This is a genomic window from Bifidobacterium polysaccharolyticum (assembly GCF_016101585.1).
Classification (GTDB): Bacteria; Actinomycetota; Actinomycetes; order Actinomycetales; family Bifidobacteriaceae; genus Bombiscardovia; species Bombiscardovia polysaccharolytica.
Map to the genome: position 1 here is coordinate 230,687 of NZ_JACFQG010000004.1, position 57,671 is coordinate 288,357.

Consider the following 57,671-nt stretch of genomic DNA (forward strand, 5'->3'; position numbering starts at 1 on the left):
GGAAGAGGCCAATGCGGACAACAGCATGGCCCCTAGGATCAGCACCGGAGCCATGAGCAGGACTGTGGACTGGTCCACGTAGGGCATCCACTGGACCGTCTGGGCCAGCCAATCCGTGATGAAAAGTTTGACGATGGCGCTCAAAGCGCCGACAGCCAGAAGAGAACCCAGCAAGGATGCCACCACCCCCTCCAGGATGAAAGGCAACCTGATGGTCCAGTTGGATGCTCCCACCAGTCTCATGATCTCCGTCTCGTTTCGACGGGAGGCGGCACTCATCCTGATGGTGGTGCCGGTCAGCAGAATAGCCACAATCACCATGACCACAGCAAGGACCAAGGTGACCGCTGTGGCTCTATTGAGGATTTTGAAGACCGGGTCGAATATCTGACGCTGATCGGAGACCTCCTCCACCCCATCGCGTCCGGACAACACCTCGGAGACCACCTGGTACTTGGTCGGATCCTTGAGCTTTAGACGCAGGGAGGCCTGCATATCTGCCGCAGTCATGGTCCTTCCCTCATAAGTGCCTTCAGGGTACTGCTTGAGGAAGGTGTTCTTGAAGAAGTCCTCACGGCTCTGGTAGGTGATCTTGGCTACGGAGTCGCGCAACTCGGTATTGATGGTGTTCTCCAGCTTGACGATCTCGTCGTTGGTGGGTGCCTTGCCGGTCGCGCATGAAGCCGCCTGGCTGGTGCCATCCGGGCAGAGCCAGACCACTACCTCCACCTGGTCGTACCAGTCTCCCTTAGCTTTGCTGATCTGAGCCTGCATGAGGCCTGAGGCGCCTATGAACAGGAAAGAGATGAAGGTGACCAGCATGACCGAGAGAATCATGGACCCGTTGCGACGCAGGTTGTCCCAGGTGCTGGAAAGGATGAACCGCAGTCTCATCGTGCCGCCTTCTTCTCGTCATCTTGCTCATCCCGAGCCGATGCATCATCATCTCGTTGGGACTTCCTTGATTGCTTGGGGGCTTCAGGCGGTGCAGGAGGTGCCGGTGGGGCCCCCATGGACTCGACACCATGATGATTCTCGCCCATTGATACCTTTTTATTGGCCCTGCTCTTATTGGAGGTCTGTTTTGAGGATTTCGCGACGTCCTGCTTCATCTGGCCTGCAGTCTGACCGGATTTGCCGGTCGATTCCGCTGGGCCGGAACCATCAGACCTCGAATGCTGATCAGGCCTCTTACTCTGTTGCCCAGAAGCAGAAGTCTTGGCATAGGAGTTCTTCATCGGTTGGCGATCTTTGGCGTTGACGTTTTTCTGAGACGCTTTTTCGCCACGATCACGATTGCGGTCATCGTCTTGGTTCTTGTCCCGATCCCGACTGTTCGAATCTCCAGTCTGCCGTTCCTGGAACCTGCTTTCGGCAGTCGGCTTAGGCCGAGCAGCATCGGAATCAGGGGCAGACTTCCGGGATTTCCGGGAAGCTGTATGTTCAGCCTGGAGCTGTTTCGCAGACTCATCACGATCAGTTACTGCCTTGTCGTGTCCTCTGTGGCCGGAACCGTCAGTTGATTGACCTGACCGATCCTGGCCGCCATGGGTCGCAGGCCTGCGGAATCGCTCATCCGAGCCAGAGTCGTTCCCTTGATCGGGCTGCCCTACAGCCGCATCTTCATGCCGATTGGAATCTTCCTGCGCGGATTCAAGACTGCCCAGACCCTTGCCCCAGGTCAGGGTGTCCTCCACCGAGGTGAAGACCTTTCCATAGCGTCCGGTTCTCCCCGAATGCATGGACTTGGCTAGACGTGCGATTCCCTCGTCGCCATACTGGCCCTGGTTGACAGCCTGTGCTGCCGCCTGGACTACCTGCTTGGCCCCCTTGGTTCCATCCGCGATGGGCCCGGTAGCCGAGTTGTTCCCATCCTGCACGACGATCTGCACCGGACGGCGCCCTGCAACTCCAGCCTCGCGCGCACGGTCCAGCGCATCGCCGTCATTTGGATCCCCGATGGCGTGATGAGAGCGCGCTGCAACCTCGGCATCTGGGAAAAATCGCGAAGAATCATAGGAACCATGGGCTTCGTCGCGCATGATCCGACCCGTATGCAACTCCACCACCCGCTTGCGCATGGAGTTGACGATCTCCTCGTTGTGGGTGGCCATGACCACGGTGGTGCCGGTCCTGTTGATGGCGTCCAAGACCTCCATGATGCCCAGGGAGGTGGTGGGATCAAGATTGCCAGTGGGCTCATCCGCCAGCAGAATTTCCGGGTTGTTTACGTAGGCCCGGGCCAGAGCCACTCGCTGAGCCTCACCGCCGGAAAGCTCATGGGGGTAGTTGTGCTCCTTGCCAGTCAAGCCCACGGTCTTGAGCACCTGCGGCACCAGAGTCTTGATGGTGGACCGACGGGCGCCGATGACCTCCAGCGTGAAGGCTACGTTCTGCCATACGGTCTTGTTGTTGAGCAGTTTGTAATCCTGAAAAACGAAACCGATGGAGCGCCGATACCCTGGGATCTCGCGGTTGCGCAGACGTCTTAGGTCGTTGCCGGCCACACGGATCTCGCCCTCGGTAGCCTCCTCCTCACGAAGGAGCAGGCGCAGCAATGTGGTCTTGCCCGATCCGCTGGCGCCTACCAGAAAAACGAAATCCCCACGATTGACATCCAGACTGATGTCATCCAAGGCTGGGCGGGACCCCTTGGGATAGATTTTGGTCACGTCCTTGAGCGAAATCAACGCCATTGACACTCCGTTCCTCGGTATTCACCTACAGAGGCTATCAAGAAGACTGACACTACTCACTCATGAAACACCGACCAAATCGCGGCCGGAAGAAGCTCTACTTACTGGCTTCCTCCTCGCGAGCCTGGACCCGCTGCTGGTGCCGCCAACGGATGCCGGCCTCGATAAAGGCGTCAATGTCACCGTCGAAGACCCCCTGGGTGTCGGAGGTCTCGTATCCGGTGCGCAGATCCTTGACCATCTGGTAGGGATGCAGCACGTAGGAACGCATCTGGTCCCCCCAGCTGGCCTTGATGTCGCCGGCCAGCTCCTTCTTCTTCTTGGCCTCCTCCTCGTGCCGCAAAACCAGCAGCCGGGACTGCAGAACAGCCATGGCAGCCGCACGGTTCTGAATCTGGCTGCGCTCATCCTGCATGGTGACCACGATGTTGGTCGGCAGGTGAGTGATGCGCACGGCCGAATAGGTGGTGTTGACTCCTTGGCCGCCCGGGCCGGAGGAGCAGTAGGTGTCCACTCGGATGTCCGAGTCTGGGATGTCGATGTGGTCGGTGGGCTCCACCAGGGGGATGACTTCGACGGCAGCGAAGGAGGTCTGCCGCCTGCCCTGGTTGTCAAAGGGCGAGATCCGCACCAGACGATGGGTGCCGCCCTCCACCGACAGACGGCCGTAGGCGTAGGGGGCGTCCACCTGGAAGGTGGCCGACTTGATACCGGCCTCCTCCGCGTAGGAAGTGTCCATGACCTTGGTAGAGAAACCATGCCTCTCAGCCCACCGCATGTACATTCGCAAGAGCATCTGCGCCCAGTCCGCTGCATCCACTCCGCCGGCCCCCGAGCGGATAGTGACCACGGCAGCACGCTCGTCGTATTCACCGTCCAGCAGGGTCTGAATCTCCATGTCAGCCAGGTCGGACCTCAAAGAGTCGATCTCCTTGCGGGCCTCCACCAGAGTGTCCTGATCATGCTCCTCCTGGCCCAGCTCCTCAAGAGCCTGGACATCGTCCAGCCGGGAGGATGCTGACTCCAAATGCTTGAGCTGGGATTGCAAGGCCGAGAGCCTGCTGGTCACCTTCTGGGCGTTCTCCTGATCGTCCCAGAGTCCAGGCGCACTGGCCTGACGCTCCAGATCAGCAATTCGCGAGCGCAGGCCCTCCGGGTCCAGCGCCTTGGAAATCATCTCGTACTTGGCCTTGGCCTGCTCCAATGCTTGAGCAAAATCCATCTCTGCCATACTGTCTCACCGCTTTCCAGACCGGCTCCACACGAGCCGACCGCTGTCTTCATTCCCATCCGCCTTTGCCTGTGACGGCCGGATTCCCGCCGACCGGACGGGCCAGGTCAAAGGCCGCTGAAGATGGCAGGGATGACAAGGCTGGCCAGCAAAGCCACGGCAATGACCAGGCAGACCGCTCTGGCCGTATTGCGGCGCCGACGCTCTCGGCGCTCACGCTCATGACTGTAGGCACTCATAGTTGATAATTTTACCTATCGGCTGGGACCTGGCTGGCGACGATCCAGACCCAACTGTCGGACGGATAGTGTCTGTTTGAACGTCGACCGGTTTATTCTGTAAGACAACTTATATCAATTGACTGCACCGCCTGAAGGAGGAACGATGAGTAAAGCACGCACCGCATGGGGTTGGGGCCTGGCCAGCCAGGACGAGCAGGGCCGGACCTTGGACGTCTGGTATCCAAAGGCCGAGATCTCGACACCGCCGACCCCGGCGAACCGTCCCAATCACGACTTCGGTGACCAAGTCCACAACCAGCCCGACGCACGCGGCATCCGCCGGGTGCCGGTCTTCACCGTGGCCGATCTGGATGGCCCGATAGCGGATGCCGCCGATGCCTATCTGCGGCTCCATCTGCTCAGCATGCGTCTGACCCCGCCCAACAGCATGAACCTTGATGAAATCTTCGAACAGCTGACCACGGTGGTCTGGACCAACTACGGACCCTTCGCCGTGGAGGACTTCGCCCTGCGCAGGTCAGAGGTCATGGCTGCAGCCAGCCGCTCCATGCCGGGCATCCCCGTGACACAGGTAACAGTGCTGAGCGTGGACAAGTTCCCCCGCATGGTGGATTACGTGGTTCCCGAGGGGGTACGCATCGGCAACGCCGACCGTATTCGGCTCGGCGCCCATCTTGCTCCAGGAACGACGGTCATGCATGAGGGCTTTGTGAACTTCAACGCCGGAACCTTGGGCCACTCCATGGTCGAAGGCCGGATCTCCCAAGGGGTTGTGGTCGGCGACGGTTCGGACATCGGCGGCGGAGCCTCCATCATGGGCACCCTGTCCGGAGGAGGTCGCCATCGGGTCTCCATCGGTCAGCACTCCTTGCTGGGAGCCAACGCCGGCATCGGCATCTCCCTGGGCGACGACTGCGTGGTTGAGGCCGGGCTCTATGTCACCGCCGGCACCAAAATCGGCCTGGGCGACCAGGTGGTCAAAGGAGCGGAACTGAGCGGACGGGATCATCTGCTCTTCATCCGCGACTCCCGCACCGGCCAGGTCAAAGCCCTGCCCCGCAAGAAGGGCATCGAGCTGAATGAGCGGCTGCACGCCAACTGAGTCCCAGTCGGTCATCGGACTCAGCGCTGCTCCATGGGAAGGTAGTCGCGCGGGCCCTGCCCGGTATAGACCTGCCTGGGACGACCGATTTTCGTGTCTGGATCGTCCAGCATCTCCCTGTACTGGGCGATCCATCCGGGGATGCGACCCAATGCAAAGAGCGTGGTGAACATCTCCGGGTCGAAGCCTATGTCGCGGTAGATGAGTCCAGTGTAAAAGTCCACATTGGGATAGAGGTGGCGCTCGACGAAGTAGTCGTCATGCAGGGCCAGATCCTCCAGCTCCAAGGCCACGTCGAAAAGCTCCGCATCCTCGGCATTTTTATTCTGGTCGGGTTCATCCATGAGCTTGTAGAGCCATTGCTTGGCTATGGCCGCGCGCGGGTCATAGGACTTATAGACCCGGTGGCCCAGACCCGCAATTTTCCGACCCTCCTTCTTGGCCTGGTCCACATAGCCTCGCACACCCAGACCGGAATCCCGTATGCTTTTCAGCTGGCGCAACACGGCTTCGTTGGCGCCGCCGTGCAGGGGGCCTGACAGGGTATTGATACCTGCAGCCACTGCCGAATACAGGTTGGCCCGGGCCGATCCGGCAATCCGGACCACAGAGGTAGAGCAGTTCTGCTCATGGTCGGCATGGATGATCAGAAGCTTGTCCAGGGCCTGCACCTTGAGAGGATCAGCCTGATAAGGCTGGTAAGGCATGGCGAAGCTCATCCGCAGGAAGTCCTCCACATAGCCCCAGGTCCTATCCGGGTAGAGCAGGGGCTGGTCGCGACGACGACGGTGAATCAGGGAGACGATGGTGCGCACCTTGGCCATGATGATGGCGCTGGCCTCATCCAGCTGGTCGGGATCGTCTACGTCACAGGTGTCCGGGTGGAAGCCAGCAAGCGCGTTGACCGCAGCGGCCAGCACACTCATGGGATGAGCCTGGCGAGGGAAGGACGAGAGCAGATGGCGGAAGTCCTCCCCTACGACCGTGTAACCCAGTACATGGCTGCGGAACCGCTGGTACTGCTCGGCATCAGGCAGCTCACCGTGGGACAGCAACCAGGCCACCTCGAGGAAATTGGACTGGGCGCACAGATCCTCTATGGCATAGCCCCTGTAGCGCAGTATGGACCGCTTGCCGTCAATGAAGGTGATTCCCGAGACGCACTGGGCCGTGGTCTGGAAGCCGGGATCCAGCGTGACCCAGCCGTCGTTGCGCAGGGAGGAGACCAGAATGCCGTCGGGCCCTTCGGTGGCGCGAACCAGGGGAAGATCAACCTGTTCGGAATCGATGGACAACCGTGCAGTAGACACCACGCACCTCCTGTTAATCAACCAGTAAGGTGCCAGTGAGAGTCGACGGCCATGCCGGATCAGGCTACCGGCACCTGTACCGGCGTGGAATTGCCGACATGCTAGCAGAAACAACCACGACTTCGATTACCGGCTTGTAACCACAGGCATGAATCCGTCACCTCCACCAATGAAGCACAGGTCCAAGCCGGTGCCCTCTTCATTTCCGCACCAGCCTGCGGGCACAAGGCCAGGGAAGAAAGTGCAGGTATCCAATAGGGCCAGCATCAAAGAGGGACCCAGGAGCATCCACATTGTGGACATCCTTGGGTCCCTTATAGTCCTACTTCAGCCTCGAACAGCCTCGAACTCAGTCCCTGGTCGTCAGGATGACAGGCCCCTGCTCAGTGATGGCGATGGTGTGCTCGCTGTGGGCGCCGCGCGATCCGTCTGCAGAACGGAGGGTCCACCCATCCTTGGGATCCTGGTAAATCTGATCGGTGGTCGCCAGGAACCAGGGCTCAATGGCAATGACCAAACCCGGGCGCAGCTTGTAACCGTGATGAGGAGTGCCGTCGTTGGGCACATGGGGATCACCATGCATAATCCGCCCTACCCCGTGTCCGCCGAACTCCAGATTGACGCTGTAGCCGTTTTCATGGGCAACCTCACCGACTGCAGCGGAGATGTCACCCAAGCGGTTACCGGGCTGGGCCTGGGCGATGCCCGCCTTCAGGGCCTCTTCAGTGGTTCGAATCAGCCGAAGATCCTCTGGATCGGCATGCTCGCCCACCACGAAGCTGATGGCCGAGTCGCCCACCCAGCCGTCCACGTTGATGGCCAGATCCAGGGAGAGCAGGTCGCCATCCTTGAGGTTGTAGTCATAGGGCACCCCGTGCAGAACGGCATCATTGACGGATAGGCAGATGTAGTGCGCGAAGGGGCCGGTGCCGAAGTCAGGCGCGTAGTCCACGTAGCAGGATGTGGCTCCCTTGCGGGCGTTGATCCTGTCCTTGACGTAGTCATCCAGCTCCAGCAGGTTGACCCCGGGTTTGCTCATGGACTTGAGCTCCTTGAGGATGCTGCCGACAAACCTGCCCGCCGGCTTCATCTGTTCGATCTCCTGCTTGGTTTTGAGCTCGATCATCCTCTGCGTCCTTTCATGATTGGTGCCCGCGGGTGCCGCCCCTCAGGATCCTGCCCAAGTACTACCACTCAGTATTATCGGGTCAGTCGGACGAGTCCGGCTCTCAGTTCCGGCCGAAGGTGAAGGCCCTGATAATGGAAACGACTCCCAGCACCAGAAGAGCGCACCCGCTGAAGATGACCAGGAAGATGACGGAGCTCAGCGGGTAGATCATGACGATGATCCCGGCGATGATGGAGACGACGCCTGAGAAGATGGCCCAGCCTGAATGCGGGAGCCCCCAGGAGGCTGCCAGACTCATCACGCCCTCCATGATCCAGCTGATGCCCACAATGATGGTGACCAGCAGGGTCAGCGCTGAAGCGGATAGGGCCGTGTTCCTGACGATGACAATGCCGCCGACGGCAATCAGGGCGCCAAAGAGGACACCCAACACCCGCCATCCACCGGGAAGGCCCTTTGACACGATGGAAGTGGCCAGACGGACCACGCCGGAGATGATGAAGTAAATGCCCAGCACCACAGTCACGGCAATCAGGGTCTTGTCCGGCCTGAGCAGCAGGGCCAGGCCCAGGATGACTCCGATCACGCCCATGACACCCATGATGATGCGGATGGCCCGCAGGGTCCTGAATCCTAGATCTTCGGCGATCATGGAAAATGGATCCATGCGTGGCGGGCGCCCCTGATAGCCGGGGTATTGCCCGTACTGACCATAATTATTCTGGTATTGGCCGCCATTCTGTCCAGAATTCTGACCGCCGAACTGATTGGGCTGACCGCCCTGCATGGGATCCGTCATACCGTCCTCTTTCACTCGCTCAAGGCGGCCGAGCGGCCGTCCTGTTACCGTCTGTCAAGTTTAAATCACCAAGGAGGCAATCGCGGCTTTTCCCCTTCGGCGGATGGTTCGCCGATTCGCCGATCCCGGCAACCCAGGGCATGGCATGTCATCAAAGATGGCTAGGCTTGTGGCATGGCACAATCTACTGAACCCAAGACCTCCTCCGGACTTGATCCGGCCTCCTTCTCCTCGGTCATTCGGCCGCAGGACGATCTCTTTCGTTTTGTCAACGGTCCCTGGATCGACACCTACAGTCTGCCCGAGGACCGCTCCCGGTTCGGCTCCTTCGACAAGCTTGCCGAGGATGCCGAAGCACAGATCCGTGAAATCCTCGAGGACCCGGAATCCCCGGCAGTCAAATCAGCCCTGCTCTACCGCAGCTTCCTGGATACTGATGCCATAGAAGCCGCGGGAATGGAACCCATCCGCCCAGACCTGCAGGCCATTGACGCTGTGTCCGACAAAAAGGCGCTGACCAGCCTGCTGGGCCGGCTCAACCCCACTGGCGGACCTGATCTGTTCGGCATCGCCATCTATGGCGATCCGGGCAACGCTGGCGTCAACGTGGCTCATATGGAACAGGCCGGGTTGGGACTTCCCGACGAAGCCTACTACCGGGAGAAGAGCTACGCTCCGGTCCGTCAGGCCTACACCGACATGGTGGCCTCCCTGCTCAGGCTCTCCGGCTACGCCGATGACCAGGAGGCTGCCCACAGACAGGCGGAGTCTTTCCTTGATGTCGAGACGCGCATAGCGGCACGCCACTGGGACAACGTGTCGACCCGAGACGAAGATCGCACCTATAATCCCACCACCCTGGCCGACCTGGAGTCTACACTCGCCGATTTCGATCTGCACACCTGGATCGAGTCCTGGCAGAATGCATATGCAGCCAGTCCTGTCGCCAATCTGCAACCGGTCGATCTGAGCTCAGCCCTGTCCAGGTCCATAGTGCACGAACCCTCCTTCCTGCAGGGTTTGAACGAGCTTTGGAAAACCAGCGATTTGGAGGATCTCAAACTCTGGGCCCGCGTGCACACCCTGATCGAGTGGGCAGGCCTGCTCAGCAGCGACTTCGATCAGGCCAGGTTCGACTTCTATGGCAAGGTTCTTTCAGGCACGACCAAGATGCGTGACCGCTGGAAGCGGGCTGTCTCCCTGGTCAATGGCATTTGCGGCGAAGAGGTCGGACGCGAATATGTACGCCGGCACTTCCCTGCCTCCAGCAAGGCCCGCATGGAGGCCCTGGTCTCAGACCTGATCGATGCCTATCGGGTCTCCATCACCTCCAGCGACTGGCTGGGAGAACAGACCAAGGTCAAGGCTCTGGCCAAGCTGGACAAATTCTCGCCCAAGATCGGCTACACCGAGCACTGGCGCGACTATACGGCCCTGGCTGTGGACGAAAAGCTGGGTCTGGTCGACAACGTGCGGCAGGCCAACCTCTACGAGTCCGGCTACCAGTTCTGCAAGGCCGGTCAGCCCGTGGACAAGGAAGAGTGGCTGATGAACCCTCAGACGGTCAACGCCTACTACGAGCCCACCCTGAACGTCATCGTCTTCCCCGCAGCCATCCTGCAGCCGCCTTTCTTCGACCCAGACGCCGACGACGCCGTCAACTACGGAGGCATCGGGTCGGTCATCGGCCACGAAATCGGCCACGGATTCGACGACCAGGGCTCCAAGTACGACGGTGACGGACGTCTGCAGGACTGGTGGACCCCGCAGGACCGCGAAAACTTCGAACAACGGACCAAAGCACTCATTGAGCAGTACAACGGATTTGTTCCCCAGCAACTTGCCGAGAAGTACGCCGACAAGCCCGAGCAAGCACCTCATGTCAATGGAGCGTTGACCATTGGCGAGAACATCGGGGACCTGGGAGGCGTCAACATCGCCATCAAGGCCTATGCCATCTCCTTGCAGAAGAAGGAGGGCGGCACAGCCGAGACAGACGATGCTGCCATGGACCAGGCGCTAGCCTCGGCTCCAGTCATGGACGGCTACACTGGCCTGCAACGGTTCTTCCTGTCTTATGCCTCCATATGGAGGACCAAGAACAGGGATCAGCTGGCCGAACAGTATCTGCAGATCGATCCCCACTCCCCTGCTGAATTCCGCACAAACGGCATCGTCAGGAACGTGGATCGCTTCTATCAGGCCTTCGGAGTCACCGCCGACGACGGCATGTGGCTGGAACCCGACGCACGAGTCAAGATCTGGTAAACCTGTTCTGATTAAAACCGTTGGTTGACGGTTTTAATCAGCCTACTGTTCAAGGCGGGAGGCCGACGAAAATCAGTCGGTCTCCCGCTTTCGTTTTGCTAGGCCGAAACAACCTGTGCTCATTCGGCATCGGAAGCCTTCACCGATGTCTCCTTGGCTGCAGATGACGCAGATGATGCAGAGGCAGATGCAGTTTCGGACGATAAAGACGATGGCGGCGTGGTCCAAGGGTCCGGACCGTCAGCTCCCTCATCAATAGGCGCGGTATCCGATCGGGTCCTGGTGAAGGTATCCTGCCCCCGGGCTAGGTCGTGACCGATGCCATCTGCCACCAAAATCAGACTGCTGTGCGGTTGGCCATCGCTGATCCACTCCTCCGTCACCAAAGATCCCGTCACCATGACCGGATCGCCCTTATGCAGACAGGCCAGGGCATTGACCGCCAGAGTCCTGAAAGCTTTGACAGTAAGCCAAGTAGTGGATTTTCGTTTCCACACTCCAGCCGCAGCATCGTAATGGGCCGGAGTAGAGCCCAGCCTGAAGGAGCAGACAGGCGTAGACCCCGGCTGTCCCAGACGCGTTGGTTGGGTCCCCATAAAGCCGAAGACAGTCGTTTTTATTTCGTTGATGGCCATACCGAAACCTCTCTGTTGATGTTATGAATCCGACGCTGTAAATCTGCCAGTCGATTCCTGGATTCCTGATTTTGCAGCGGCGAGGCCATTCGACGGAGAATCCCCGACCAGAGCGCGGATAATCGGAGCGGGGGAAGGGACTGGCCCCGGCCAGGAACCCTCCGTCGAACGGTGAGTCCATCCTGCCTCCGCCCACGTCCCCGTACACGACCTGCAGACCATTGTGGTCGAACGAACTCGGACTGATTCAGATTGTGGACAAACCAACCTTCCTCCATAAAAAACTTGAGATAGGTCTCTTGTCAGTAATACCTATCTCATCAGGTAAAGCGGGGTGGATTTACCCATAATTATGAAAATCGAGAACAGAGGAAAACTTGATAACGAAAAATGAACGGCTCGGATGCAGGCAGGCGTCAATGGCGATAATGCGTCAACGACTCATAATTGCTGATTGTTCAAGGAGAGAGGTGGACACAACATGATTACAGGAGCGATTGTGGGCGTATAGCGATAGTGGGATGAGTAGCAGGGATAGCGGCAGTTGCCATACCCGTTACATTGTTGATTCGGTACTTCAGGAAGAACAGGACACAGCATACATAAATCCAGGCAATATCCTATGGGCGGCACCGGCTTTTAATTCCTATGACTTCATCACCGATAATGGGTGGCGGCCTGCGCTATAAGGACAAGCTGCCACTCATTATCTTGTTCCCGGCCGCTTACAGTGATGCTGTTCCGATTACCTTATGAACACTCCAGGTGGACAATCGTAACCAGTCACTATCCGTCACGAAACACACGACTGTACAAAAAGAATGAGAGACTCAAGACTCAGGCAACTCCTTTCCGAACCAGAGAAGGCCGCAGGCTCCTCGAACAGTCACTAGGCGTGAATCATTCTGGCCGAGGCTGACGCGCAGACGTGAAGACAAGGCCGCAAGATCGACGAAAGGAGCCAGGTGAGCTACGTTCGAAGATGGCATTCACCCGAGTATCTCGATTGATGCCTGATTTATCGATGCTTTCTGTGCTGATGCCGAAGGACACATCAGCGGAAACCATAACTGGATCCGCAATGTCCCCTTCACTGCCCAGGACCATAGAGCATTGGTCCTGGGCTAAACTGTGAGAGCAGATACATCGGCACGGTTTGGAAGGACCCGCAGTCATGGTTCACACGCTGGTCAGTTGGAATATCGATTCGCTCAACGCCGCCCTACTGGGCAAGAGCAGCCGCAGCGCCCTCTCCCTGAAGGTGGTGGAGACCATCCGGGATCTGGGCCCCGATGTCGTAGCCATCCAGGAAACCAAACTCAACGGTGATCAGAAGAAATCGGCAGGTATCCTTAAGGCGCTCATGCGCTACTTTCCCGATTATCAGGAGGTGGACCGCCGTTCCGAGGCCCCGGCCCGTACAGGCTACGCAGGCACGCTCATGCTCTACCGCAAGAGCCTACCAGAACCTACCGTGACCCGCCCCCGCATCGGCGCTCCCGACACCATGGATGACGAGGGCCGCATGCTCACTCTGGAGTTCCCGGACTGCTTCGTCACCACGGTCTACACTCCCAATTCCGGATCGGGACTGGTAAGGCTCAAGCCGCGCGGCGTCTGGGATGATTGCTACCGTCGCTACCTGCAGGAACTGGATGCCCGCAAACCGGTCCTGGCCTGTGGCGACTTCAACGTGGCCCACGAGGAGATCGACATTGCCAACCCGGCATCCAACCACCATTCCGCCGGCTTCACCGATCAGGAACGCGAAAAGTTCAGCCTTCTGCTGGATGCAGGCTTCACCGACACCTTCCGAAAAATTCATGGCGATGCCGCTGGCTTCTACGACGATCACCGCAGCGTCTACACCTGGTTCGCACAGCGTGCCCCAAAGAGCAAGATCAACAACTCCGGCTGGCGCATCGACTACTGGCTGACCTCCAACCGGATTGCTGACCAGGTCAGCACCAGCGAACCCGTGGACACAGGCGAGCGCCAGGACCATCTGCCCATTCTTCTGCGCATCTGACTGGTTAGATTTCTAAAACTAAACCAATGCATACAAAAGGGTGAGTCCTTGGTCGCGTGCATCATGACACGACCAAAGCCCCACCCCTCTATATTGATTGCTAATAAGCAACTATGAGTGTGGCATAACCTACTGGAGAGCTGTAATCCGATCCACGATCATCTGAGCGGCCTGATCGGCAGGAACAGCTTGCACATCCGAGCCGTCGCGGTTGCGAATCTCAATAGTGCCGTTGGCGATGGTGTCGCGACCAGCAATAGCGACCAGGGGGACCCCGATTAGCTCGGCATCCTTGAACTTGACCCCGGGAGATACCTTGGGCCGGTCGTCGTAGATGACCTCCACGCCGCGGTCCTCCAGGTCGGTGACCAGCTTCTCAGCGGCATCGAAAGCCTCCTGCTTCTTGCCGGTGGCCACCACATGGACCGCGGCAGGAGCGACAGCCTTGGGCCAAGCCAGACCTTTATCATCGTGATGCATCTCAGCGATGCAGGCCAGCACACGGGAAATGCCGATGCCATAGCAGCCCATCCAGACCGGAACAGCCTTGCCGTTGCGGTCCAGGACCTTTAGCCCCAATGCGTCAGAGTATTTCAGCCCAAGCTGGAAGACCTGCCCGATCTCCACGCCACGCTCGAAGCTGAGCGGCCCGGAACCATCAGGACTCATATCCCCGTGACGGACCTCGGCGGCTTCCACTACTCCGTCGGCTTGGAAATCACGCCTATAAACCGCATTGGCCAGGTGTACGCCTTCAGAATCAGCCCCGGTCACCCAGGCAGATCCAGGCGCCACATGGGCATCGAGGAAGTAGCGGATATGAGAGGCGGACTCAGTATCCGAACGCTGAGGACCCAGAACACGGGGGCCAATATATCCCTTGACCAGCTCGTGGTGGGCAGCCAGGTCAGCTTCATTGGCCTCCTCAATCTCGGCCGGAGCGAACTGGGCCTCCAACCGCTTCATGTCCACCTGACGGTCACCCGGCAGGCCGACGGCCACCAGTTCCCGCCAGCCCTCGGGATGGTCATCATCTGCAGGATGCTTGACGGCCACAATAAGGTTCTTCAGAGTATCGGCAGCGGTCCAGTCCCGGCCATCCTCGCGAGGATGCAGCTGGTTGAACCGCTCCACCAGGGTATCGATAGTGGTTGAGTCAGGGGTATCCAGCTCCTGCATGGCGGGAATCTTAGTGTAGTCGACGGGATCAGGACGCGGGGTGGTCAGCGCCTCCACATTCCACGCCTTACCCGAGGGCGCCAGAGCAAAAGTGTCCTCGCCTATAGGCAACGGAGCCAGGAATTCCTCGGACTCGGATCCCCCCATGGGCCCGGAGACCGCATGGACGATTACGTAGTTGACGCCCAGACGCTTGAAAATTCGCTCATAGGCGCCGCGTTCATCCTGGTAGGCCTTCTTCAGCCCCTCCTCGTCCACAGTGAACGAGTAAGCGTCCTTCATGATGAACTCGCGACCCCTGATCAGCCCTGCGCGGGGACGGAACTCGTCGCGGTACTTGGTCTGGATCTGGTAGAGAACGACTGGCAGGTCCTTGTATGAGGAATACATGTCCTTGACCAAAAGGGTGAACATCTCCTCATGGGTGGGAGCCAGCAGGTAATCAGCGCCGTGCCTGTCCTGGAGGCGGAAGAGATTCTCACCATACTCCTCCCAGCGGTGGGTAGCCTCGTAGGGCTCGCGAGGCAGCAGAGCCGGAAAGTGAACCTCCTGGGCGCCGATGCCGTCGATCTCCTCCCGGACCACGGCCTGGACCTTGTCGAGAACTTTCAGACCCAGTGGCAGCCAGGTGAAGATGCCAGGGGCCACCTTGCGGACGTATCCTGCCCGCTGCAGGAGTTTGGCCGAGTCCACATCGGCGTCGGCCGGATCCTCCCTGAGGGTCCGCAAAAAGAGGGTTGACATGCGCATGGCTTTGGTTCTCATACCTCCTAAAGATATGCGTGCAAAGGGACAAGCAACCATAAAGGACGCCTTATGACGATTTGTTGAAAGCCAGCCATAAACCCCTATGATTATGGACGCTTTCACAGAGAAAGTCGCTATGGTCGCATACGGCCGCTCGACAACGTCGAGGACGAATCACACTCAAAAAACAATGCTCGCCTGGACACCATTTCGAAGATGAGGCGGTGGGTTGACTCGCGCTCACCGCTAGCAGGTGGAAGCTCTTGAAAACCAACATTATTCATCGCGCCAATCATACGTAGTTCTGGCGGCCACGCCCCGGATCATCACTTGAGATCAATCATGACGCTGTAGAACACCGCGATTGCATCTTCTTTGAACATTTCCGGACACCGTTCATGCGCCTTGCCAAGCACATCGATTTGACTCAAGCAGTTATGTAATGTACGTTTGATTTAACTTTGAAGTAAAGGTCCAACTTTTATTAGTTTGGTTCAACGGTGAATTACAAAGTAGATGTTTCCCTCTCGCACGTGTCTTTCTCCTACGGCCGTAAACAGGCGCTGTCGGATGTGTCCTTGAGCTTCGGCAACGGCGTATTCGGGCTCTTGGGTCCCAATGGTGCCGGCAAGACGACGCTGATGAATATTGTGACCACCTTGTCACGTCCTTCCTCGGGCAGTGTAAGGATAGCCAGGGCGAATGTGCTGACAAGCGCTGGACGACGTCGGGCCAGGAGCCGGATCGGATATTTGCCGCAATCGTTCGAGTTGATGAATGCTTCCAGCCTGATGCGCAATGTACGGTACGCCGCATGGGCGCGCGGTCTGTCCTGGAAAGCTTCCTGTGATGCAGCGGTGTGGGCCCTGGAGCAGGTGGAATTATCCGGGGAAGCTCGCCGCCCGGTGCGCAGCCTGTCCGGTGGCATGCGGCAACGGGCGGGCATCGCGTGTGCAATTGTCGCCCGTCCCGACGTGCTTGTCTTGGACGAACCGACCGTTGGCCTTGATCCGGTGCAGCGCATTGAGGTGCGTAAATTCCTCGACGCATATGCGGACAGCCACACAGTGCTGGTGAGCACGCATTTGGTCGAGGATCTGGCCGCAATCGCCGACCGCGTGCTGGTACTCGACCACGGGCATCTGCTCCTGGACGGACGCATGGATGATCTCGCCGCCTTGGCCGATCCTGAGGACTCAATGGCATCGCCTTGGGAATCCGGTTATCGACGGCTGCTGACGGGATCCGGACACCTGCCATTCGACCAGGGTGAGGTCTCATGATGGCCCGTCTGCTCAATCCCTTGTCACCGGTGAGCTCGCTGGTGTTCTTTCTGTCAATGATGGCATATCCGGCCGCATTATCGGTGCGCAACTACGGAGTCGGCCAATCAGATGCGTCCCCGTGGGCACTGACAGATGCGGCCTTGCAGTTCGACCTGACCTGGATGCATCTGGTGACGGATGTAATCGCCTGCATGTTCGGCGCATGGAGCGCCTGGAAAGCGTGTTCCCCGCGGTCCATGGTCGCGCCGCCCTGGATCGGGGGCCCGACTGTCCGCAGGTATGGCGTGCCTGTCCTCAAGGGTGCCGCATTGGGTTCCCTGGCCTATGCGGCAGGTTGTCTTCCCGCCATCGTCCAGACACTGCGGTTCACAGGCGGGTCGGTTCCCGTGGGAGCCTTGCTCATGGGTATGGCAGTTCCGGCGGCCATGTTCGCCCTCGGCTATGCGCTCGGGGCCATCATGGGCAGCCGCTGGTCCCTGGTGCCGGCAACGCTCTTGCCTGCTGCCCTGTGTTGGGGCAGCTTAGTGCTGCTGATGCCGCGCATACCCAAGGGTGACGTGTTTCCCCGAGCCTGGGGGTCGCCGCTGGCCGTGGTGATGCCGATGATGGACACGGGCATCGGTGCCGAGCCGGGACTCAGTATTAACCTTTCAGCGGTGACAGTGCGCTGGATCTTGGTCGCAGTAGTGCTGGCCGCATCCACAGCGGCATGCATGCTGACCGCACACCAGTGGCAGCCCGGCCTGTCATGGATAGTCGCCCCATTGGCTGTGCTTCTTTTAGTTCCGACTGCTGCCGGGGGCCTGGTAGCCATGTCCGGCCCGGCGGAATGGCGACGATCCGCTCCGTTCACCCCGGTGTGCAAAAGCATAGACGGCGTGCCGCTGTCAGTGTGCTCCCACCCGGATGATGGTGCCCACCTGAGACGCTACATGCGATATATGCGGTCGGTCGCCTCATGGTTCCCCAAGGACAGTGTGGAAGGCAGCTCGGGTCTTGTGCTTTTGCTGGGCAACGCCTTTACGCCTACGTCCCACGGCCAGGCGTGGAATCTCACCGGCCAAGGCCTGGCCGAACTGGAACACTTGGGCGGCAAGAAGATACAGATAATGACCGACACAGTCACCGAACGCACTGGACGATACAGTGACCTAGCTGATGTCACACAGGCCATCGTGAAGGAATTCGTCCATGCTGACTGCGCGGCTACGGCACTTAAAAACGTGTATAAACAACGGACATTGGATGATGGTGCCAGCGTGTCCGCCTTCGTGCTGGAGCAGTTGCCCCAGCGCATGAGAGAGACCGTCTACGAGTCGATGGGCAGCAGAGGAAGCGGGGCATCCGGGATGGGAAGCGCCCGAGGCCCTGCCGCCGATCTGCTCAACGATGCCACTAATGAAGAGTTCCATGCCTATGTGCGTCGCAACCTCTCTGGGCTCGAACGCTGCGCCATCACGCCGTCCGATGTCATCAATGATCTGGGGAAGAACCACTGATGGGCGGCCGGCATCGACGTGGTACCTTGAAAGGCGGAATCCCGGTCGGATGGTTGGCTGGGCGCCGCCCATGGGCGGCCTTGGCATTTGTCGTGCTGGCTGTGACCGTACCCTTCCTGCTTGCCACCGCCTCCGCTTCCGCTACCGGCGGGGAGATCTATGCCCGGCCAGCCTATTATGGGTACGTCTGCGTTCCTGATCCACATGCAGCGGTATTCAACGGCGCCGTACATACCCAATGCCCACAAGGCAAAAGCGCCGTGCCCAGTATGGTGCCCATGGCCGAACTGGCCTACGCAGCGTTCAGCGCATGCGCCTTGGTCATGCTTGCCCCGCTTATGCCCACCTGGGAGCGCCTGAACCTGGCACGCGTCCGTTGGCGAGCCTTGGCCGCGGGGACAGGCGTGCTGATGCTGCCGTTTCTTCTCAGCGTTCTCTTTACCATACCGAACTCCCACGGCAGCCCAACCAGCGTGCAGTCGCTGCTCAGGCTGGCTGCCTGCAATGGCCTGGTCGACGCGTCCTTGGTCATGCTCGGCATCGCATTGCTTGGTCGTTTCTACGGGCTTGGCCTGGGCGTAGGACTGGCAGTGATCAATATCGCCAGCCAAGGTATGCAGGTAGGCATGGGAATGACGCTCCGTCTATACCCCGAGGACATCAAACCGCCCGTTCCTGGACAGGGGACTTGGCCGGCGATTGCAGCGGTCTTGACAGTCTTCGCCGTCTTAATCTGGACGGTCACCGGAGGCCGGGGAATGATCTTGGACAAGAAATAAAGAGCCAGCACAACTGCTTGTGAGATGTGTGAGACCCTACCGACTTTGGCGGCGCAAGAGTTTGTCCGATTCCACCTAGCCGTCAACAGGACCTACATATATGACCAGCACAACCGAAACCGAAGCCAAATGGCGCATACAGGAAAAGGTCAGTAAATTCGCAACCTGACATCTCTCAAGCCCTACCCTCCCCTTACGGACAGCCAAGATATGATGGTTGTATATCGAACAGGTTTTCTGATTTACAAGGACAAGGCGGGCACCTATGTCATCAGAGCCAGGTGTGACCATCCAGACCTTTACCAACCTTGACGCAGAACACATGACACTCCTCCTGGAGGCCGATCCTTCAGAACCGATAATCCATGACGTTTTCACCCATTCCTGTGCTTTTGAAATCCGAGTGGGACAAGCTCTGACTGGTGTCATGCTGCTTGTCAGACCAAACACGGATACCTTGGAAATCGCCAATATCAGTGTGGGCCGTGCTTATCGCCGACAGGGACTTGGAAGCAGATTAATAGACCGAGCCAAGATGGAGACCGTCAGGCTGGGTCTGAGAAGATTGGAAGTAGGCACCGGATCCACCAGTTTTGAGGCCCTTTGCTTCTACCAAACATGCGGGTTTCGCATGGACCGCATTGAACGGGATTATTTTGTAGACCGCTACCAGCAGCCCATTGTCGAGAACGGAATTACCCTGAGAGACATGGTCCGTCTGTCATGGTGCCTCTAGCGACCCGGATGACTACACCGGGCCAAGACCGGTAAGGGCGACCAATCAGAAAAGTTCGTCCTGGCTGAATTCGTCTTCTGGTTCCTGACCGACGGCGCGCTTGGTGAAAGACTCAGGACCCTCATCCTTCAGACGGGCGCAGGCCGCCTTGGACTCGGCCCTCAATCCCGCATCCAGAACGACGGCATCGGGAGAGACCAGGAAGGCATGCTCATTGATGCCCGTCAGATAGAGCCCATCCAGGTTTTCCACACGTGAGAGGGCCACGTAGCCCATCCCCGGCGCAAAGGTTCGTCTCAGATCCATGACCGCCCTGTCCAAGGTCATCCCCTGGGACTTGTGGATGGTGATCCCCCAGGCGCAGCGAAGAGGCACCTGGTTGACGGCGGCCAAGACGGTGTCCCCATCCATGGTCTCCCAGGCGGCCGGCTTCATGGTGACTATGTTGCCGTTCTGGAAGGAGACGATCGGCCATCCCCCCTTGGCCGAGCTGGTGAATCCGCTGACTGTACCAATAGAGCCGTTGACATATTGATGGTCCTGGTCGTTGCGCAGGGCCATTACTGCGGCTCCGGTCTTCAGGGCCAGATCCTCGGGGGCCAGCATGTTCTTCTTCAGCCGCTCCACCAGTCTGGCCTCGCCTCGGGATGTGGCCTGGTAATGGTGGGCCTCTTCGTCGATGGCGGCCAGGCGCTGGTCGTTGAGCGTGTCAGCCTGCTTGTTGACCGGGAAGAGGTGGACTGCCACCTGACCGGGTGCGGGCACTGCGCCGACGCGGGAGGCCAGGACCTCATGGTCCTCCGGGGTGACGCCGCCCTCCCTGATGTCAGTCAGGACGGTCAACAGCTGGCCATCGTCCTGGCGATGCTGCTCAGTCAGGTAACAGATGATCGGGTCCAGGTCCTGCCAGACCAGTGATTCGGTGACGAACCCGTCCGGGTCCTTGCCGGCCTGGGCATAGCGTTCCCGTGCAGCCTGGAATTCAGGGCTGGGCAGTATTCCTGCAGCTCGGTTGGATCGAGTCACCGGTGGCAGCTGGAAGAAGTCCCCGGAAAGAACCACTTGGATCCCTCCGAATGGTTCGGGGCTGTGACGAACCGCCCGGCAGGCCTGGTCCACCATGTCGAAGAGCCAGGCATGCATCATGGAGACCTCATCGATGACCAGGATGTCGGTGCCTTCTATCTGTCTACGACGGCGGGTCTTGATCCGCTTCAAGAGTGATTCGGTCATGCAGGTGGCGATTCCCACACCGCTCCAGGAATGGATGGTCTGGCCGTTGATGTGTGTGGCGGCGATGCCGGTCGAAGCGGTCACCGCCACAACCGCTCCGGCCTGACGAGCCTGGGCGACGAACTCATTGAGCACAAAGGTCTTACCTGACCCGGGGGCGCCTGTGATGAAGGCATTGGCCCCCGCACTCAATATGGTCAGGGCTTCGGATTGCTGCATGCCTCCATGGTGCCACGTCAGAGGTACATGGCCACGCCTGTCAGTAGTCGGTCTTCTCAGGCTTGTTGGCATCCTCTACCGGATTGCCGGACTCTTCGTAATGACGCAGAAGGCTGGTCTGCTCGATTTGTTCCGCTCCGGCCTTGGACTGCGCCCCGTCAGGTCCGGGAGCCGGAAGGAAGAACATGGAGCGGTAGTAGCGCAGTTCGTCCATGGACTCGATGATGTCGGCCAGAGCCCTGTGGCCGCCATGCTTGGCCGGCTTGTTCTTGTAGACGTCCGGGTACCAGCGGCGGGACAGCTCCTTGAGGGTGCTCACGTCGATGACCCGGTAATGCAGAAGGGCCATAAGGTCGGGCATGTACTTGTCAAGGAACTTCTTGTCGGAGCCCACTGAGTTGCCTGCCAGATGGGCCTTGCCGTTCTTGGGCAGGAAGGGCTTGACGTACTCGATTACCTGACGCTGGGCCTCCTCCAGGTCCAGACCGGTCTTCATTTCCTCAATCAGACCGGAGGAGGTGTGCATCTTCCTGACGAAGTCCCCCATATGGTCCAGGGCCGCCTGGGAGGGCTTGATGACCAAGTCGATGCCCTTGTCCAGGACCTTCATGTTGAAGTCGGTGGGAACCACGGAGACCTCGCACAGCTCGTCATTGAAGATATCCAGACCGGTCATCTCGCAGTCTATCCAGATCATGCGGGATTCCTCCGCCGAGAAAGTCAGATCATTCTTATCGCTCATCTGTACGCCTTTCAGATCCGGGTTGCCTCCCGGATCGCTCCTTCCGCCGCCTTGGACGGAATATTACAAGATATCGCCAGCACGTGACCGGCGGAGGGTTCGCCAGCCCGGCCGACCGGGCCATGACCGATTTGAGATACGCAATCGGCGCAGGTCCTGATGAGATCCTGCGCCGATCACCCGCCTATGTAGGCTCAGTTGTGGAAGCCCGAGTAGTTGGGGGCCTCCTTGGTCATGACGATGTCATGGGGATGCGATTCACGCAGACCGGCATCAGTAATCCGAATGAACCGGCCCTTGCGCTGCAGCTCGGGGATGGTGCGGGCACCGGTGTAGAACATGGTCTGGTGCAGGCCGCCTACCAGCTCGTAGAGCACGTAATTGAGCGGACCGCGATAGGGCACCTCGCCCTCGACGCCCTCGGGCACCACCTTGTCGGAACTGGTCACGTCGGCCTGGAAGTAGCGGTCCTTGGAGTAGCTCTTCTTGCCGCGCGGGGCCATGGCGCCCAGCGAGCCCATGCCCCGATAGACCTTGTACTGCTTGCCATGCAGGAGGACCTTCTCGCCAGGGGCCTCCTCAGTGCCTGCCAGTAGACCGCCCAGCATGACCGAATCGGCCCCGGCCACGATGGCCTTGGCGATGTCGCCCGAGTAATGAATTCCGCCGTCGGCCACCAGAGGAATCCCTGCAGGACGGCAGGCCAATGCGGCATCGTAGACGGCAGTCAGCTGGGGCACGCCCACGCCAGCCACCACGCGGGTGGTGCAGATGGAGCCAGGGCCCACACCGACCTTGACCGCGTCAACGCCGGCATCGATCAGCGCCTGGGCACCCTCGCGGGTGGCCACGTTGCCGCCGATCACATCCACATGATCGAAGGCATGATCAGCCTTGATCCTGCGAATCATGTCCAGCATGAGCTTGGCGTGACCATGGGCGGTGTCCACGACCAGAATGTCGACCCCGGCATCGGCCAGGGCGGTGATACGTTGCCAGGCATCGCCGAAGAAGCCCACGGCGGCAGCCACACGCAGACGGCCGCGCTCATCCTTGGTGGCCTCGGGGTACTGCTCGGTCTTGACGAAGTCCTTGACGGTAATCAGCCCGGTCAGTTTGCCCTCATCATCAACCAGGGGAAGCTTCTCCACCTTGTATTTGGCCAGAAGCTGGTGCGCGTCTTCCTTGGTGATGTTGGACGGACCGGTGATCAGGTGGTCCTTGGTCATGATGTCGCTGACCTTGAGCCGGTCAAAGTCCGCGGGATTGACGAAGCGCATGTCGCGGTTGGTAATGATGCCCACCAGCCGCTGCCGACGGTCCACCACGGGCAGACCGGAGACCTTGTAGGTGGAGCAGAGCTTGTCCAGGTCGGTCAATGTGGCATCTGGAGTTACCGTCAGCGGGTCGGAGATCATGCCGGATTCGGACCGCTTGACAATGTCGACCTGATTGGCCTGATCTTCGATGCTGAGGTTGCGGTGGAGGACGCCGATGCCGCCGTTACGGGCCATGGCCACAGCCATGGTGGCCTCAGTGACGGTGTCCATGGCAGCCGACAATACAGGGGACTTCATGGTGATGTTCCGAGTCAGCCGGGTGGTGGTGTCTACTTCGGAGGGGATGACATCGGATTCGTTGGGCAACAGGAGGACGTCGTCATAGGCCAGACCGATTTTCTGGAAGGCGTCGGGGAGTTGAGTGTAGGAGGAGGGTTTGCTTTGTGGGTTTTCCATAGCCATAGCACCATGCTACAAGTGCTTCTTGACCGTTAACGGTACCGTGTCCGTACTATTTCATCCAATGAATCAGTCGTCCTCACCCTTAGCGTGTCGGTTCTTGTGGTGCCAGGGCGGTCTGGCCGCATGCCGCGAGCCTTGCGCGGCGAGAAGGGCGTTCTCGCGCCTGATTTCGGGAAGTCGACGGCGGTAATAGGGGTAGAGGGTGGCGAAGGTCAGCAGTATGGCGGCCAGTGCCAGACCAATCAGGACATATCTCAGACGGAAGAAAAGAATAAAGAGCGAACCGAAGGCGATCAGGGCGGCCCAGCCCCAAAGAATAAGGACAGCGGAACGAACCGTGTGACCGATGCGCAGCATACGGTGGTGCAGGTGCATGCGGTCGGGATGCATGGGTGATTGCCCGTGGCTGAGCCGTCGGATGATGGCCAGGCACATGTCCAGTACAGGCAGGAAAAGCACCAGGATGGGCAGAAGAATCGGCATGAAAGCCGGCAGATAGATGCTGGCATGAATAGTGGCCGGATCCAATCGGCCGGTGACCACAATAGAGGCGCAGGTAATCAGGTATCCCAGCAGCATGGATCCTGAGTCGCCCATGAAGAGCTTGGCCGGATGCCAGTTGTGCAGGAGGAAACCCACGCAAATGCCCACCATGGCCACGTCGATCAAGGTGGCCAGTGAGGCGTAGTCGGGCGAGATGCGGGCGATGATATAGGAGTAGATAGCGAAGGCAATGCCCCCGATGGCCACAATGCCTGCAGCCAGACCATCCAATCCATCCACGAAGTTGACCGCATTGATGGAGGCCACAATCAGGAATGCCGTTATGGCCATGGACAAGCTGGGCGAGGCCGCCACCAAGGATCCCAAAGGCAGGGAGATGATCTGGATACCGCCCCAGGAGACGAAGACTGAAATCAGCAGCTGACCGGCCAGCTTGAGCATCCAGTCCAGGTCCCAAAGGTCGTCGGCTATACCCAGCAGGCAGATGGCGACTGCCCCGGCCAGAATGACCCAGGCCTGATGCCCGGACTGGAAGAGGCCCGTGATGAAGGGAATGCGGGATGCGAAGCACATAGCCACGGCAAAGCCGATCAACATGCCCAAGCCGCCCATCCGAGGGGTGGGCACCTTATGTACATCGCGAGCGCGGACCACACCCACGGCGCCAACCCGAATGGCGAGATGACGGACCATGGGCATGACCAGCCAGGTGGCCCCGCCAGCTATGGCAGCGATGAACAGGTATACCCTCACTGGCCCTCCCCTACGTCGGTTTGGTTCGACAGAAGTGCACGGACCCGGGCCTCGCCGATTACGCCTTGCCGCAGCACATGTATCCCATCAGGATCAGTCTTATCGGCTTCCACCACTGTGCTGGCCACTGAGCCAGGGGTCGGCCCCCCGTCCAGATAAAGGTCGACGCTATCACCCAGCTCGGCTTTGGCCTGCTGGACGGTCTCCACACTGGGATTGCCCGATCTGTTGGCACTGGAAGCCGCCAAAGGGCCGGTCACCTGCAGGAGTGCGCGGCAGATGGGCGAGTCAGGCACTCTGACGGCCTGGGTAAGACCATCGGGCTCCATCCGAGGAGTGCGCAGAGGGCAGGACTGTCCTACAAGGGCAATGGGCGAAAAAGGCCCCGGCAACAGGGCGTCGGCCAGGCAATCAAGGGGAGCCGGCAGGCTAAGATCCAGCCGCTTCATGGCCTCGACCCTATCAAGCAGCACCTGGATGGACTTGGTTCTGGGACGATGCTTGGCCTGGAAGAGCCGATCGATGGCCGCATCGTTGCATGGATCGCAGACGATGCCATAGACAGTGTCGGTAGGAATGACCGCCAGTCCACCGGCAGACACCACCTGGGCAAGCAACTGCGGCGACCGACTGTCATAGGTCATCACCCGGCTCATACCCTGCATCACGACCTTTCGGCTCGACATGTTCATGTGACCAGCTACTAATCTATCCCAGGACCACGGCAGGCCGCTAGGAAGCAAAGACTGGCCGCCGGGCGGTAAGGTAACGGTCTCGGCCGGCCAGATCCTGATGGGTGCATGCCTCAAGGTAACCTCGCTCCTGTGCGGCAGCAACCATGGCCGGTCCCTGACAGGCATCATGTTCCATAACCAGCAGACCACCGGGAGCCAACAGGATTTTGGCCCTGTCCAGAATGCGGCAGGGCAAAGCGCACCCGTCAGCCGAACCACCGTAGAGGGCCAGATCTGGATCCCAGTCACGCACCTCGGGCTGGCTAGGAATCGCATCCAGGGGGACGTAGGGTGGGTTGCTGATAACCAGATCCACCTGGGCATCCAGATCAGACAGGGTGGCGGAATCCGTGGCATCAGCCAGCAGCAGCTGATAATCGGATCCAGCCTCCCGGATAGCAGCCTCCTGAGCGGCGGCGTTCAATGCACCCCACCGATATGCCTGCTCGTCTACCTCCGCGGCCCGGACCCGCACCCCTGGAACCTCTATGGCCACAGACAGCCCGATGGCCCCGCTGCCAGAGCACAGGTCCACCGCCAGTGGATGATCCATTCCAGCCAAGGCGTCCACTCCCGCCTGGACAACCGTTTCGGTCTCAGGACGAGGGATAAAAACCCCCGGTCCCAGGCGAAGATCCAAATAACGGAAGTAGGCATGGCCAAGAATGTACTGCAGGGGTTCGCGTCCGGCTCGCCTTTGCAGATAGGACTGATAACGTTCAAGGGCCGCCGACTGGGAACCATCAGTGTATGTGCGACCAGCACCTTTCGTCAGCAGTTCCTCAGCAGTCCAATCCATAAGCAGAGCCTGATCCAGCTGGTGCAGATCACACCGCAAAGCATCGGCTAGCAACAGCCTGGCATCATTGATCGGAGTAGACACACCCGCCTGGGCCAGCAGGCGATGGCCCCTATCAACCAGCTCAGCCAGACTGGCCCCGTGCTCCTGCTGATTCACTCCTGTGATGCCATTCTGCGGGCCTCGTCGGCCTGAATATCCGAGTCGATGACAGCCTGCAGGTCGCCGTCCAGCACCTGTTCCAGGTTGTAGGCCTTGTAGCCGGTGCGATGATCCACAATCCGGCTCTCGGGGAAGTTGTAGGTCCTGATGCGCTCGGACCGATCCAGGGAACGAACCTGGGAATGACGCATGTCGGCGGCCTGGGCAGCCTCCTCCTCGTGCTTCATGGCCAGAAGACGGGACTTGAGTACCCGCAGGGCAGCCTGACGATTCTGTATCTGGGATTTCTCGTCCTGCATGGAGACCACGATGCCGGTGGGGATGTGGGTCATACGCACAGCGGAGTAGGTGGTATTGACGGACTGTCCTCCTGGGCCGGAGCTCATGAAGATGTCAACCTTGAGATCCTTAGGGTCAATCTCGATCTCGTCGTCGTCCTCATCGGCCTCCGGAAAAACGATGACTCCAGCGGCTGAAGTCTGAATGCGGCCTTGGGACTCGGTGACGGGAATGCGCTGGACCCGATGGACGCCGCCCTCGTACTTGAGCGAGGCCCAGACGCCGTCGGCAGGAGCTACCTGACCGCGAGCGCGGATAGCCAGCTGAGCATCCTTGACTCCTCCCAGCTGGGTGCGGTTCTCGCTCATGATCTCGGTGGTCCAGCCACGTTTTTCGGCATACCGCACATACATGCGCATCAGATCGCCGGCGAAGAGGGCCGCCTCCTCGCCGCCACTACCGGCCTTGATCTCCATAATCGTATCGCGGCCGTCATCGGGATCACGCGGAATAAGAGCGGTACGCAGATTCTGCTCCAGGTCCGGTATCCGGTCAGCCACGGCTTTGGCCTCTTCGGCGAAGTCAGGATCCTCCCGTGCCATCTGTTCGGCCGCCTGACTGTCCTCCAAGGCGCTTTGGTAGGCCTTATAAGCTTCAACGATGGGAGCGAGTTCAGCATGTCTGCGGCCCAATTTGCGGATCTGCGCCGGATCTGAAGCCGTTTCGGGCTGACTCATCTGCTTTTCCAGGCGACCGTACTCCTCGACGGCAGCCACCGCCGCCGGAAACTGCTCCTCGCTCATCTACACCCTTCCCGTCCGCTCATCCGCATGGTTCAAGTCATAAAAAACGCCAGTCCCCACCGGGCATAGCAGAGCGACCCGGAAGGGACTGGCGTTGGAAGTGCTACTTGGTCCTCTTACCGTAACGGGCTTCGAACCGAGCCACGCGACCACCGGTATCCAGAATCTTCTGCTTGCCGGTGTAGAAGGGGTGGCAGTGCGAGCAGACATCAACCGTCATATGATCGCCGGGAGCGGTCGAACGGGTGATGAAGGTATTGCCGCACGAGCACGTGACCTCAACGGGATGATAATCGGGATGAATTCCCTGCTTCATGGTTACTCCTAGATTCAAGGGCCCCGGGTCGACCGCCCCTGTGGCGGACGTGAACCGGCAACCGCGTAATAGTCTAGCGCAACCCGGGGAAAATACGACCCCCTTGCGCCACACGCCGAATCCGCCAACCCGGAGTGGCTATTCGAACTTCCTTTAGAATCGAACAGTCGGACCAGCCGGCCCGACAAGGCAACAAAGGAGGGCAGCAATGCAGCAGGAAGTAGCGTTCGTTACCGGGGCGGCTCAGGGGATCGGCGAGGCTATTGCCCGTCGGCTTGCCAAGGACGGGTTCGCCGTGGCCGTGGCAGACATGAATACAGACAAGGCCCAGGCTGTGGCCAACTCCATCAATCAATCGGACGGACGAGCCATGGCCGTCACCCTGGACGTGACCGACCGTGTCCAGGTGCGTTCCGCCGTCGAGAAGACGGCTACCAAACTGGGCGATTTCAACGTGATCGTCAACAATGCCGGTCTGGGGCCGACCACCCCCATCGAGTCCATCACCCCAGAGCTGTTCGACAAGGTCTACCACGTCAATGTGGCAGGAACCATCTGGGGCATGCAGGCGGCCGTTCAGGCCTTCCGCGATCGGGGCCACGGAGGCAAGATCATCAATGCCACCAGCCAGGCAGGCGTGGTGGGCAACCCCAACCTTATGCTCTATTCCTCCACCAAGTTCGCCATCCGCGGCCTGACTCAGGTGGCTGCACGCGACCTTGCCAAGGAGGGCATCACCGCCAACGCCTACGCCCCCGGCATTGTCAAGACGCCCATGATGATGGACATCGCTCATCAGGTCGGGGTCAACGCCGGCAAGGATGACGAGTGGGGCATGTCCACCTTCTCGGACGGCATCGCCCTGGGACGGCTTTCCGAGCCGGAGGACGTAGCCAATGCCGTAGCCTTCCTGGCCGGGCACGACTCTGACTACGTCACCGGCCAGACCCTGATTGTGGACGGCGGCATGCAGTTCCAGTGAGTCTGCAGCAAGGATTCGCTCACATATGATGGACCCCCGCTGATCGGTTCCGCCCGACAGCGAGGGTCCATGATCATTCAGGCGTTGAAGACGTACTTGTCCAGACGGTCCATAGCCTCCTGGACGCGGCTCAAAGGCAGGGCCAGATTCATGCGGATGGCGCAGGGAGCCTTGAACTGCCGCCCATCCTGAACGGCTACACCCACATCCCAGGCACGCTTGAGCAGCTGATCCAGGCTCAGATCGTGGTCCTTGCACCATTGCGTGCAATCAAGGAAGAGCATGTAGGTGCCCTGGGGCTTGGAAAGCTCGACTCCCTCGAAATGCTGCCGGATGTAATCGTAGGCGTAGTCCACATTTCCGGTCAGAACCTGCCGGAGTTCGTCCACCCACTCCTGGCCCTGGGGCTTGTAGGCTCCGATCAGGGCATGCATGGACAGAACGTTCATGTCGTTGTAGTGGGCCTTGGATCCCTTGGCCACAATCCTGTCGCGCAGGTACTTGTTGTAGATGATGTGGTAGGAGCCGACCAGTCCGGCCAGGTTGAAGGTCTTGCTGGGCGCATAGAAGGCAGCCGTCCTGTTGCGGGCATCCTCGCTGACCGACTGGGTGGGGATGTGCTTGTTGCCTGCCAGGATCAGGTCTGACCATATCTCGTCGGAGATGACCACGCAGTCGTTCTCCTTATATACCTCCATGGCCTTCTCGATCTCCCACTTCTCCCAGACGCGGCCGCAGGGGTTGTGTGGGCTGCAGAAGACCGCCACGTGGATGTTGTTCTCCTTGAGCTTGCGGTCCATGTCCTCGAAGTCCATCCGCCAGACGCCCTGCTCGTCCTTCTTCAAGGGGCTGTGCACGATGTGGTAGCCGTTGTTCTCGATGCACATCGTGAAGCCGACATATGTCGGACTGTGAAGTAGCACAGCATCGCCAGGAGCCGCAAAGGCGGTCAAGGTGGAAACCACTCCGCCCAAGACCCCATTCTCATAGCCGATGGCCTCAGCCGTCAGGCCCTCCACGCCGTTACGGGTCCGCTGCCAGTTGATGATTGAATTGTAGTAGTCATCACTCGGATCGAAGTAGCCGAAAGCCGGATGCTTGGCACGCTCGATGATGGCCTCGGGGATGGTCGGCACCGTGGGGAAATTCATGTCGGCCACCCACATGGGAATGATATCGAACCCCTCCTTGGGCGGATCAGGAGCGAAACCAGGCTGGGCGCCCAGACCGTCAACCGCAATGGCATCCTTGCCATGCCTATCCATGATGCTGGTGAAATCGTAGGTCATTGTATTCCTTCCATGTTTTGGCCGGACGAGCCGACCGTCTTTTTCAATTAGCCAGATCCTCGGCGATACGATCAGGAATCCGCCATGGTCTCATGACCCTCGCCTGAAAGTGTAGTGTCCAAATCCGCTTCTCCGTTAGTGGGCGCCGGATTGACCAAGTCTTCATCCGAAGTTGTCTCAGTCTGCTTGTTGCTGCTTCTGCGTTGAAGAACGAACAGAACTGCAAGAAGGATCATCCAGGGTATGGTCACCAGGTAGCTGATTCTGTATTCCGGCATTATTGCCATCATTATCATGACCAGCCCCATGAACGCGAGCGCATAGAAATTGCTGAAGGGGTACAGAGGCAGCTTGAAGGTCAGCTCGTCCTCTTTGCCCTCACGGCGCTTTATGGAACGGAAGTGATACTCGCTGACAAGCTCGGCCACCCAGCTGAAGACCAGCATGAAGACCGTGATCGATGAGAAAAGTGCGAATGCACGCTCGGGAAGAACAGCCATCAGCGCTATGCCTACCAGCTGCATAAGCACTACAGTCAGCACGCTGACGTATGGAATCTTCTTCTTTGACACCTTGGAGAGTATAGGGGGAGCGCTGCCTTGGAGCGAAAGGTTGTAAAGCTGACGGCTGTACATGAAGATGCCGCTGCTTACGGCACTCAGGGACGCGGTGATGACGACAAAGTTGATGATGGAGGCCGCAGCCGGGATACCCAATGACGCGAAGACACGGACAAAGGGAGAACCCACACCCTTCATCTTATCCCAGGGCCACATGCACAGGATCACAAAAGTGGATCCCAAGTAAAACAGGACAATGCTCCAAAACACCCCGTTGACGGCGCGAGGCATGGTTTTCTTGACATCTTTTGCTTCACCTGCCGTATAGGCGACCGACTCCGAGCCTCCAAAGGCAAAAGCCACCATGACCACAGAAAACAGCAGCCCGGACAGGCCATTCGGCATGAATCCATCGACTGTCAGGTTCGTGAGCATGACTGGATGTCCCCCGTTGCCAATGCCGGTGAAGATGATGATCAGGCCACCGATGACCATAACAATAATGGTGACTACCTTCACGGCCGAAAGCCAAAACTGCGACTCACCATAGAAGCTGACGGATATCAGGTTGATGACGCCCATCAGCACCATGCCAATCAAACCGCTGGCCCATATGGGAAAGGAGGGAAACCAAAACTGGACATATTTACCCAATGCTGTAAATTCCGCTCCTGAACCAGCCACGCAACCGAGCAGACTAGTCCAACCTATTGCATACCCCACGAAAGGATGAATATATCTGCTGGCATACGATACGGTTGCGCCTGATACCGGTTCAGCAGTGGCCATTTCGCCCACTGCCCGACAGACTATGAATATAGCAGCGCCTGCCAGTGCGTATGCCAACAAAACGGATGGACCCGCATAAGATATTGCCCCGGAGGACCCGTAGAACAGGCCGACTCCGATTGCACCGCCAATCGCCATCATGGCCATCTGCCGAGTGTTGAGGCTACGTTTCAAATCCTCATCTTCATATTGCTCGGCCGAACTGGATTGTGAATCAGATCTACTCATGTGCTGCACCTCCTCTTTGAGTTGTTTATATTATTTTATCACAGCAATAATATTTTGTCTTTAATAAAATAGCTTTTTTGTATTGTGATAGAATTTCCTCTATATGTCGGTATTATTTCCTGTTTCAAATACAGACCTCAGGGGGAAAGGAGTGCAATATGAACGGAACAGAGAACATCTCAACATCCCTACGCCCCTTTATTCCCTTGGTGGACTTCCTTGGCGAGCTATTGGGACATGACACCGAGGTCGTCCTGCAGGACGTAAAGGACTTCTCGCACTCAGTCGTTGCAATAGCCAACGGACATGTCAGCGGACGCAAAGTAGGCAGTCCCGCCACCGACCTTGTTCTGAGAATCTGGCAGAACCGCGAATACGAACACCGAAACTACCTGGTCCGTTATGCCGGCTACACGCATGAAGGCCGCCCTATTGTCTCCTCCACCTTCTTCCTGCGTAATACAGAAGATCAGGTCATCGGTTTTCTCTGCATCAACTTTGACAATTCCGTCTTCAAAGAGACCAGCAAGGCTCTGCGAACAGCCAGCGACTATCTGGATTCCATCAGTTCCAATGGATCTCCATTCCCTACACATCACATCATGAAAGAACGATCGGATCCTGACGCACAAACCATGGATACGCCCGATGAGCTTGGCGATGCAATAATTTCGAATGATGCATCTCTTCAGCAAGCGGTCACCGATGGAACGCATGAAACCCTATCCGTGAATGCAGAGGATCTGACGAATCAGCACATCCAATCGTTTGTAGCGGAACACAGGGTTCAACCCGAGCGAATGAACAAATCAGAACGACTGAAGCTCATCACCGACCTTGACGATTCGGGTATCTTCTTGATCAAGGGTGCAATAGATACCGTGGCTGATGCACTGGGCATTTCAGCACCGACGGTGTATAGATACTTGCACTTGATCAGAAAGGAAAAGAGAGAAAACAACGAGCAGCCTGTCGAGTAACATCAATAAGAGATCCGAGGCCAACGGTTGATCATTTATGGACCAATAACACTCTTCTGTTGAAATATTCGCAACTGAAGATGTACCCAGCCCGGGATCATCGTCTAGGTGTCAGTCATATTCATGCCAATAAGTGGTTATGCCTGGATTTTGAAGTCCAAGAATGGACATGCCTTTGGTTTCTGTGGATCCAATATATTCAAGGGCGCCCTAGAAAATAATCCCGACGAAACGGTGCGAGCTACCCTAATGATTCAAGCAAGCAGGGAACTTATTTAGTAGGCACGTGCCGCTTATCCCCTTCAGCCAAGAGGAGCGGAGATGCGCAAACCGCTCTGCCCGAGGCCAGCAATCTTTTCATCAAATCCATCTGACCGGAAGCACGGAGACGGCACCCTTCTCAGCTTTGACACACCCCCTCCAGGGTGTATGATTAAGAACAGATATACGGGGGACGTATACACGATGGACCTACAGGGACTGGACTATCTTCAGTTCCAGAGGAGATGTACATGCGTATAGTTTCCCGGCATATGCTGACGGCTTCGACTCGAGCCTGTCCCGTATTCTTTTCCCTGATAAATTCTCATACTTAGCGGTTCTACGGAAACGCTTCCGGATTATTGTGGCATGCGCAGATCTTTTGGCTGTCTACGTATGCACGCTTGGGGCACCGAGAAGTGGACATACACCGAGGGTGCTCTATGATCCGATATAAAAAACGCGCCTAGCTCTTTTCCCCCGGCTTACATGTGAAGCCATACATATTTGCATCGGTGAATCATGGATGCTAGAGCTAGGCAGCGAGAGGACGGCCCCGACAATAGCCGGGGCTAGTCCTTCTACTAAGACTATCAAGAAAGTTCGAGGTACAACACCTAGTCCTTCCACTGGCAGTCATTGAAGACGCGGACCAGTGTTGAACCAAGTTACCCAATTGACTTTGGGATGAGAGACCTTAATCTCCTCTATTCAATCTATTAATAAAGCCCCGGAAGTTAAAAAATTCCGGGGCTTGCTCTTCTGTGGGGCCTCAGGGGCTTGAACCCTGGACCGAACGATTATGAGTCGTTTGCTCTAACCGACTGAGCTAAGGCCCCGCGCCGATCGTACCGGCCAGAGTCATGGTATCAAGACGACTCGTCATCAGCCAGGTCCGGATTGTCGGACCTACTTGGTGACCTGATTGTAGACAGGCAGACCCATGTATCCGAAAGGAGCCTGGCGAACCTGCCTGCCGGCCACTGCTGAGACCTTCCTGTACCAGAGCGGCAGTACCGGAAGGTCCTTGAAGAGAACAGTCTCGGCTTGGCGGTAATCCTGCATGGCTTCGTCCTGATCGGTCTTGGAGGCGGCGCGGGAAAGAATGGCGTCATATTCCGCGCTCTTGTAGTCCCCATTGTTCAGACCCTTGCCATCGGCCTGGCTGGAGGCATACCCTTGAACCAAGTAGCCTTCGGGGTGGGGATAGTCCGAGGTGATGCCCGAATTGAAAATGCTGTTGACCTGACGGTTATGAACTGCCGTATTGAATTCCTTGCCCGTAGGAAAGATATTTGGTTCCGTCTTGATGCCCAGAACTTGGGCATACTCGTGCAGAACCGCATCGACCCAGTCCTTGTCGGTCCCGTCAGCACTGTATGCGATGCGAAGAGTGCCCTCCCAGCGAGATATAGCATCAGCCTGCTTCCACAGTTTACGGGCCTGATCCGGATCGTGACTCACCACTTTTTTGCCTTTGATGTCGGAGGCATTCCCCTTGATGGTTGGGGCTAGGAAATCAGAGGCCGGCGTAACTGAACCAGCGAAGACCTTTTCGGCTATTTTCGTGCGATCCAAGGCATATGACAGGGCTGCCCGACGAAGGGCGCCCTCCTGCCCCTGGAAATGCTTCAAGCCTTGCGGGATGGTCAGCGACCGGAATGCCGGCCCCGGCTTGATCAAGGGCTGCAGGCCCGAATCGGTATGGAAGGTTTTCAGGCGGGAGACCGGAACCGTATCAAGCACATCCAGATGACCGGCCTCAACATCGGCATAGGCAGCATCAAGGCTCTGGTAGTCCCTGAACTCCAGGCTTCCGTTCCGAGCCTTGCGCGGTCCCTTGTATGCGGGATCCTTCTCCAGCTTGATTCCCTGATTGGGTACCCATGATTTGAAGCGGTAGGGCCCGTTCCCGATCGGTTTCTTGCCGAAGGCCTTGATGTCCTTGTAGGCGGATGCCGGCAGGGGTAGGAAGGCCACGTCTCCCACCTTGTAGGGGAAGGAGGAATCCGGCTTGCTCATGGTCACCTCCAGGGTCAGATCGTCAACCACCCGAAGACCCGACAGAGGGGCTTTGGGGTCGCCATGCTCATCCTGGACTTGTTCGTACCCGGCGATGGTCGAAAAAGCCGAGGCACCCAGCTGCCCATTGGCTGCATTCGCCGCAAAAGACCAGGAATCGGCATAGGTCTTGGCTGTGATCTTCTCCCCATCGCTGAAGGTGAGTCCTGGTTTGAGGACAATCGTGTACTGGCTTGCATTCTCATTGGGTGTAATCGATTTGGCCTCGACCAGGGTCATCCCGCCTTTGTCGTCGAAGGTGACCAACCCATCGAAGAGCTGAGTCACCACCTTCCAGCCTGCGGTGTCGTTGGTGCTGGAGGGAATCAAGGGGGCCGTAGGTTCGGCATTGTTGACGCTGATGGCGGCCTGGGGGTCGACCCGGTCTTCCTGGGGAGCCGGGGAGGTGCCGCAGGCGCCCGCTGCCAGGATGAACGGGAGCATCGCTGCTGCGAGGTAGGAACGAAACTTGGTCATAATAGGACCCTTCCTGCCCGGTACGGGCTGTCACAGCTGCACAACAAACATATGGTCAATACAGTCGGTTTGCCGAGAACGCCGATATTCAGACCCGCCTGACATCCTGCCCGGATGCCAGCCGATCCAGAGCACCGGTGCGGCCGATGGCCCGGAAGAGGAACCAGCTGACCAGTCCAGCCAGAACCACTCCGCTGATCAGTTCACAGATGGTGCCGATAATCCCCCTCGGGCTGAGGAGGGAGACCCCCTGATAGTAAAAGGCCAGGAGAAAAGCGTTGTACACCAAAGCTATCAGAATACCCCCCAAAACGGTCGTTCCCAGGGTCCACCGGCGGTAACGAAATATTCCGAAGGCCAGTTCCGCGCATAGGGCCTCGACAATGGCCTCCACCAAAATCATCGGCACGTTATAGGCATTGCCAGGCAAAATCTCGACCAGGACGCTGATGACGCCAACGTAGACGGCTGCGCCTGGCTTGCGCAATATCAACAGGGAAAGGGTGCAGGGAAAGTAGAAGACCCCATGCAAAAGGGCCGCCGCCCCAGGAAGCAGGGCCGTCATCAACGGAAATATCCACGAGGCGAGCAGACTGGCCAACCAGTAAATCAACCCCGACACCGCGCCCAGGCCTGCGCCGACCGCAATGTCGAGCGGCCTCCAGCGCAGCCGATGAGCTACGGAAATCTGACCCTGTTGCTGTTTCACCGTCATTGATGCTTCCTTACGACCGTCATGCAGTAGACGGCCCATTCCTCATGCGCACAGCAATAGGCCGGTACCTGCCAAGCCGGCAAGGGCCCGTCCGGCGCTCCTTGACCTGCGCATGCCGGGCGGGAACGTCGACTCAAGGCTACCCCGACCAAGGCGGCAGAACCAGGGTCTGGTCATAGGTCTTGTTTATAGGCGGCCATGCACTGCTTCACCTGGCTTATCAGCCCGGCGCATAAGTCAGAAGTTCCCACTACCATGAATGCAGTTTGCACTGTCTTTCTAAGGTTCTGTGAGGTAGCTTCTTGGCCGAATTCATTTATCAGATGATCAAGGCGCGCAAGTCCTTCGGCGACCGCGTCATCCTGGACGATGTGACCCTGAGTTTCCTGCCCGGCGCCAAGATCGGCGTGGTGGGCCCCAACGGCATGGGCAAATCCACCCTGCTGCGGATCATGGCCGGCCTGGACACGGTCAGCAACGGGGAAGCACAGCTCACCCCCGGCTATACGGTAGGCATCCTCCAGCAGGAGCCGCCGCTGGACGAAGACAAGACCGTGGGCGAGAACATTCGCATGGCCTTCGGCGACATCATGAGCAAGGTGGACCGCTTTAACCAGATCGGCGAACAGATGGCCGACCCCAACGCCGATTACGATGCTCTCATGACCGAGATGGGTCAGCTTCAGGAGCAAATCGATGCAGCCAACGGCTGGGACCTTGACTCCCAGCTGGACCAGGCCATGGATGCCCTGCAGTGCCCTGACCCGGACACTCCTGTCTCGGTCATCTCTGGAGGCGAGCGCCGCCGTGTGGCTCTATGCCGGCTTTTGCTAGAAGCCCCCGACCTGCTGCTGCTGGACGAGCCCACCAACCACTTGGACGCCGAGTCCATCCTCTGGCTGGAGCAGTACCTGCACACCTACAAGGGTGCCGTCCTGGCAGTGACCCACGACCGGTACTTCCTTGACAACGTGGCCGAGTGGATCTGCGAGGTGGACCGCGGCCACCTCTACCCCTACCAGGGCAACTACTCCACCTATCTGGAAACCAAGGCCAAGCGTCTGGAAGTCCAGGGCCAAAAGGATGCCAAGCTGGCCAAGCGCCTCAACTCCGAACTGGAATGGGTCCGGTCTTCCCCCAAGGCCCGGCAGGCCAAGAACAAGGCCCGCCTGGAGCGTTACGAGCAGATGGAGAACGAGGCGCGGAACAACAAGAAGCTGGACTTCTCCGAGATCCAAATTCCGCCGGGGCCCCGCCTGGGCTCCAAGGTGCTGGAGGCCGAGCACATCCATAAGGCCTTCGGTGACCGCGTCCTGATCGATGATCTGAGCTTCACCTTGCCGCGTAACGGCATCGTTGGCGTCATCGGCCCTAATGGTGTGGGCAAGTCCACACTCTTCAAGACCATCGTGGGCCTGGAGCCACTGACATCGGGCACCCTGGAGGTCGGCGACACAGTCAAGATTTCCTACGTAGATCAGAACCGCGAGGGCATCGACCCCAACAAGAACCTCTGGGAGGTGGTCTCCGGAGGGCTGGACTTCATCGAGGTCGGCGGTGTCGAAGTGCCTACCCGCGCCTATGTGGCCTCCTTCGGCTTCAAAGGCTCGGATCAGCAGAAGCCTGCTGGCGTCCTGTCGGGCGGCGAGCGCAACAGACTGAACCTGGCACTCACCCTGAAGCAGGGCGGCAACCTGCTGCTGCTGGACGAGCCCACCAACGATCTGGACGTGGAGACCCTGGAAAGTCTGGAGAACGCCCTGCTGGCCTTCCCCGGCTGCGCTGTGGTCATCTCCCACGACCGCTGGTTCCTGGACCGAATCGCCACCCATATCCTGGCCTGGGAGGGCACGGACGAGAATCCGGCCTCCTGGTATTGGTTCGAAGGCAACTTCCAGGCCTACCAGGAGAACAAGGTCAAGCGTCTGGGCGAGGAGGCCTCCAGGCCCCACCGCATCCACCGCAAGCTGACCCGCTGAAAAGAGCAGATCACAAGAGAGCAAGGGACCGGGGGAAGCATGAGCACCGAGGATGAACCGCTGACTCGAGCCATCGCTGCGCTGAATCTGCAGCAACAGCAGCACACTGATGGCCGTTCCAGCTTTCGGGGCGAATCGCTGGACTTCCCCACAGGTCGCCTTTATGGGGGCCAGTTGCTGGGACAAGCCATCATGGCCGGCGGGCGGACCGTGCCCGAAGGACGACTGCCCCACTCGATGCACGCCTATTACTTGCGCACCGGACTGCTCAGTCAGGACGTTCAAGCGGAAGTCGAGATCATCCGCGACGGGCATTCCTTCTCCTCCAGACGAGTTGATCTGCACCAGGGGGAACGGACCATCCTCAACGCGCTGCTCTCCTATCAACAGGTCGGCCAGGAGGGTGTCCGCTATGACGACCCCATGCCCACGGGTCTGCCCGATCCGGAGGATTTGCCTGGCTCCCGGGAACTGATGGAGCCCTATGCCGACCAATCCCCTTTCGCTGACTACTACGCCCATCAGAGCCCCTTCGACATGCGTCATGTAGGCGGCACGGTCCTGCTGGAAGATGCGGATGATGCACAAAATGGTAATTCCAAGGATGACAGCAGGAGTCGCCAGGCCGTTTGGAGCCGCACCCAGGGAAGGGCCGACCTGGACCCGCTGATGCGCCGGGCCTTGCTGGCCATGGAATGCGATCAAATCATGATGGAACCCGCCCTGCGTCGTGCCGGACTAAGCATGACCACCCCGGGGATTTCCTTCGCCTCCATCGACCATGCCATGTGGTGGTACCAAGATCTGGACCCCTGTGACTGGCACTGTTTCATTCAGGAGTCCCCCGTAGCCGACCACGGCCGCAGCCTATGCCTAGCCAAAGTCTACAACCGTCGGGGCGATTTGGCAGCCTACATGGTTCAGGAAGCCATGATCAGGGTGCCTAAAGACTGACCTTCCACTAGGGTCATCGCCTCATCGCGTCTTCTTCCACTTCAAAGGATCAACAGCCTGGTCGTCAGTAGGCCGACTATCGTCAGGAATGTCCTCAGCACCGGCCTTGAACGCTGTTCAACCGTGTCTTTTACTTGAATCGGTTTTTATCTTCGCCCTGTCAGCGGTGTCGGCCGCATCGGCCATGGGTCTGCGTGAGGACTTGCGCCGATCGGGATTCTCAGGGCCGTCGTCCGGGGGCAGTTGGCAGAGCCACTCCCCCACAGCTCCAGCCACCACATCGATCAGACAGACAAGGGAGGCCACCAGGCACTCCTGCATGACCCGCGTGTAATAGGGCGCGCCTGCATGACCCATGCTGATCAGCGCCTGACTGCCATACCAGCCCAACAGGGCAGAACAGGCAATGCCCAAGGCCTTGCTCATAATCAGCACGTTGACCGCGAAGCGCAAATCCATCTCCTTGCGGTCTCCCTTGGCATAGCGATGCACCTGGAAGGCCATGATCAGGATGGCCACCCCTAGAAGGAAGAGCAGCACGCTGACCAGCCAGGGAACCCCCATGAGATCCGTCCTGGTGGACATACCGAGTTCTGATATACCGGCACCTCCCATCAAACCCAGGATCAGGGCGACCAGGTAGTGCACGAGCGGGGTGCGGCGGGCCCTCATGACAACCCGTCCAGAATCCAGTCCTCCGAGACCAGGCTGATGCGATCACGGTCAGGAGCACGGTTGGACAGGCTTGCCAGACAGGATCCGCCAGCCCCAGGCAGGCAGTGTTCAGGCTCCAAATAAGCCCAGGGAATCAAAATGCGCGATGGCGCATCAGCAGCCAGCAGAGGCGGATGGTTTTGCGAAGACAGAACCGAACCGTCCAAGGTCTCCACTTCCACTACATCGGCATCCAGTCCACCCATCTGTCTGATAGGAGCGGCCACCATGTCCAAGGCCGACCGCAACTCCTCCAGACTCAGCGGCGTCTGCAGGATAACCACGGCCGATAGGCGCTGATCCCCCTGATCGTCCCGGTAGGCATATAGGGGCGAGATGCCAACCAGCTGACTGCCAGGGATCCCGTCCAGGGCTGCAAGAGCACGGAGCATGGTCAGCCGGTCGGTTCCCGATGCCCCTTCCAGCGCAATCACATCACGCATCAGGAGGCCTTGCGGTTGAGCGCCTTCAACAGTCGACTGACTGGACACCTCGTTATCATTCTCCAGATCTGAGGACAGGTCGTTCTGCGTAGAAGAGGTCACAGGATGACGCAATCGCGCCTGCGCCGCATGAACGGAATCGGCCTGACCAGACAACAGGAGCGAGGGATGCCCCAGAGCAGCATTCCCGGCGCCGCTGACTCGCCCAGACTCCAAGCTGCCAGGGTTGCCCTCCACCTGGTCGTCGGCGGCTCGCTCCAAGGTGATGCCCACCTGAAAATCGACCCCTGTTCCCTGGTCAGCGCCCAGACGGGTGACTGTGACGCGGGTGCGACGGATCTGGTGGGAGAGCAGGATGGAATCTGCAACCTTGGCGGTCAGAGATTCCAGAATCTCGTTGGCCGGCTCGTTTTGGATCAGGTTGACAATTCGACGGACAATCTGCACATAGTCCACGGTCTGAGTGCCGTCGTTGAGTCTGCCTGCCTCACTCAAATCCAGGTAGAGGACGGCATCGACCTGATAGCTGAACCCAGGCTTCTGCTGGTCATGCAGGGGTGCGACCTTGATGGAGCTCAGACGAATGGAATCCATGATGTACGCTCCTCCCTTGCCTTGGAACATTCACTGCCACACGGCCCGGGACCATATGCAAGGCACCGAGCCGATCCAGGATTCAGTGCTGGTCCTCTGTGGACGGCCCGTTTACGCTGCGCCTGAGTGCCTCGGGAATCTCCACGGGGGGCTGCTCGGAGTCCGGCCGATCTGGTGCAGACAGCCAGAGCTGACGCTCCGGAGCCTTGCGCAAGCCAGCGAAGACCGCAGCCAGCTCGTCCTTGTTCAGGGTCTCTTTGACCAGGAGCTGCCGAACCAGTTCGTCCAGCACGTCACGGTTCTCGGTGATGATGCGCCAGGCCTCTTGGTGGGCCGTCTCGATGAGATTGTGGACTTCCTCATCGATGGCCTCGGCTGTCTTCTCCGAATAGTTGTGGGGCTTCAAGGCATCGAGCCCGGCATCCTGGTCGTTCTCGTCAGCCCACTTGATGGCGCCAAGCTTTGACGAGAACCCATATTGCAGGACCATCTGCCGGGCGATGCTGGTGGCCTTCTCGATGTCGTTGGAAGCGCCGGTGGTTGGGTCATGGAAGACCACTTCTTCTGCCACTCGGCCGCCCATAGCGTAGGCCATCTGGTCCAGCAGCTCGTTGCGGGACTGTGAATAGCGATCTGTGGTAGGCATGACCGCGGTGTAGCCCAGGGCGCGTCCACGCGGCAGAATGGTCACCTTGGTAACCGGGTCAGTATGGTGCAGAGCAGCAGCCACCATGGCATGACCGCCCTCGTGATAGGCAGTGTTGCGCATCTCGGCCAGAGCCATGCCCTTGGTCCGCCGCCGAGGTCCGCTGAGCACACGGTCGATGGCTTCGTCGATGGCCCGATTGTCGATCAGCTGGGCATCGGAACGCGCAGTCAGCAGGGCAGCCTCATTGAGCACGTTGGCCAGGTCGGCGCCGGTGAAGCCGGGCGTACGCACAGCCACAGTGTGCAGGTCCACATCCGGCACAAAGGGCTTGCCCTTGGCGTGGACCTTGAGGATGGCCTCACGGCCCTCCAGGTCTGGGGCCTCCACGGCCACCTGACGGTCGAACCGGCCGGGCCGGAGCAGGGCCGGATCCAGAATGTCGGGGCGGTTGGTGGCTGCAATGATGATCAGGTTGGTGTCGTTGTCAAAGCCGTCCATCTCGACCAGCAGCTGATTCAAGGTCTGTTCGCGCTCGTCGTGGCCGCCGCTCATGCCGGAGCCGCGCTTGCCGCCCACGGCATCGATCTCGTCGATGAAAATAATGGCCGGTGCATTCTTCTTGGCCTCGTCGAACAGGTCACGCACTCGGGAGGCGCCCAGACCGACGAACATCTCGACAAAGTCGGAGCCTGCCATGGAGTAGAAGGGCACGCTGGCCTCGCCGGCGATGGCCCTGGCCAGCAGGGTCTTGCCGGTTCCAGGAGGACCATAGAGCAGGACGCCACGGGGTATGCGGGCGCCCAGAGCCTTGTACTTGGAGGGATCCTTGAGGAACTCCTTGATCTCCTCCACCTCCTGGACAGCGGCTTCCTCGCCGGCCACATCCGAGAACTTGGTCTTGGGGGTCTGCCCGTCGTTGAGCCGGGCGGAGTTCTTCTTGCCGCCCATGCCGAACATGCCGCCACCGGCCGCCGAAGACATTCGCGAGAGCAGGAACCAGAAGACTCCCAGAATGATCAGCATGGGCAGGATGGACGAGATCAGGTAGCTCATCATGCTGGTCTGCGGCACCACCGAGTTGTACCCCTCGGAGGGCTTGGCCTTCTCTACGGCCTTGACGACCTGCTCCCCCTGGGCCTCCACGTAGTAGAACTGCACGTCCTTGCCGAAGTTCTTGGAGGTGCGGTTGCCGCGGAAGCCAGGTACATCCTTGACGAAGTCGCTATTGAGCTTGAGCTCGACGACCTGCATCTTCTCGGTGATCTCGGCTTTCTTGACCATGCTGCTGCGGTCGTTCAGCAGCTCCAGGCCATCCTGGGTGTCGATGGTCTGGGCGCCGTTCTGGCTGCTGAAGAAGCCAAAGATGGCCAGGATGATGACCACAGCCAGAATCCCCCAGAGCCAAGGGGAACGCCAGAAGGAGCGGTTGCCCCCGTTGGGACCAGAACCGTTGTTGCCTAGGTTGAAGTTGAAGGGGTTGTTCCCCTTGTCACCGTTGTCCCTGCCTCCGTTGGGCGGACCCTGCTGCGGTCCCTGCGAGTAGCTCATGACTGCTCCCCCTGATCCTGATGATCCTGTTCCTGGGTCGGGTCCATGTATTCCTCGGACCTGAGTACGGCTATCGAGTCAAGATTACGGTACTGCTCGTCGTAATCCAGCCCAAAGCCCACAACGAATTCGTCGGGTATGGCGAACCCCGGATACTTGACATCCACCTCGACCTCGTGTCGCGAGGTCTTGTCCAGCAGAGTGAAAATCTCCACCGATGCAGCTCCCCGCTCCTTGAGATGCTCAACCAACCAATGCAAGGTGTAGCCGGAATCGATAATATCCTCAACGATCAGAATATGCCGTCCGCGCACATCGCAGTCCAAATCCATCCTGATATCCAGGTCCCCCTTGGAAACACTGGTCTTGCCGGCCGGATAGCTGGAAATGCTCATGAACTCGATCTGAACCGGAATGGTGACAGCCTGTGAGAGGGCGGCAAGCGTGTTGAAAGCCCCCTTGAGCACGGCCAGCATGATTGGGTTCTTGCCCTGGTAATCCCGGCTGATCTGCTCAGCCGTCCGATTGATAAGCTCCTCTATCCGTTCCTTGGACACCAGTTCATGGTCGATATGGGATTGAATATCAGCGATGCGCATGGTCTCCATCATTGCATATGAGAATGACTTGACCCTTACGGATTGCTGTATGAGAGCTGGGAAAGCGGGGGCCCTGCTGGCCGTGCCATCGGCAGACCAAATCATCCAAGGCCCGGACCTGCACGGCCGTGAACCTTATTCCCAGCTTGATCAACACCTGAGCCAGCAGGCGGGTACGCAGAGCCGGGTGACAGCCGGCCAATCCGCGGGCATCCAAGCAGACCAGAACCCCTTCGGCCTTTTGGTCCAAGTCAGGGCTCGCAACCAGCCGCTGGTAGAGTCCATCCACCTGGGAGTCCAGGTAATCCTGATCCAAACGGGCCATATCCGCACCCAGAGCAAGGCGACGGACCATGTCCCGGCCAGCGAAGCGATTCAAGGCAGGCAGCAGGTCATGACGGATCCGCGAGCGCAACGGCAGCGTCTCGGGAAGCGTACAATCGGCTGGCTGATCGTCACCGTTGGTGGGGTCGTCCCACCAGTCGATCCCTTGCTGGCGGCAAATGGCCGTGGTATCTTTCCGGTCCAAATCCAGGAACGGACGCAGGTAACGCATTCCTCCACGCTCTATACGCCGAGCCATTCCGGTGATGGCCTCCAGCCCCTGGGAGCGAATCAGGCCAATCAGCACTGTCTCAGCCTGATCATCACGGGTGTGCGCCAGGAGGACAGCCTTGGCGCCCAACTCAAGGGCCTGCCCGGAGAGGGCCTGGTAACGGGCTGCACGGGCATCGGCCTCAGGACCAGCCGAAGTGACAGGTACATCCACTCTGGTGACGCGAACCGGATCCAATCCCAACTCCCGGCAGGTTCCAGCCGCGCACTCGGCAACCCGATCCGAATCAGGAACCAGACCGTGATCAATCAGCAAAGCCCCGCACCGCAAACCGGTCATATCGGCCACCAAATGGGCCACGGAGGCCAGGGCCAAGGAATCCCGACCTCCAGAGCAGGCCACCAGGATCAGTGGGGCATCCGGATCGGGCCGGTGCACCCCGTGATGGGTGAACCGCCGGTCCTGCAGGCCCAGGCCCTCCCGGTCCAGGGTCGAACGCAGGAGCCCCACCGCCTTTTTCATCTCCGCTGAATAGACCATGGTCCAGGCGTCCTCCCGTTCAGAGCCGATCCAGGGATCCGACCAAGGTGTCCACAGCCTGCTGGGCAGCAGCCACATCCTCGGGATCGTTGACGACTACAGCAAAGACCAGAACACCGCCTGAGCGTCGAATCACATTGCCTGCCAGTGAAGTCACCTGATCCAGGGTGCCGGTCTTGACCCGGATCAGCCCGTCGGCCTGATTGTCGATTTCGCGTCTGGCTGCCGTGCCGGTCAGCCCCACCACTGACAGACCCTTGACCAGGGGGGTCAGCCCCTTCTCGGACAGGGCCAGCTGCTGAACATCCACCAAGGTTCCCACCTTTAGGCTCGAGCCAGGGGTCAGCCCCGAACAGTCGGCCATGTTGAGGCCCGCAGTGTCCACACCCAGCTTGTTCAGCGTGCTGGTCACGGCTTTCACAGCCCCGGCTGGGCTGTTGGGCATGTCCAGGGCCAAGGCGGTCAGGCGGCCGAAAAGCTCAGCCAGGCTGTTGTCGGAATTGCGTAGCATCAGCGACATGATCTCGCTGAGCCGTGCCGAGCTGATACGGGCCAGAACCTTGCCCTGGGCATGGTCGATCCTGTTTGGCTCCTGCGCATTGTCCACCTGAATCCCGGACTCCATCAGGCGACTGGCAAAGACCGCTGCAGCAGCCCCTGCCGGATTTTGAACCCTGGGCAGGTAGACACCGCCTGCATCTGGATAGGCAACAGGCTCGGCCTGTCCCTGCCTGGCCTCATCCACGGCCATAGCGACAGGCTCCTGGAAGTAGATTCCATCAGCATTGTTTTCTTCGATTCCCTTCGGCGCCCGATCGTCGCCGAAGAGCGTGTCCTGGTAAGCCAAGGTCACTCGGCCGACCCCCTGCTTGTGCAGGGCCTGGGCGGTCTTCACGGCCAGAGTTCCCAGTCCTGCCCGGCCGTTGACGTGCAGGGGATCGTCCTTGCCGGCGCCTAGCAGCATATCGCCGTGACCGCGTAGGGTCAGCGTCGCCTGCGAGGAGGAAGAGGAATTCAGAACCGCCTCAGTATCCAGCTGGGAGGACATATCCAGAACGGAAGCGGCTGCGGCTGCGGTCAAGGTCTTCATGGTGGAGGCCGGCTGGCGTGCCTGGTCGGCGTTCTTCTGAGCAAGCACCCGTCCGTCAGCCTGTCGCACAACCAGCGAGTATGCATTGCCTATGCCCGGTGTGTCAGCGAAAGCGTTGACCAGCTGCTGGACCTGACCGGCATCCACCGCGGACCCGGGCTTGTTGGCGGTGAAGGTCGGCGGTTCGCCCATCATGACAGCAGGGGGGACCGAAGAATGACTGGTCTTGGACAAAGTCAGCGGCCCGGGCACCAGGTCAGCCAGATCCATGCAAGCATAGCCGACGACCAGTATGACAGCCACAAGCATGGCCAAGGCCACCCGCCAGCGTCGCTTGATCTGACGACGGCGTGTCATGCGCTGCTGATGTCTGTCACCCAATTGCTCTCTCCCGGACTTGCATTCGCCAACCAAATTCGGCTCGGTTCGGTCGGCATCATCCAACTAGCCTAGTACTGGTCCTGTCGCTGTCTCAGGACTGCAGAGAAGCATAGCGATCCAGAGTCAGCAGAATGGCCGACTGACGACGATCGAAGATCCGAGACCCTAAAGCGACACCTACGGCAAGCACAACCAGGCCGTTCGCCAGTGCGACCGGCACAGGCAGCCAGAGCGGAAGAACCCCGCCCGTGGTCATGGCCAGCAATGTCACCAAGAATGTGGGCAGCATGATCACCAGGCTAGCCAGGAACTGCAGTATTGGCAGGAAGCCTTGGGCAACAGCACGTCCCTGCGGTGAGGTGAAGGGCTGGTCCATAGAAGGTACCGGATAGATCAGCAAGGCCGAGAAAATCTGGGCAACTCCCAGCCCAGACAGGAGCAATCCTACGGTCACAGCCAGCATATCCAAGGAGATGATCAGATCGCGCCCGCCCTTCATTGCCCCGGACAGTGCCAAGGTCACCAACCCAAGCAGGAGTATGCAGGGCAGAGCCACACTCAGATGGCTGCGGACACGGGACTGCCGGTCCTCACGGCCCTTCACTCCCGACGCTATCTCCATATGCAGGGCGAGCCCATCGTAGGCCAAGGCGTTGCCCTCGGGAATCTCCAGCATCAGGGCACCCAAGATCGGTCCCAGCCATAGCAACATGGGCATCTGGCGGAAGATCACCGCGTATAGAATCACCACGACAAGCAGAAGCGGGTAGCTGGCAAGCTTGCGGGGATCCTGACGAAGATAAATCAGCAATCGCGCGGCCATGGCATCCACAGTGTCCCGGGACCGGCCCAGCATCCCCAGCCCCTTGGGTGCACCCGACCGTTCAGCCCTCGCCCCGGCGTACAAACGGTCATGACGCAGACACAGCATGCCGATCATGAAACAGAGAGCCAGGGTGGCCAGCTCCATACACAGCCGTCCGAGCAGAGCCCACCATGATCCCGAAAGGAAATCCTCCGGCAGGCGGACAGCGGCACCCAGTGGCGTCCAGGCCAGTATGTCGGCCGCGGACTTGAGGGAGTCAGTGTCGACTGCCATGCCATCCATAATCCCGCTGTCCAGCAGAGAGGGCAGCAGGCACAAAAGCATGATCACCACGGTGACCAGCAGATAGAGCCCGGATCGGGAGCGCTGAGAAACCATCAAGGTACCGACCAGGTCCAAAACAGTCCGGGACAGGGCCAGCATCACCATGACAGCCAGGAGGGCTGCGACCAAAGCCACGATTGCGGCTCCGACACCCATGCGGGCATAGACGGCCGTCAGGGCCAGGAAGCAGACGAGGCCAGTCAGTCCCGTAGGCCCAGTCAGCCCGGCCAGGTAGAGCCCCACTTGCAGCTGGCTGTCAGGAATCCCGTAAAGGACGAATCGCGAGGGGCCCAGGATCGACCCCTGGCCCAGGAAGGCCAGTTGAATCAGGACCACTCCCAGAGTCAGCCCGACCAGGAACAGGACCAATAAGGTTCCCATACGCTGCCGGTTGCCCGAACCGGCACTGGGCAGCCAGCCTCCCAGTGTCAGTGAAGCCTGCCAAGAAGCCAGGCAGATGCCTATGACCATGAGCAGACTGATGATGGCTCCGACCATCTGCCAGGAGGAGTGCTTGATCGTGCTCCAGGTAATGGACCAACGCATGGCGATGATGGTGGATGCCGTGCTCATTCCGCCTCCCGGTCTTCCTCGGATCCGGAGCCGTTCAGCCAAGCGATTCGCTTAGCCTGGTGACGGCCGCCGACTAGCTCCAGGAAGCGATCCTCCAGATCCTCGCCTGCAGCGACCTGGGCCACCGTGCCATCAGCCCGAACCAGACCATGGTCGATGATGGCCACATGGGTGCACATCCGCTCCACCAGAGCCATGACATGCGAGGAAATGACCACTGTTCCTCCGGTATCGACATACTCGGCCAGGATGTCCTTGAGATTGGCGCTTGAGACTGGGTCAACCGATTCGAACGGCTCATCCAGCACCAGGAGTCTAGGAGAATGAATCATGGCTGTGGCCAGGCAGATTTTCTTGGTCATGCCCGATGAATAATCGCAGACCCGCTTGCCGCCGGCATCAGTCAGATCGAAGGCCTCCAGCAGGTCCCTGGCCCGGCCCAACGCCTCACTACGCGGCATCCGTCTAAGCATGCCCGAATAGACCAGCAATTGCAGACCTGTCAGCCTGTCGAAGATCTGATCACCCTGGGGCATGACGCCGATGATCCGCTTGGCCGTATCCACGTCCGACCACACGTCCCTGCCCAGAATCATGACATTGCCGGAGTCGGGCACCAGAAGTCCTGTCATCATATTCAGCGTGGTGGTCTTTCCTGCGCCATTGGGGCCGACTATCCCATAGAAGGACCCCCTGGGGATGTCCAGAGAGAGGGCGTTGACAGCAGGCCGGCCCTGATAACACTTGACCAGGGCGCGGATAGAGACCGCTGCCTGTGTATCTGGCGGAGGGACCATTGCCGTCTGAGCGGTCATACTGGTTGTTTGCGCTTCATCGGACATGGCCTTAAGTCTACCCCGTATGCCCGTCTCGCTGCCGATTGAAGGACTACTGGCCTTAATGCCCTGAGTGCTCGATGGGTTTCCATCCCGGATTGGCGAAAATGGCCTGGAAGGAGATTGGCACGTAGCTGAGCATGAAGATGGGGAAACTCAGGCAGTAGGCGAAAAGCTCCTTGTTGGATGCGCCGATCTTGTCGCGCTCGGCCAGCACGGTAAGGGCAGCCAGGCCCATCATGGCCAGGAGGCCCAGAATCCCGGCTGCAATGCCATCCACCAGGGTGGTCATCTGGCTGGCCCAAGTCACGAAACCCAGAGCCGGGAAGAGCAGACCGAAGAAGCAGCGGACCAGCCCCAAAACTGTCAAGGGGCAGATCAGGATGGTCAGGTCAACGGCCGAGAAATCACGTTCGCGGAAGGCCCGGGAAATCAGAGCAGGCCCGTAGTAGCGGAAGACCTGAAGAAAGCCCTTGCTCCAGCGCAGCCGTTGCCGCCAGCTCTGCTTGAAGGTGACCGGCTGCTCGTCATAGAGGATGGCGGTGCCGCAATAGCCGATGCGCTCGCCGTGCAGAACCGAGTCCATGGTGAACTCCAGGTCCTCGGTCAGCAGGTGGAACTTCCAGCCGTTGTTGCGCTCCATAACCTCTCTGGAGAACATGAACCCGGTGCCGCCCACGTGGCAGCTGGAGCCGATGACCATCCTTGAGGTGTTGAGGAACCGGGATTCACGGATGAACCATAGGGCCGAACCCGAGGAAACCCAGTTATCCGCAAAGTTGACCGAGTTCCGGTAGCTGGTCAGTATGCGGAAGCCGGATTGGAAAGCCTTGTTCATTTCCTCGATGTAGTGGCGGTCCAGAATGTTGTCCGCATCAAAGACGAAGTAGGCATCATAGTAGGAGTCAAGACCCCGATCGAGTATCTGCTCCAGCAGAAAGGTCAGAGCGTAGCCCTTGCCCACCCGGTCCGGGTCCTGCCGCTCGACTACATGGCAGCCGAGGGATCTGGCCAGTCCGGCGGTGTTGTCGGTGCAGTTGTCGGCCACCAGCCATATGTCGACCATGGAGATTGGGTAGGTCTGCTCCTTGATGGAGTTGATCAGATGACCGACGACATGCTCCTCGTTGCGAGCGGAAATAAGGACGGCGAACCGCTTGTCAAAAGGAGCATCGGGAAAGACCACCGGCTTGGAGACAAAGGAGATGACGATGCAGATGGCCTGATAGACGATGCCCACCCCGCCCAGCAGCATCATCAGTACGTCCAATACCTTGAGCAGGGCCATCAGCGCCACTCCTTGCGGGGGTTGTCCTCCCCCTCGGAGGCCTCGTCCCCGGTCTCGGTGCCCTTAAGCGGCCTGTGCTTTACCGGGGCCGAGGCGGACTTGGGTATAGGCACCGTAGCCGACTCATCCAGATCTTTGGCCGTCGGCGAGGATGTCGGGTAAAGCTGGCTGGCAATGGTCATGACAGGGTCGTCCACTCGAACCCTGGCGCTGGTCCCCTTGGCGGACCGGCTGCCCACGTGGCTGGCCACCGGCTGGACCACGTGCTCGTTGAATGCTTCGACACCTTCGACCACCTTGGACTTGCCGACCGGCTTGGGATCCTGCATAAGCGGAGAATCAATCAGCTCGTAATGCTTGACCGAAGCCGAGAAGATGGCCTGGAAGCTGGCCGCCAGAGGCAGGGCCAGGAAGGCGCCCAGGGCACCGAAGACCGCGCCCAGTGCCAGTACGGACAGGAAGGCGATGGCAGGGTTGAGGTCCATGGTCCGCTGGGAGATCTTGGGGGCCAGAATCATGTTTTCGATCTGCTGGTAGATGATGATGTAAACCAGCACAATCACAGCCACCAGTAGTCCACGGCTCCCCCAGGCCACCACTATGGGGACGGCCCCGCCTATGTAGGTGCCGATGGTAGGCACGAACTGGGATACCAGCCCGCAGAAGAGGGCCAGCGGCAACCAGTAGGGCACCTTGAGAATGACCAGGAAGACCGACATGCAGGCTGCGGAGATGAGCGCCAGAATGGTCCTGCTGAACAGGAAGCTGGAGATCTGGTCCTGGGCGATGGTCCAGACGAAGAGGAAACGACGCTGGCTCCTGGGGGCCAGCCACTGACAGAGGCTGCGGCGCAGCTTGGGGCCGGCTGCGGAGATGTAGTAGATGACCAGCAGGACGGTCATGATATTGATGAAGGACCCTGCCAGCCCCACGGTGGTGGTCAAGGCCTGCCCCGCGAAGTCCGTCACCCAGGATGTCTGGATATTCTTGACGATCTCCCCGCCCAGATCCTGCATGGCCGGCAGGTGCCAAGGGGTGCGGCTGGCGATGAATTCCGCCACCTGCTCATAGAGGGCCGGCAGCCCGTTGGCCATGCCGATGACCTGCTGGACCAGCAGATTGCCGAACATACCCAAGAGGACGATCACAATAATAATCAGACCTATCAGGGTGACCGCCGAGGCTGCTCCTCGCCGCCAGCCATGCTTGACCAGCCTGAGTACCAGGGGCTCCATGGCCAGGGAGACGAAGATGGCGATCACCACGTCCAAGACCAGGAATTCGATCTTCCACCAGGAGGAGTAGGCGAACCAGGCCAGGAAGACGGCTATGACCACGTAGAGTAGGGCGCGGCCGAACCATTCCGGAGGTCGGCGTGGATCCCCCTTGGGCGGGAAGACCGTCGCGAAATCGAAGCGCTGCTTTTGCTCGTTGGCCATATGTTCCATTATCCCAAGATGGCTGACATGGCGGGCTATTGAGCGCAGGTTGAGCCGACGGTGTATCCGGGCACACGTATCCTGAGGGGTATGTTGACCGTTTCCATAGTCATACCCGCCTGGAATGAGGAAGAACGCATTGAAGACTGCCTACTGAACGCCACCAGGCAGAGCCAGGCACCCAAGGAGGTGCTGGTAGTCGACAACCACTCTACGGACGCAACGGCCTCCATCGTCCAGCAATTCATCGACCAGCACCCTGACCAGCATGTCAAGCTTCTCCATCAGGACAGCGAGCAAGGGTTGATTCCCACCCGCAATTACGGACTTGACCGGGCAACCGGCGACGTACTGGGCCGAATCGATGCGGACTGCATGCTGCGACCGAACTGGGTCGAGGTGGTCTCCGGCGTCTTCACCCGTGATCCAAAAGCCATGGGCGCCACTGGACCAGTGGCCTATTATGACATGCCGGGCAAGAAGATCGGGCTCAAGGGCGACAACACCATCCGCCGGGCCATCTACCGGGCCGACGACGGGCAATACCTGCTCTACGGATCCAACATGGCTCTGCGCGCCACGGCCTGGCGGGCCATACGCAACCAGGTCTGCAGGGACAAAGAGGACATCATGCATGAGGATGTCGATATCTCCCTGCACCTGATCGACCAGGGGTTCAAGACGGTCTACTGCAAGGACATGAACGTGGGCATCAGCGCCCGCCGCATGGACACCTCCTTCACATCCTTCCGCCACTACATGCAACGCTTCAAGAACACCTTCGACGCCCACCCGCAGCACACCAGGGAGCAGAAGCCCGAGCACACCCTCTACGCTATCTACCCAATTCTGCGAGCCTTCTACCCCGTCTACCAGAAGTACCTGGAATCCGCCGACATCAATCCTGCGGAACGTGTCTGGATCCGCGAACAGATGGAACTCTTTCACCGTCGCGACCAGGAGCTGGGTTCGGACGACGACCGGTGAGACCAGCCCTTATATCCTTTGAGCAGACTAAGATTTGCAATGATTGAATCCTCTTTGGGCCGATACTACCCCCTGTAGTAGAAATAAAGAGGAATTACTGAGGAGTTTAGATAATGCCGATTCTGACCGCTGATGATTCACGGATAGACGCATATGAGGATTATGTAAGAAAGGCACCTTTCACCTCCATAACACAGTCCGTTGAATGGGGCAGGATCAAGAACAACTGGGGCAGTTTTTACGTTTATCTGGGCCCCCTTGAGAACCCGAAAGCAGCCATGTCGGTTCTGACCATCGACGGCCTCGCATACGCCACCAAGGGTCCGGTAGGCGACCGCTTCGACGTAGATACCCTCAATGCCCTGGTCGAGGAGGCCATGCCGGAGCTGGAGGCCCGGAGCTGCTTCCTCCTCCGTCTGGATCCCGAAGTTCCCTTCGACGACGATCTCAACGCCAGGCTCAAGGCTGACGGTTACGTGATGCGCAACAGAAACCTCCCCAAGGAGGAGGCCCATGCCACCACCCAGCCCCGCTTCAATGTGGTCCTCGACATCGACGGCGTAGATCCGGATGACCTGATCATGACCTTCCATTCCAAGACCCGCTACAACATCCGTTTGGCTGGACGCAAGGGGGTGAAGGTGGAGCGCGACGAGACCCAGGAGGCCATGGACGAGTTCTACCACACCTATGAGGTGATGAGCCAACGCCATGGCATCGCCTACCGCCCCAAGGCCTACTTCGACAGAATGGTCCAGAACTGCGCCGGCAAGGGAATTCTGGGCATTTACCTGGCCCGCGTTGATTCCCAGGCGATCGCCGGTGCCCTCAACTTCGAGTTCGGCGACAAGTCGTGGTACATGTATGGAGGCAGCCTTAACATCATGCGCAACTACATGGCACCCTACCTGGTTCAGTGGGCGCAGATCGAACACGCGATCGCCAGCGGCAAGAAGCGCTATGACTTCGGCGGCATATTCGGCTTTGACGACAGTGACGGCCTCTACAAGTTCAAGAGAGGGTTCACCCATAACAACGAGTGGGTCGAGTATATAGGCGAAATCGACAAGGTTCTCGATCAGGAACGGTACCAGGCCTTTATCAAGAAGTAGACCAGGCGGCCAGGCAACACACTGCCCGGAACCTCACTCTTGCCGACCTGCGACAGGTCGGCATTTGCCATGGTCCAGGGGTATCGAGTACCATGGCTTCGTTCGCCCCCGTCGTCTAACGGTTAGGACACCAGACTTTCAATCTGACAGCGAGAGTTCGACTCTCTCCGGGGGTACCGGTTTGCTCCTGTCGCCATCATTGTGATTCGGCAGGAGCCTTTTGTTTTCAACGGGTCGCACCTGCCGGCGATGTGGCGTGCCAGGAGCGTCGAGGTCAGTGCTGCCACCAACGATGCACCTTTGCCTTCGTTTGTGTTCGTGTCGTCGTTGTTGACGATGTCGTACAGCGTGTCGTCGAGCAGTTCGGCCGGAGGCATGCCGAGGGTGACGGCCGCGGCCGCGATGGCGTTGAGGTCCCATGCGGCGTCGAGGTTCATTCTGGCCGATATGGTGGCCTTGGTCACGCCGGCCGCCTCGCACAGGGCCTGCTGTTCGAGTTCTTCCTTGGCCAGGTGCAGTCGCACGTTCCATGCGGCGACTTCCCGCAGGTGCTCTCCCAGTTCGACGGCCTGTGTCCTTGCCGTGGTGTTGCCGGTCATGTCCGTTCCTTTCGCTCGCGTGCCCTTGGGGGCTTGTGCGCACCATGCTATGGGCGGCGCGCTTGGTTGCGCAATACGACCGCCTCCCCGGTTCGGTCTGGTCGAACCGGGCCGGGAAAAACATGGAAAACGAAAGCGCTCCGCACCGTGTTGGCGCTTGGTGCGGGGCTGATCGACAACCTTGGGCGGGATTCCGAGCGATTCAAGTGACATGAGTCCCGGGATTCGCCCTCCATTGAAAGAGAGTTATCGCAATGACCAATCCTACCATCGCTTCCGCCCCGCGTGCGGCGGGAGCCATGAAAACCATCCCGTCGCTGCGTGTGCGGATCGCCCGCGCGCACCTGCTGGCGGTGTTGCTTCATCCCGCGCGCTCGTCGCGCCGTCGTCGCCGGAGCGCCTGAGATGGGCCGGGCTGTGGCGGCGGTGGCCGTCGTCGCAATCGTCGTGTGTCTGCTGGCGGTGTGGGCGTTGTGCCGCGCGGCCGCGTTGGGCGACCGCATCGGCGAACGGCTCCATGATGCCAGGGGTCGCGAGGAGGATGCGCGATGAGCGGGCCGGCGGAGCAGTGGGCGTGGCAGTTGCAGGACGAGCGGCTGAGCCTGTCGGAGAAGTTCGTGTTGGTGTATCTGGCGCGAAGGGCGTATTACGACGACGGGTGCGGCGCGTGGCCGTCGGTCAACACCATCGCGGCACATTGCCATTGCACGCGCCGTTCCGTGCTGCGCGCGTTGAAACGTTTGCAGGAGCTGGGCTACTTGCGCGAGGGTGACCAGGAGCTGTCCGCGCGCAATCCCCGCAGCCACGAGCCCATCCCCAGGGGGCATCGTTCCAAGGTGTGGGACGTGGTGATGAAGGGCGCGCAGACCGAGCCGGAGGATATCACCGATCCCGGCGAGACCGACGCAGGCAAGGACGTTCCAGCGAAACCCAGTACAGCCGAACCATCGCGGAGCAAGGAGTGCGCGCGGGGTGACATGGCGTCACCTGACGCAGTGTCACCTGACACAATGTCACCCCAGGGCGATCCCGCCGGTGAGGTGACATCTTGTCCGAAGAGAGGTGACGTCATGTCACCCAATAGACAAGTGATAACCAATGCCCCCCTTGTCCCCTACGGGGACATTCCCCTCGCCGGGGAACAACCCGAGGAGGAGCGAAGCGAGCGTGATGCACCGGATTGGCGTCTGGCGCTGCCTCCCAAGGGCGTACGCGATCCGCTGTGGACGCCAGGGGCGGAGGATGCGGACGAGCGGGTGCGTTCCCGGGCCCTGCAGGAGGTTCGCGTGCTGACGCTGATCCATGACCGTGTGGCGGCCATCGACCCGAAGGCAGCCAGGCCGGCGTCGATGCGAGACCGACGCAAGGTCCACGAGCTGCTGATGGAACGCTCTCTGACGGAGGTCGAGACGATCCTTGATTGGGCGTATGGCAATCCGCGCTGGATCTCATGGCTGGTGGACGGCACGATGGTCGAACGCTACTTCGCGCAGGTCAGCCTCGACATGCACACCAAGCGGGCACGAGGTCCGCAGCATTCCGGCAGCCATGCCGCTGCTGCCGAGCTCACGCCGGTCCATGATCCAGACCGGCCGGTGGCGGTTAGTTCGGGCTTGGCCTGGCGGGTGCCGGTCTACGGCGGCGGCATCCTGTCGATCGCATTGTGCCAGGCGCACCTCGACGGCGAAACCAAGCAGGCAGAGTGTCCGGTGTGCGCCTACGACCGGCGCAACCAAGCCAGCCACGCCATCGGCCTAGAGAAAACCGACCGCGCCGAAGACAAGGAATCCCACGAGGAGGCCAAGGCATGACCGGCATAGCGGATGCCGCGCCCCGTTCGCCGGAGGCGTGGAAGAACATGGGATGCTGCGCGGATTTCCCGCAGCCGTGGGCCGACCTGATGTGGGGCCTGGAGTTCGAGGACAAGCATCCCCTGGCCCGCGTGTTCCGACAGGCGGGCGCGTCGGTATGCGAGCACGACTGCCCGGTGAGGGCCGAATGCCTGGCCTACGCCGGTGCCGCCGGCCTGGAATGGGGCTTGTACGGCGGCCGCTCGTGCACCGACCGGCGCCAGATCGCCCGTCTAGCGGAAGCCGACGGCGTGCCCTGCCGCGACCGCACGGTGCCCTGGGCCCGGCGCTGGGGCCTGTTCGTCGACTGGCTCCAAGCCCATCCCGAAGTCTTCGACACGGCCCGGGGCAAGGCCAGCATGGAACGCGGGCAACGCCGATGGCGCGCCGCAGGCCGCGCCCAACCCAAGAATGAGCCGCATGACCGTCAAACCATCATGCAAACAGACAATCAAGCAATCCGACAATCAAGCAATCAAACAACCGACCATGCCGGCGATCCGGCGAATGGTCCCGAATCCAAGGAGGAAGCATCATGCGAGTAGCGTTGGCGAACGCGAAGGGCGGGGTGGCCAAGACCACCAGCTGCATCTATCTGGCCGCCGTGCTGGCCCGGCGCGGAATCGAGGTGGCGGTCTACGACGCGGACCCGCAGTCCAGCGCCAGCCTATGGGCGGCCGCCGCCGAACAAGCGGGAGACCCGCTGCCCTTCGACGTGCTGCCGGCCAACATGGCCACCCTCGCCCATCTGGGCGGCGACCCGGCCGCAAGGGAATGGTCGATCATCGACGCCCCTCCGCAAGGCCCGCTGCTCGACAAGACGTTGGCCGTGGCCGATTTCGTCATCGTGCCCACCTCGGACTCGCCGATGGACCTCCAGCAGGCATGGGACACGCTCGACCGCGCCCGACGCGCCACCAGGGCGGCCCTACTGCCGGTGCGCGTCGAAGCGAACACCAACGCCTGGGCCCAGACCCTGGCCGCGTTGGAACAAACCGACACCGCACGCTTCGACACTTTCATCGCCAAACGACAACCGATCAAGACCTCGCTCGGCATAAACCCCAAGCAACTGTACGAATACCGGGACCTAGCCGACGAACTAACGCGCATCGCCAAGGAGGAACTGGCATGAAAGGCAACTACCAACCACTGCCCAGACCCGTGCCCTTCGACAAAGTCCTCGACCAACAGGCCGAAGACAAGCAATCCGCCGGGCAGAACAACGCCGGCGAGCCACTGGTCATGTTCTCCCTGCGCCTGCCCGTCCGTCTGAAGAACCGCCTCAAGATCGCCGCCACCGAACACGGCACGCCCATGCAACAGATCCTGCGCCACGCCATCGAACACGAACTCGACCACTTAGACAGCAACCATGAATGAGGAAAAGAATTCGCACTGGCAAGACCGATACTTTTAGCGCTAGGCTGTTGTCTGAAGCCAAAACAACGAAGGGAAACACGGTTGACAAACGTCAAGGCTTATGACTTGACAT

General features: G+C 59.5%; 48 protein-coding genes, 2 tRNA genes and 1 pseudogene (1 of these 51 cut by a window edge). 19 read left to right on the forward strand and 32 right to left on the reverse strand.

Annotated features, from left to right (window positions below; all coding sequences use genetic code 11):
• The 4 genes and pseudogenes from ftsX to H3T90_RS09005 form a co-directional block, all read right to left on the reverse strand.
• On the reverse strand, positions 1-894 hold the 5' portion of the coding sequence (gene ftsX / locus H3T90_RS07860; RefSeq protein ID WP_046323206.1) for a permease-like cell division protein FtsX. Its footprint begins 30 nt before the window's first position; only the first 894 of its 924 coding nucleotides appear in the window; it begins with the start codon at positions 892-894; the stop codon falls past the left edge of the window.
• A 770-nt stretch (positions 895-1,664) separates the two neighbouring features.
• Positions 1,665-2,696, reverse strand: a pseudogene (gene ftsE, locus H3T90_RS08935) (cell division ATP-binding protein FtsE); the annotation flags it as partial.
• A 97-nt stretch (positions 2,697-2,793) separates the two neighbouring features.
• Positions 2,794-3,927: a peptide chain release factor 2 gene (prfB, locus tag H3T90_RS07870; RefSeq protein ID WP_110425579.1), complete on the reverse strand. Its 1,134-nt coding sequence runs from the start codon at positions 3,925-3,927 to the stop codon at positions 2,794-2,796.
• Between the two features lie 107 nt (positions 3,928-4,034).
• Positions 4,035-4,166, reverse strand: coding sequence for a hypothetical protein (locus H3T90_RS09005; RefSeq protein ID WP_255297770.1), 132 nt, complete (start codon positions 4,164-4,166; stop codon positions 4,035-4,037).
• Positions 4,167-4,311: 145 nt separating this feature from the next.
• Between H3T90_RS09005 and dapD the strand changes: the two genes are divergently transcribed.
• Positions 4,312-5,271 carry a 2,3,4,5-tetrahydropyridine-2,6-dicarboxylate N-succinyltransferase gene (gene dapD, locus H3T90_RS07875; RefSeq protein WP_198230158.1) on the forward strand — a complete coding sequence of 320 codons (960 nt, stop codon included), beginning with the start codon at positions 4,312-4,314 and terminating at the stop codon, positions 5,269-5,271.
• A 20-nt stretch (positions 5,272-5,291) separates the two neighbouring features.
• On the opposite strand, the gene H3T90_RS07880 is transcribed toward dapD, so the two are convergent.
• From H3T90_RS07880 to H3T90_RS07890, 3 genes are all read right to left on the reverse strand, one after another.
• Positions 5,292-6,581 (reverse strand): citrate synthase, encoded by a 1,290-nt coding sequence (locus H3T90_RS07880; protein WP_198230159.1) that lies wholly within the window; start codon positions 6,579-6,581, stop codon positions 5,292-5,294.
• 349 nt (positions 6,582-6,930) lie between these two features.
• Positions 6,931-7,707: a type I methionyl aminopeptidase gene (map, locus tag H3T90_RS07885; RefSeq protein ID WP_046323210.1), complete on the reverse strand. Its 777-nt coding sequence runs from the start codon at positions 7,705-7,707 to the stop codon at positions 6,931-6,933.
• A gap of 103 nt (positions 7,708-7,810) precedes the next feature.
• Positions 7,811-8,509, reverse strand: a complete 699-nt coding sequence (locus H3T90_RS07890; protein WP_046323211.1) for an HdeD family acid-resistance protein — start codon at positions 8,507-8,509, stop codon at positions 7,811-7,813.
• Between the two features lie 174 nt (positions 8,510-8,683).
• On the opposite strand from H3T90_RS07890, the gene H3T90_RS07895 reads away from it, so the two are divergent.
• Positions 8,684-10,777, forward strand: coding sequence for a M13 family metallopeptidase (locus H3T90_RS07895; RefSeq protein ID WP_198230160.1), 2,094 nt, complete (start codon positions 8,684-8,686; stop codon positions 10,775-10,777).
• Positions 10,778-10,896: 119 nt separating this feature from the next.
• On the opposite strand, the gene H3T90_RS07900 is transcribed toward H3T90_RS07895, so the two are convergent.
• Entirely contained in the window at positions 10,897-11,412 is a 516-nt protein-coding gene (locus H3T90_RS07900; RefSeq protein WP_052733362.1) for a single-stranded DNA-binding protein, read from the reverse strand.
• Positions 11,413-12,586: 1,174 nt separating this feature from the next.
• On the opposite strand from H3T90_RS07900, the gene H3T90_RS07905 reads away from it, so the two are divergent.
• The gene (locus H3T90_RS07905) at positions 12,587-13,441 is read left to right on the forward strand and encodes an exodeoxyribonuclease III (RefSeq protein WP_198230161.1); all 855 of its coding nucleotides are present in this window, start codon (positions 12,587-12,589) and stop codon (positions 13,439-13,441) included.
• A gap of 129 nt (positions 13,442-13,570) precedes the next feature.
• On the opposite strand, the gene H3T90_RS07910 is transcribed toward H3T90_RS07905, so the two are convergent.
• Positions 13,571-15,385: a proline--tRNA ligase gene (locus H3T90_RS07910; RefSeq protein ID WP_198230162.1), complete on the reverse strand. Its 1,815-nt coding sequence runs from the start codon at positions 15,383-15,385 to the stop codon at positions 13,571-13,573.
• Between the two features lie 482 nt (positions 15,386-15,867).
• Here H3T90_RS07910 and H3T90_RS07915 point away from each other — a divergent pair, with 482 nt between their 5' ends.
• The 4 genes from H3T90_RS07915 to H3T90_RS07930 all read left to right on the forward strand — a co-directional run bounded on the left by H3T90_RS07915 (position 15,868) and on the right by H3T90_RS07930 (position 19,667).
• Entirely contained in the window at positions 15,868-16,650 is a 783-nt protein-coding gene (locus H3T90_RS07915) for an ABC transporter ATP-binding protein (RefSeq protein ID WP_198230163.1), read from the forward strand.
• Between the two features lie 56 nt (positions 16,651-16,706).
• Complete coding sequence (locus H3T90_RS07920; protein WP_198230164.1) at positions 16,707-18,152, forward strand: hypothetical protein; 1,446 nt, start codon at positions 16,707-16,709, stop codon at positions 18,150-18,152.
• Entirely contained in the window at positions 18,152-18,931 is a 780-nt protein-coding gene (locus H3T90_RS07925) for a hypothetical protein (RefSeq protein WP_198230165.1), read from the forward strand. Before H3T90_RS07920 ends, H3T90_RS07925 begins: the two co-directional genes overlap by 1 nt.
• 265 nt (positions 18,932-19,196) lie before the next feature.
• Positions 19,197-19,667: a GNAT family N-acetyltransferase gene (locus H3T90_RS07930; protein ID WP_198230166.1), complete on the forward strand. Its 471-nt coding sequence runs from the start codon at positions 19,197-19,199 to the stop codon at positions 19,665-19,667.
• 45 nt (positions 19,668-19,712) lie between these two features.
• Here the strand turns inward: H3T90_RS07930 and H3T90_RS07935 are convergent, their stop codons facing one another.
• The 8 genes from H3T90_RS07935 to rpmE all read right to left on the reverse strand — a co-directional run bounded on the left by H3T90_RS07935 (position 19,713) and on the right by rpmE (position 27,953).
• Entirely contained in the window at positions 19,713-21,119 is a 1,407-nt protein-coding gene (locus tag H3T90_RS07935) for a PIF1 family DEAD/DEAH box helicase (protein ID WP_198230167.1), read from the reverse strand.
• 40 nt (positions 21,120-21,159) lie between these two features.
• Positions 21,160-21,861, reverse strand: coding sequence for an oligoribonuclease (gene orn / locus H3T90_RS07940; protein WP_198230168.1), 702 nt, complete (start codon positions 21,859-21,861; stop codon positions 21,160-21,162).
• A 194-nt stretch (positions 21,862-22,055) separates the two neighbouring features.
• Complete coding sequence (gene guaB, locus H3T90_RS07945) at positions 22,056-23,603, reverse strand: IMP dehydrogenase (RefSeq protein WP_408610697.1); 1,548 nt, start codon at positions 23,601-23,603, stop codon at positions 22,056-22,058.
• A 66-nt stretch (positions 23,604-23,669) separates the two neighbouring features.
• Positions 23,670-24,860 (reverse strand): MraY family glycosyltransferase, encoded by a 1,191-nt coding sequence (locus H3T90_RS07950; protein WP_198230169.1) that lies wholly within the window; start codon positions 24,858-24,860, stop codon positions 23,670-23,672.
• The gene (locus H3T90_RS07955; RefSeq protein ID WP_198230170.1) at positions 24,857-25,516 is read right to left on the reverse strand and encodes an L-threonylcarbamoyladenylate synthase; all 660 of its coding nucleotides are present in this window, start codon (positions 25,514-25,516) and stop codon (positions 24,857-24,859) included. The genes H3T90_RS07950 and H3T90_RS07955 overlap by 4 nt, the downstream gene beginning before the upstream one ends.
• 76 nt (positions 25,517-25,592) lie before the next feature.
• A complete protein-coding gene (prmC, locus tag H3T90_RS07960; RefSeq protein WP_198230171.1) occupies positions 25,593-26,552 on the reverse strand; it encodes a peptide chain release factor N(5)-glutamine methyltransferase in 960 nt (319 codons plus the stop codon).
• Positions 26,549-27,637 (reverse strand): peptide chain release factor 1, encoded by a 1,089-nt coding sequence (gene prfA, locus H3T90_RS07965; protein WP_046323222.1) that lies wholly within the window; start codon positions 27,635-27,637, stop codon positions 26,549-26,551. Before prfA ends, prmC begins: the two co-directional genes overlap by 4 nt.
• Before the next feature lie 103 nt (positions 27,638-27,740).
• Positions 27,741-27,953 carry a 50S ribosomal protein L31 gene (gene rpmE, locus H3T90_RS07970; RefSeq protein WP_015022244.1) on the reverse strand — a complete coding sequence of 71 codons (213 nt, stop codon included), beginning with the start codon at positions 27,951-27,953 and terminating at the stop codon, positions 27,741-27,743.
• A 208-nt stretch (positions 27,954-28,161) separates the two neighbouring features.
• On the opposite strand from rpmE, the gene H3T90_RS07975 reads away from it, so the two are divergent.
• The gene (locus H3T90_RS07975) at positions 28,162-28,935 is read left to right on the forward strand and encodes a (S)-acetoin forming diacetyl reductase (RefSeq protein ID WP_198230172.1); all 774 of its coding nucleotides are present in this window, start codon (positions 28,162-28,164) and stop codon (positions 28,933-28,935) included.
• 77 nt (positions 28,936-29,012) lie between these two features.
• On the opposite strand, the gene H3T90_RS07980 is transcribed toward H3T90_RS07975, so the two are convergent.
• Both H3T90_RS07980 and H3T90_RS07985 read right to left on the reverse strand, forming a co-directional pair.
• Complete coding sequence (locus H3T90_RS07980; protein WP_198230173.1) at positions 29,013-30,224, reverse strand: MalY/PatB family protein; 1,212 nt, start codon at positions 30,222-30,224, stop codon at positions 29,013-29,015.
• A gap of 71 nt (positions 30,225-30,295) precedes the next feature.
• Positions 30,296-31,801, reverse strand: coding sequence for an amino acid permease (locus tag H3T90_RS07985; protein ID WP_198230174.1), 1,506 nt, complete (start codon positions 31,799-31,801; stop codon positions 30,296-30,298).
• Positions 31,802-31,959: 158 nt separating this feature from the next.
• Here H3T90_RS07985 and H3T90_RS07990 point away from each other — a divergent pair, with 158 nt between their 5' ends.
• Positions 31,960-32,781: a helix-turn-helix transcriptional regulator gene (locus tag H3T90_RS07990; RefSeq protein WP_198230175.1), complete on the forward strand. Its 822-nt coding sequence runs from the start codon at positions 31,960-31,962 to the stop codon at positions 32,779-32,781.
• 1,026 nt (positions 32,782-33,807) lie between these two features.
• On the opposite strand, the gene H3T90_RS07995 is transcribed toward H3T90_RS07990, so the two are convergent.
• From H3T90_RS07995 to H3T90_RS08005, 3 genes are all read right to left on the reverse strand, one after another.
• A tRNA-Ile gene (locus tag H3T90_RS07995) sits at positions 33,808-33,881 on the reverse strand.
• Between the two features lie 70 nt (positions 33,882-33,951).
• Positions 33,952-35,580 carry a peptide ABC transporter substrate-binding protein gene (locus tag H3T90_RS08000; protein WP_198230176.1) on the reverse strand — a complete coding sequence of 543 codons (1,629 nt, stop codon included), beginning with the start codon at positions 35,578-35,580 and terminating at the stop codon, positions 33,952-33,954.
• An 88-nt stretch (positions 35,581-35,668) separates the two neighbouring features.
• A complete protein-coding gene (locus tag H3T90_RS08005) occupies positions 35,669-36,295 on the reverse strand; it encodes an ECF transporter S component (RefSeq protein WP_198230177.1) in 627 nt (208 codons plus the stop codon).
• A 302-nt stretch (positions 36,296-36,597) separates the two neighbouring features.
• Between H3T90_RS08005 and ettA the strand changes: the two genes are divergently transcribed.
• Entirely contained in the window at positions 36,598-38,274 is a 1,677-nt protein-coding gene (gene ettA / locus H3T90_RS08010; protein WP_110413267.1) for an energy-dependent translational throttle protein EttA, read from the forward strand.
• A 39-nt stretch (positions 38,275-38,313) separates the two neighbouring features.
• Positions 38,314-39,228, forward strand: coding sequence for an acyl-CoA thioesterase (locus tag H3T90_RS08015; RefSeq protein ID WP_198230178.1), 915 nt, complete (start codon positions 38,314-38,316; stop codon positions 39,226-39,228).
• Between the two features lie 117 nt (positions 39,229-39,345).
• On the opposite strand, the gene H3T90_RS08020 is transcribed toward H3T90_RS08015, so the two are convergent.
• The 10 genes from H3T90_RS08020 to H3T90_RS08065 all read right to left on the reverse strand — a co-directional run bounded on the left by H3T90_RS08020 (position 39,346) and on the right by H3T90_RS08065 (position 51,628).
• A complete protein-coding gene (locus H3T90_RS08020) occupies positions 39,346-39,900 on the reverse strand; it encodes a DUF3180 domain-containing protein (protein WP_198230179.1) in 555 nt (184 codons plus the stop codon).
• The gene (locus tag H3T90_RS08025; protein WP_198230180.1) at positions 39,897-40,979 is read right to left on the reverse strand and encodes a dihydroneopterin aldolase; all 1,083 of its coding nucleotides are present in this window, start codon (positions 40,977-40,979) and stop codon (positions 39,897-39,899) included. Before H3T90_RS08025 ends, H3T90_RS08020 begins: the two co-directional genes overlap by 4 nt.
• Before the next feature lie 82 nt (positions 40,980-41,061).
• A complete protein-coding gene (gene ftsH / locus H3T90_RS08030) occupies positions 41,062-43,176 on the reverse strand; it encodes an ATP-dependent zinc metalloprotease FtsH (RefSeq protein ID WP_198191070.1) in 2,115 nt (704 codons plus the stop codon).
• Positions 43,173-43,775, reverse strand: coding sequence for a hypoxanthine phosphoribosyltransferase (hpt, locus tag H3T90_RS08035; protein WP_110425672.1), 603 nt, complete (start codon positions 43,773-43,775; stop codon positions 43,173-43,175). The genes ftsH and hpt overlap by 4 nt, the downstream gene beginning before the upstream one ends.
• Positions 43,762-44,871, reverse strand: a complete 1,110-nt coding sequence (tilS, locus tag H3T90_RS08040; protein ID WP_198230181.1) for a tRNA lysidine(34) synthetase TilS — start codon at positions 44,869-44,871, stop codon at positions 43,762-43,764. Before tilS ends, hpt begins: the two co-directional genes overlap by 14 nt.
• A gap of 19 nt (positions 44,872-44,890) precedes the next feature.
• Positions 44,891-46,318, reverse strand: a complete 1,428-nt coding sequence (gene dacB, locus H3T90_RS08045; RefSeq protein ID WP_198230182.1) for a D-alanyl-D-alanine carboxypeptidase/D-alanyl-D-alanine endopeptidase — start codon at positions 46,316-46,318, stop codon at positions 44,891-44,893.
• Positions 46,319-46,433: 115 nt separating this feature from the next.
• Complete coding sequence (locus H3T90_RS08050) at positions 46,434-48,065, reverse strand: hypothetical protein (protein ID WP_198230183.1); 1,632 nt, start codon at positions 48,063-48,065, stop codon at positions 46,434-46,436.
• Positions 48,062-48,907 (reverse strand): ABC transporter ATP-binding protein, encoded by an 846-nt coding sequence (locus H3T90_RS08055; RefSeq protein WP_121913546.1) that lies wholly within the window; start codon positions 48,905-48,907, stop codon positions 48,062-48,064. Before H3T90_RS08055 ends, H3T90_RS08050 begins: the two co-directional genes overlap by 4 nt.
• 55 nt (positions 48,908-48,962) lie before the next feature.
• A complete protein-coding gene (locus H3T90_RS08060; protein ID WP_110425676.1) occupies positions 48,963-50,189 on the reverse strand; it encodes a glycosyltransferase family 2 protein in 1,227 nt (408 codons plus the stop codon).
• Positions 50,189-51,628: an AI-2E family transporter gene (locus H3T90_RS08065; RefSeq protein ID WP_198230184.1), complete on the reverse strand. Its 1,440-nt coding sequence runs from the start codon at positions 51,626-51,628 to the stop codon at positions 50,189-50,191. Before H3T90_RS08065 ends, H3T90_RS08060 begins: the two co-directional genes overlap by 1 nt.
• A gap of 90 nt (positions 51,629-51,718) precedes the next feature.
• Here H3T90_RS08065 and H3T90_RS08070 point away from each other — a divergent pair, with 90 nt between their 5' ends.
• The 8 genes from H3T90_RS08070 (at position 51,719) to H3T90_RS08105 (ending at position 57,559) form a co-directional block, all read left to right on the forward strand.
• Positions 51,719-52,615 carry a glycosyltransferase family 2 protein gene (locus tag H3T90_RS08070; RefSeq protein ID WP_110425678.1) on the forward strand — a complete coding sequence of 299 codons (897 nt, stop codon included), beginning with the start codon at positions 51,719-51,721 and terminating at the stop codon, positions 52,613-52,615.
• Positions 52,616-52,728: 113 nt separating this feature from the next.
• Positions 52,729-53,727 carry a lipid II:glycine glycyltransferase FemX gene (locus tag H3T90_RS08075; RefSeq protein ID WP_198230185.1) on the forward strand — a complete coding sequence of 333 codons (999 nt, stop codon included), beginning with the start codon at positions 52,729-52,731 and terminating at the stop codon, positions 53,725-53,727.
• 104 nt (positions 53,728-53,831) lie between these two features.
• Positions 53,832-53,903: transfer RNA gene (locus tag H3T90_RS08080), tRNA-Glu, on the forward strand.
• Positions 53,904-54,580: 677 nt separating this feature from the next.
• A complete protein-coding gene (locus H3T90_RS08085) occupies positions 54,581-54,730 on the forward strand; it encodes a hypothetical protein (RefSeq protein ID WP_014484172.1) in 150 nt (49 codons plus the stop codon).
• A gap of 144 nt (positions 54,731-54,874) precedes the next feature.
• Entirely contained in the window at positions 54,875-56,137 is a 1,263-nt protein-coding gene (locus H3T90_RS08090) for a helix-turn-helix domain-containing protein (protein ID WP_198230186.1), read from the forward strand.
• Positions 56,134-56,721 carry a WhiB family transcriptional regulator gene (locus H3T90_RS08095; RefSeq protein ID WP_015021885.1) on the forward strand — a complete coding sequence of 196 codons (588 nt, stop codon included), beginning with the start codon at positions 56,134-56,136 and terminating at the stop codon, positions 56,719-56,721. The genes H3T90_RS08090 and H3T90_RS08095 overlap by 4 nt, the downstream gene beginning before the upstream one ends.
• Positions 56,712-57,311, forward strand: a complete 600-nt coding sequence (locus tag H3T90_RS08100) for a ParA family protein (protein WP_015021886.1) — start codon at positions 56,712-56,714, stop codon at positions 57,309-57,311. The genes H3T90_RS08095 and H3T90_RS08100 overlap by 10 nt, the downstream gene beginning before the upstream one ends.
• Positions 57,308-57,559 (forward strand): hypothetical protein, encoded by a 252-nt coding sequence (locus H3T90_RS08105; RefSeq protein WP_046323240.1) that lies wholly within the window; start codon positions 57,308-57,310, stop codon positions 57,557-57,559. The genes H3T90_RS08100 and H3T90_RS08105 overlap by 4 nt, the downstream gene beginning before the upstream one ends.
• The last annotated feature ends 112 nt before the right edge of the window (positions 57,560-57,671 follow it).

Bases quoted from the DNA above. Each gene is read 5' to 3' on its own strand.
- prfB (WP_110425579.1), bottom strand. From the start codon at position 3,927: ATGGCAGAGATGGATTTTGCTCAAGCATTGGAGCAGGCCAAGGCCAAG.
- H3T90_RS09005 (WP_255297770.1), bottom strand. From the start codon at position 4,166: ATGAGTGCCTACAGTCATGAGCGTGAGCGCCGAGAGCGTCGGCGCCGC.
- dapD (WP_198230158.1), top strand. From the start codon at position 4,312: ATGAGTAAAGCACGCACCGCATGGGGTTGGGGCCTGGCCAGCCAGGAC.
- map (WP_046323210.1), bottom strand. From the start codon at position 7,707: ATGATCGAGCTCAAAACCAAGCAGGAGATCGAACAGATGAAGCCGGCG.
- H3T90_RS07890 (WP_046323211.1), bottom strand. From the start codon at position 8,509: ATGACGGATCCCATGCAGGGCGGTCAGCCCAATCAGTTCGGCGGTCAG.
- H3T90_RS07895 (WP_198230160.1), top strand. From the start codon at position 8,684: ATGGCACAATCTACTGAACCCAAGACCTCCTCCGGACTTGATCCGGCC.
- H3T90_RS07900 (WP_052733362.1), bottom strand. From the start codon at position 11,412: ATGGCCATCAACGAAATAAAAACGACTGTCTTCGGCTTTATGGGGACC.
- H3T90_RS07905 (WP_198230161.1), top strand. From the start codon at position 12,587: ATGGTTCACACGCTGGTCAGTTGGAATATCGATTCGCTCAACGCCGCC.
- H3T90_RS07910 (WP_198230162.1), bottom strand. From the start codon at position 15,385: ATGAGAACCAAAGCCATGCGCATGTCAACCCTCTTTTTGCGGACCCTC.
- H3T90_RS07920 (WP_198230164.1), top strand. From the start codon at position 16,707: ATGATGGCATATCCGGCCGCATTATCGGTGCGCAACTACGGAGTCGGC.
- H3T90_RS07925 (WP_198230165.1), top strand. From the start codon at position 18,152: ATGGGCGGCCGGCATCGACGTGGTACCTTGAAAGGCGGAATCCCGGTC.
- H3T90_RS07930 (WP_198230166.1), top strand. From the start codon at position 19,197: ATGTCATCAGAGCCAGGTGTGACCATCCAGACCTTTACCAACCTTGAC.
- H3T90_RS07935 (WP_198230167.1), bottom strand. From the start codon at position 21,119: ATGCAGCAATCCGAAGCCCTGACCATATTGAGTGCGGGGGCCAATGCC.
- orn (WP_198230168.1), bottom strand. From the start codon at position 21,861: ATGAGCGATAAGAATGATCTGACTTTCTCGGCGGAGGAATCCCGCATG.
- guaB (WP_408610697.1), bottom strand. From the start codon at position 23,603: ATGGCTATGGAAAACCCACAAAGCAAACCCTCCTCCTACACTCAACTC.
- H3T90_RS07955 (WP_198230170.1), bottom strand. From the start codon at position 25,516: ATGAGCCGGGTGATGACCTATGACAGTCGGTCGCCGCAGTTGCTTGCC.
- prfA (WP_046323222.1), bottom strand. From the start codon at position 27,637: ATGAGCGAGGAGCAGTTTCCGGCGGCGGTGGCTGCCGTCGAGGAGTAC.
- rpmE (WP_015022244.1), bottom strand. From the start codon at position 27,953: ATGAAGCAGGGAATTCATCCCGATTATCATCCCGTTGAGGTCACGTGC.
- H3T90_RS07975 (WP_198230172.1), top strand. From the start codon at position 28,162: ATGCAGCAGGAAGTAGCGTTCGTTACCGGGGCGGCTCAGGGGATCGGC.
- H3T90_RS07980 (WP_198230173.1), bottom strand. From the start codon at position 30,224: ATGACCTACGATTTCACCAGCATCATGGATAGGCATGGCAAGGATGCC.
- H3T90_RS07985 (WP_198230174.1), bottom strand. From the start codon at position 31,801: ATGAGTAGATCTGATTCACAATCCAGTTCGGCCGAGCAATATGAAGAT.
- H3T90_RS07990 (WP_198230175.1), top strand. From the start codon at position 31,960: ATGAACGGAACAGAGAACATCTCAACATCCCTACGCCCCTTTATTCCC.
- H3T90_RS08000 (WP_198230176.1), bottom strand. From the start codon at position 35,580: ATGACCAAGTTTCGTTCCTACCTCGCAGCAGCGATGCTCCCGTTCATC.
- H3T90_RS08005 (WP_198230177.1), bottom strand. From the start codon at position 36,295: ATGACGGTGAAACAGCAACAGGGTCAGATTTCCGTAGCTCATCGGCTG.
- H3T90_RS08015 (WP_198230178.1), top strand. From the start codon at position 38,314: ATGAGCACCGAGGATGAACCGCTGACTCGAGCCATCGCTGCGCTGAAT.
- H3T90_RS08020 (WP_198230179.1), bottom strand. From the start codon at position 39,900: ATGAGGGCCCGCCGCACCCCGCTCGTGCACTACCTGGTCGCCCTGATC.
- H3T90_RS08025 (WP_198230180.1), bottom strand. From the start codon at position 40,979: ATGGATTCCATTCGTCTGAGCTCCATCAAGGTCGCACCCCTGCATGAC.
- ftsH (WP_198191070.1), bottom strand. From the start codon at position 43,176: ATGAGCTACTCGCAGGGACCGCAGCAGGGTCCGCCCAACGGAGGCAGG.
- hpt (WP_110425672.1), bottom strand. From the start codon at position 43,775: ATGCGCATCGCTGATATTCAATCCCATATCGACCATGAACTGGTGTCC.
- tilS (WP_198230181.1), bottom strand. From the start codon at position 44,871: ATGGTCTATTCAGCGGAGATGAAAAAGGCGGTGGGGCTCCTGCGTTCG.
- dacB (WP_198230182.1), bottom strand. From the start codon at position 46,318: ATGACACGCCGTCGTCAGATCAAGCGACGCTGGCGGGTGGCCTTGGCC.
- H3T90_RS08050 (WP_198230183.1), bottom strand. From the start codon at position 48,065: ATGAGCACGGCATCCACCATCATCGCCATGCGTTGGTCCATTACCTGG.
- H3T90_RS08055 (WP_121913546.1), bottom strand. From the start codon at position 48,907: ATGTCCGATGAAGCGCAAACAACCAGTATGACCGCTCAGACGGCAATG.
- H3T90_RS08060 (WP_110425676.1), bottom strand. From the start codon at position 50,189: ATGGCCCTGCTCAAGGTATTGGACGTACTGATGATGCTGCTGGGCGGG.
- H3T90_RS08065 (WP_198230184.1), bottom strand. From the start codon at position 51,628: ATGGCCAACGAGCAAAAGCAGCGCTTCGATTTCGCGACGGTCTTCCCG.
- H3T90_RS08070 (WP_110425678.1), top strand. From the start codon at position 51,719: ATGTTGACCGTTTCCATAGTCATACCCGCCTGGAATGAGGAAGAACGC.
- H3T90_RS08075 (WP_198230185.1), top strand. From the start codon at position 52,729: ATGCCGATTCTGACCGCTGATGATTCACGGATAGACGCATATGAGGAT.
- H3T90_RS08085 (WP_014484172.1), top strand. From the start codon at position 54,581: ATGACCAATCCTACCATCGCTTCCGCCCCGCGTGCGGCGGGAGCCATG.
- H3T90_RS08090 (WP_198230186.1), top strand. From the start codon at position 54,875: ATGAGCGGGCCGGCGGAGCAGTGGGCGTGGCAGTTGCAGGACGAGCGG.
- H3T90_RS08095 (WP_015021885.1), top strand. From the start codon at position 56,134: ATGACCGGCATAGCGGATGCCGCGCCCCGTTCGCCGGAGGCGTGGAAG.
- H3T90_RS08100 (WP_015021886.1), top strand. From the start codon at position 56,712: ATGCGAGTAGCGTTGGCGAACGCGAAGGGCGGGGTGGCCAAGACCACC.
- H3T90_RS08105 (WP_046323240.1), top strand. From the start codon at position 57,308: ATGAAAGGCAACTACCAACCACTGCCCAGACCCGTGCCCTTCGACAAA.